The sequence below is a fragment of the Pseudovibrio sp. M1P-2-3 genome (assembly GCF_031501865.1).
GTDB lineage: Bacteria > Pseudomonadota > Alphaproteobacteria > Rhizobiales > Stappiaceae > Pseudovibrio > Pseudovibrio corallicola.
Genome location: NZ_JARRCW010000001.1, coordinates 4,093,015 through 4,150,685, shown reverse-complemented (window position 1 = coordinate 4,150,685; position 57,671 = coordinate 4,093,015). Strand labels below are relative to the sequence as shown.

Annotated in this window: 53 protein-coding genes, 2 tRNA genes and 4 pseudogenes (2 of these 59 only partly in view); 41 read left to right on the top strand and 18 right to left on the bottom strand. The window is 50.3% G+C overall.

The window, feature by feature from the left end; all coding sequences use genetic code 11:
• Positions 1–439, top strand: the 3' portion of a protein-coding gene (gene grpE, locus P6574_RS18210) for a nucleotide exchange factor GrpE (RefSeq protein WP_405048114.1). 218 nt of this gene lie to the left of the window's left edge; 439 of the gene's 657 nt are visible here — the last part of the coding sequence; its start codon lies beyond the left edge, outside the window; its stop codon occupies positions 437–439.
• A 170-nt stretch (positions 440–609) separates the two neighbouring features.
• Positions 610–1,227, top strand: coding sequence for a trimeric intracellular cation channel family protein (locus tag P6574_RS18205; protein ID WP_310621654.1), 618 nt, complete (start codon positions 610–612; stop codon positions 1,225–1,227).
• 17 nt (positions 1,228–1,244) lie between these two features.
• Here P6574_RS18205 and P6574_RS18200 read toward each other — a convergent pair whose 3' ends face one another.
• The 3 genes from P6574_RS18200 to sppA are packed head-to-tail and all read right to left on the bottom strand — an operon-like array spanning position 1,245 to position 3,849.
• Positions 1,245–2,519, bottom strand: a complete 1,275-nt coding sequence (locus tag P6574_RS18200) for a lipopolysaccharide assembly protein LapA domain-containing protein (RefSeq protein WP_310621653.1) — start codon at positions 2,517–2,519, stop codon at positions 1,245–1,247.
• Positions 2,520–2,552: 33 nt separating this feature from the next.
• Entirely contained in the window at positions 2,553–2,849 is a 297-nt protein-coding gene (locus P6574_RS18195) for an integration host factor subunit beta (RefSeq protein ID WP_310621652.1), read from the bottom strand.
• A complete protein-coding gene (sppA, locus tag P6574_RS18190; protein WP_310621651.1) occupies positions 2,842–3,849 on the bottom strand; it encodes a signal peptide peptidase SppA in 1,008 nt (335 codons plus the stop codon). Before sppA ends, P6574_RS18195 begins: the two co-directional genes overlap by 8 nt.
• 1,161 nt (positions 3,850–5,010) lie before the next feature.
• Between sppA and bioB the strand changes: the two genes are divergently transcribed.
• From bioB to P6574_RS18165, 5 genes are read left to right on the top strand one after another with little or no spacing between them, the layout of a single operon-like run.
• Positions 5,011–6,021 (top strand): biotin synthase BioB, encoded by a 1,011-nt coding sequence (gene bioB / locus P6574_RS18185; RefSeq protein WP_310622189.1) that lies wholly within the window; start codon positions 5,011–5,013, stop codon positions 6,019–6,021.
• Positions 6,005–7,144 carry an 8-amino-7-oxononanoate synthase gene (locus tag P6574_RS18180; protein WP_310621650.1) on the top strand — a complete coding sequence of 380 codons (1,140 nt, stop codon included), beginning with the start codon at positions 6,005–6,007 and terminating at the stop codon, positions 7,142–7,144. Before bioB ends, P6574_RS18180 begins: the two co-directional genes overlap by 17 nt.
• Complete coding sequence (bioD, locus tag P6574_RS18175; protein WP_310621649.1) at positions 7,141–7,779, top strand: dethiobiotin synthase; 639 nt, start codon at positions 7,141–7,143, stop codon at positions 7,777–7,779. The genes P6574_RS18180 and bioD overlap by 4 nt, the downstream gene beginning before the upstream one ends.
• Positions 7,779–9,038, top strand: coding sequence for an adenosylmethionine--8-amino-7-oxononanoate transaminase (locus P6574_RS18170; RefSeq protein WP_310621648.1), 1,260 nt, complete (start codon positions 7,779–7,781; stop codon positions 9,036–9,038). The genes bioD and P6574_RS18170 overlap by 1 nt, the downstream gene beginning before the upstream one ends.
• Positions 9,025–10,017 carry a beta-ketoacyl-ACP synthase III gene (locus tag P6574_RS18165; RefSeq protein ID WP_310621647.1) on the top strand — a complete coding sequence of 331 codons (993 nt, stop codon included), beginning with the start codon at positions 9,025–9,027 and terminating at the stop codon, positions 10,015–10,017. Before P6574_RS18170 ends, P6574_RS18165 begins: the two co-directional genes overlap by 14 nt.
• 12 nt (positions 10,018–10,029) lie before the next feature.
• Here P6574_RS18165 and maiA read toward each other — a convergent pair whose 3' ends face one another.
• Together maiA and P6574_RS18155 are read right to left on the bottom strand one after the other, a co-directional pair.
• Positions 10,030–10,689: a maleylacetoacetate isomerase gene (maiA, locus tag P6574_RS18160; protein WP_310621646.1), complete on the bottom strand. Its 660-nt coding sequence runs from the start codon at positions 10,687–10,689 to the stop codon at positions 10,030–10,032.
• A 38-nt stretch (positions 10,690–10,727) separates the two neighbouring features.
• Positions 10,728–11,228: a MarR family winged helix-turn-helix transcriptional regulator gene (locus P6574_RS18155; protein WP_310621645.1), complete on the bottom strand. Its 501-nt coding sequence runs from the start codon at positions 11,226–11,228 to the stop codon at positions 10,728–10,730.
• Positions 11,229–11,538: 310 nt separating this feature from the next.
• Here P6574_RS18155 and fahA point away from each other — a divergent pair, with 310 nt between their 5' ends.
• From fahA to P6574_RS18115, 8 genes are all read left to right on the top strand, one after another.
• Positions 11,539–12,807 (top strand): fumarylacetoacetase, encoded by a 1,269-nt coding sequence (fahA, locus tag P6574_RS18150; RefSeq protein ID WP_310621644.1) that lies wholly within the window; start codon positions 11,539–11,541, stop codon positions 12,805–12,807.
• A 31-nt stretch (positions 12,808–12,838) separates the two neighbouring features.
• On the top strand, positions 12,839–13,789 hold the full coding sequence (locus P6574_RS18145; protein WP_310621643.1) for an MBL fold metallo-hydrolase: 951 nt from the start codon (positions 12,839–12,841) through the stop codon (positions 13,787–13,789).
• A 141-nt stretch (positions 13,790–13,930) separates the two neighbouring features.
• The gene (locus P6574_RS18140) at positions 13,931–15,565 is read left to right on the top strand and encodes an FAD-dependent oxidoreductase (protein WP_310621642.1); all 1,635 of its coding nucleotides are present in this window, start codon (positions 13,931–13,933) and stop codon (positions 15,563–15,565) included.
• Complete coding sequence (locus P6574_RS18135) at positions 15,562–15,765, top strand: DUF2783 domain-containing protein (protein WP_310621641.1); 204 nt, start codon at positions 15,562–15,564, stop codon at positions 15,763–15,765. The genes P6574_RS18140 and P6574_RS18135 overlap by 4 nt, the downstream gene beginning before the upstream one ends.
• 30 nt (positions 15,766–15,795) lie before the next feature.
• Entirely contained in the window at positions 15,796–16,338 is a 543-nt protein-coding gene (locus P6574_RS18130; protein WP_310621640.1) for a VOC family protein, read from the top strand.
• 84 nt (positions 16,339–16,422) lie between these two features.
• Entirely contained in the window at positions 16,423–17,472 is a 1,050-nt protein-coding gene (locus tag P6574_RS18125) for a TRAP transporter substrate-binding protein (RefSeq protein ID WP_310621639.1), read from the top strand.
• On the top strand, positions 17,469–17,981 hold the full coding sequence (locus tag P6574_RS18120; RefSeq protein ID WP_310621638.1) for a TRAP transporter small permease: 513 nt from the start codon (positions 17,469–17,471) through the stop codon (positions 17,979–17,981). Before P6574_RS18125 ends, P6574_RS18120 begins: the two co-directional genes overlap by 4 nt.
• Positions 17,982–17,985: 4 nt before the next feature.
• A complete protein-coding gene (locus P6574_RS18115; RefSeq protein WP_310621637.1) occupies positions 17,986–19,302 on the top strand; it encodes a TRAP transporter large permease in 1,317 nt (438 codons plus the stop codon).
• Between the two features lie 145 nt (positions 19,303–19,447).
• Here the strand turns inward: P6574_RS18115 and P6574_RS18110 are convergent, their stop codons facing one another.
• Positions 19,448–20,968: a DUF3360 family protein gene (locus P6574_RS18110; RefSeq protein WP_310621636.1), complete on the bottom strand. Its 1,521-nt coding sequence runs from the start codon at positions 20,966–20,968 to the stop codon at positions 19,448–19,450.
• 852 nt (positions 20,969–21,820) lie between these two features.
• Between P6574_RS18110 and P6574_RS18105 the strand changes: the two genes are divergently transcribed.
• Complete coding sequence (locus tag P6574_RS18105) at positions 21,821–24,229, top strand: M10 family metallopeptidase C-terminal domain-containing protein (RefSeq protein WP_310621635.1); 2,409 nt, start codon at positions 21,821–21,823, stop codon at positions 24,227–24,229.
• Positions 24,230–24,461: 232 nt separating this feature from the next.
• Here P6574_RS18105 and P6574_RS18100 read toward each other — a convergent pair.
• The 3 genes from P6574_RS18100 to P6574_RS18090 all read right to left on the bottom strand — a co-directional run bounded on the left by P6574_RS18100 (position 24,462) and on the right by P6574_RS18090 (position 27,791).
• Positions 24,462–24,551, bottom strand: a tRNA-Ser gene (locus P6574_RS18100).
• Positions 24,552–24,725: 174 nt separating this feature from the next.
• Positions 24,726–25,684, bottom strand: a protein-coding gene (locus tag P6574_RS18095; protein WP_310619020.1) for an IS630 family transposase whose coding sequence is annotated in 2 segments (ribosomal slippage) — positions 24,726–25,340 and positions 25,343–25,684 — 957 coding nt in all. Because the reading frame shifts where the segments join, the coding sequence is not laid out codon by codon here.
• Between the two features lie 82 nt (positions 25,685–25,766).
• A complete protein-coding gene (locus tag P6574_RS18090) occupies positions 25,767–27,791 on the bottom strand; it encodes a methyl-accepting chemotaxis protein (protein ID WP_310621634.1) in 2,025 nt (674 codons plus the stop codon).
• A 454-nt stretch (positions 27,792–28,245) separates the two neighbouring features.
• Between P6574_RS18090 and rplU the strand changes: the two genes are divergently transcribed.
• The 20 genes from rplU to P6574_RS17990 all read left to right on the top strand — a co-directional run bounded on the left by rplU (position 28,246) and on the right by P6574_RS17990 (position 43,613).
• The gene (gene rplU / locus P6574_RS18085; protein WP_310621633.1) at positions 28,246–28,815 is read left to right on the top strand and encodes a 50S ribosomal protein L21; all 570 of its coding nucleotides are present in this window, start codon (positions 28,246–28,248) and stop codon (positions 28,813–28,815) included.
• 48 nt (positions 28,816–28,863) lie between these two features.
• Entirely contained in the window at positions 28,864–29,133 is a 270-nt protein-coding gene (rpmA, locus tag P6574_RS18080) for a 50S ribosomal protein L27 (RefSeq protein ID WP_310621632.1), read from the top strand.
• A 157-nt stretch (positions 29,134–29,290) separates the two neighbouring features.
• Positions 29,291–29,899: a GNAT family N-acetyltransferase gene (locus P6574_RS18075; RefSeq protein ID WP_310621631.1), complete on the top strand. Its 609-nt coding sequence runs from the start codon at positions 29,291–29,293 to the stop codon at positions 29,897–29,899.
• Positions 29,900–29,978: 79 nt separating this feature from the next.
• The gene (locus P6574_RS18070; RefSeq protein ID WP_310621630.1) at positions 29,979–30,194 is read left to right on the top strand and encodes a GNAT family N-acetyltransferase; all 216 of its coding nucleotides are present in this window, start codon (positions 29,979–29,981) and stop codon (positions 30,192–30,194) included.
• A 20-nt stretch (positions 30,195–30,214) separates the two neighbouring features.
• Positions 30,215–30,613 (top strand): GNAT family N-acetyltransferase, encoded by a 399-nt coding sequence (locus tag P6574_RS18065; protein ID WP_310621629.1) that lies wholly within the window; start codon positions 30,215–30,217, stop codon positions 30,611–30,613.
• Between the two features lie 44 nt (positions 30,614–30,657).
• Entirely contained in the window at positions 30,658–31,269 is a 612-nt protein-coding gene (locus P6574_RS18060) for a GNAT family N-acetyltransferase (RefSeq protein ID WP_310621628.1), read from the top strand.
• The gene (locus P6574_RS18055) at positions 31,217–31,792 is read left to right on the top strand and encodes a GNAT family N-acetyltransferase (RefSeq protein WP_310621627.1); all 576 of its coding nucleotides are present in this window, start codon (positions 31,217–31,219) and stop codon (positions 31,790–31,792) included. Before P6574_RS18060 ends, P6574_RS18055 begins: the two co-directional genes overlap by 53 nt.
• Positions 31,779–32,333 carry a GNAT family N-acetyltransferase gene (locus P6574_RS18050; RefSeq protein ID WP_310621626.1) on the top strand — a complete coding sequence of 185 codons (555 nt, stop codon included), beginning with the start codon at positions 31,779–31,781 and terminating at the stop codon, positions 32,331–32,333. The genes P6574_RS18055 and P6574_RS18050 overlap by 14 nt, the downstream gene beginning before the upstream one ends.
• The gene (locus P6574_RS18045) at positions 32,326–32,904 is read left to right on the top strand and encodes a GNAT family N-acetyltransferase (RefSeq protein ID WP_310621625.1); all 579 of its coding nucleotides are present in this window, start codon (positions 32,326–32,328) and stop codon (positions 32,902–32,904) included. The genes P6574_RS18050 and P6574_RS18045 overlap by 8 nt, the downstream gene beginning before the upstream one ends.
• A gap of 238 nt (positions 32,905–33,142) precedes the next feature.
• On the top strand, positions 33,143–33,694 hold the full coding sequence (locus P6574_RS18040) for a GNAT family N-acetyltransferase (protein ID WP_310621624.1): 552 nt from the start codon (positions 33,143–33,145) through the stop codon (positions 33,692–33,694).
• A 150-nt stretch (positions 33,695–33,844) separates the two neighbouring features.
• Complete coding sequence (gene obgE, locus P6574_RS18035; RefSeq protein WP_310621623.1) at positions 33,845–34,891, top strand: GTPase ObgE; 1,047 nt, start codon at positions 33,845–33,847, stop codon at positions 34,889–34,891.
• Positions 34,892–34,894: 3 nt separating this feature from the next.
• A complete protein-coding gene (gene proB, locus P6574_RS18030) occupies positions 34,895–36,010 on the top strand; it encodes a glutamate 5-kinase (protein WP_310621622.1) in 1,116 nt (371 codons plus the stop codon).
• Between the two features lie 75 nt (positions 36,011–36,085).
• Complete coding sequence (locus P6574_RS18025; RefSeq protein ID WP_405048113.1) at positions 36,086–37,363, top strand: glutamate-5-semialdehyde dehydrogenase; 1,278 nt, start codon at positions 36,086–36,088, stop codon at positions 37,361–37,363.
• A 46-nt stretch (positions 37,364–37,409) separates the two neighbouring features.
• A complete protein-coding gene (locus tag P6574_RS18020) occupies positions 37,410–38,012 on the top strand; it encodes a nicotinate-nucleotide adenylyltransferase (RefSeq protein ID WP_310621620.1) in 603 nt (200 codons plus the stop codon).
• A 161-nt stretch (positions 38,013–38,173) separates the two neighbouring features.
• Complete coding sequence (gene rsfS, locus P6574_RS18015; RefSeq protein WP_310621619.1) at positions 38,174–38,578, top strand: ribosome silencing factor; 405 nt, start codon at positions 38,174–38,176, stop codon at positions 38,576–38,578.
• 114 nt (positions 38,579–38,692) lie between these two features.
• Positions 38,693–39,175, top strand: a complete 483-nt coding sequence (gene rlmH, locus P6574_RS18010) for a 23S rRNA (pseudouridine(1915)-N(3))-methyltransferase RlmH (protein WP_310621618.1) — start codon at positions 38,693–38,695, stop codon at positions 39,173–39,175.
• Between the two features lie 143 nt (positions 39,176–39,318).
• Entirely contained in the window at positions 39,319–40,644 is a 1,326-nt protein-coding gene (locus P6574_RS18005) for a murein hydrolase activator EnvC family protein (RefSeq protein ID WP_310621617.1), read from the top strand.
• Complete coding sequence (locus P6574_RS18000) at positions 40,641–41,975, top strand: S41 family peptidase (RefSeq protein WP_310621616.1); 1,335 nt, start codon at positions 40,641–40,643, stop codon at positions 41,973–41,975. The genes P6574_RS18005 and P6574_RS18000 overlap by 4 nt, the downstream gene beginning before the upstream one ends.
• 86 nt (positions 41,976–42,061) lie before the next feature.
• Positions 42,062–43,096: a divergent polysaccharide deacetylase family protein gene (locus P6574_RS17995; RefSeq protein ID WP_310621615.1), complete on the top strand. Its 1,035-nt coding sequence runs from the start codon at positions 42,062–42,064 to the stop codon at positions 43,094–43,096.
• Positions 43,089–43,613: an RNA pyrophosphohydrolase gene (locus tag P6574_RS17990; protein WP_310621614.1), complete on the top strand. Its 525-nt coding sequence runs from the start codon at positions 43,089–43,091 to the stop codon at positions 43,611–43,613. The genes P6574_RS17995 and P6574_RS17990 overlap by 8 nt, the downstream gene beginning before the upstream one ends.
• Positions 43,614–43,634: 21 nt before the next feature.
• On the opposite strand, the gene queG is transcribed toward P6574_RS17990, so the two are convergent.
• Together queG and P6574_RS17980 are read right to left on the bottom strand one after the other, a co-directional pair.
• Positions 43,635–44,783, bottom strand: a complete 1,149-nt coding sequence (queG, locus tag P6574_RS17985; RefSeq protein ID WP_310622188.1) for a tRNA epoxyqueuosine(34) reductase QueG — start codon at positions 44,781–44,783, stop codon at positions 43,635–43,637.
• Between the two features lie 20 nt (positions 44,784–44,803).
• Entirely contained in the window at positions 44,804–45,496 is a 693-nt protein-coding gene (locus P6574_RS17980; RefSeq protein ID WP_310621613.1) for a glutathione S-transferase family protein, read from the bottom strand.
• A gap of 137 nt (positions 45,497–45,633) precedes the next feature.
• Between P6574_RS17980 and P6574_RS17975 the strand changes: the two genes are divergently transcribed.
• On the top strand, positions 45,634–46,440 hold the full coding sequence (locus P6574_RS17975) for an undecaprenyl-diphosphate phosphatase (RefSeq protein ID WP_310621612.1): 807 nt from the start codon (positions 45,634–45,636) through the stop codon (positions 46,438–46,440).
• 114 nt (positions 46,441–46,554) lie between these two features.
• Here the strand turns inward: P6574_RS17975 and P6574_RS17970 are convergent, their stop codons facing one another.
• Entirely contained in the window at positions 46,555–47,538 is a 984-nt protein-coding gene (locus tag P6574_RS17970) for a complex I NDUFA9 subunit family protein (RefSeq protein WP_310621611.1), read from the bottom strand.
• A gap of 206 nt (positions 47,539–47,744) precedes the next feature.
• Here P6574_RS17970 and P6574_RS17965 point away from each other — a divergent pair.
• Both P6574_RS17965 and P6574_RS17960 read left to right on the top strand, forming a co-directional pair.
• Positions 47,745–47,831, top strand: a tRNA-Leu gene (locus P6574_RS17965).
• Between the two features lie 249 nt (positions 47,832–48,080).
• Positions 48,081–49,433: a tyrosine-type recombinase/integrase gene (locus tag P6574_RS17960; RefSeq protein ID WP_310621610.1), complete on the top strand. Its 1,353-nt coding sequence runs from the start codon at positions 48,081–48,083 to the stop codon at positions 49,431–49,433.
• A gap of 298 nt (positions 49,434–49,731) precedes the next feature.
• Here the strand turns inward: P6574_RS17960 and P6574_RS17955 are convergent, their stop codons facing one another.
• From P6574_RS17955 to P6574_RS17945, 3 genes and pseudogenes are all read right to left on the bottom strand, one after another.
• Entirely contained in the window at positions 49,732–50,091 is a 360-nt protein-coding gene (locus P6574_RS17955; protein WP_310621609.1) for a hypothetical protein, read from the bottom strand.
• Between the two features lie 87 nt (positions 50,092–50,178).
• Positions 50,179–51,231: pseudogene (locus tag P6574_RS17950) on the bottom strand (IS630 family transposase).
• A gap of 33 nt (positions 51,232–51,264) precedes the next feature.
• Positions 51,265–51,771: a hypothetical protein gene (locus tag P6574_RS17945; RefSeq protein WP_310621608.1), complete on the bottom strand. Its 507-nt coding sequence runs from the start codon at positions 51,769–51,771 to the stop codon at positions 51,265–51,267.
• Positions 51,772–53,325: 1,554 nt separating this feature from the next.
• Here P6574_RS17945 and P6574_RS17940 point away from each other — a divergent pair.
• Positions 53,326–54,405 (top strand): annotated as a pseudogene (locus tag P6574_RS17940) (IS256 family transposase); the annotation flags it as partial.
• A 14-nt stretch (positions 54,406–54,419) separates the two neighbouring features.
• On the opposite strand, the gene P6574_RS17935 reads toward P6574_RS17940, so the two are convergent.
• Positions 54,420–55,378 (bottom strand): IS630 family transposase gene (locus tag P6574_RS17935; RefSeq protein ID WP_310621607.1). Its coding sequence is split into 2 segments (ribosomal slippage): positions 54,420–55,034 and positions 55,037–55,378, totalling 957 coding nucleotides; the frame shifts between segments, so codons are not numbered across the junction.
• Positions 55,379–55,462: 84 nt separating this feature from the next.
• On the opposite strand from P6574_RS17935, the pseudogene P6574_RS17930 reads away from it, so the two are divergent.
• A pseudogene (locus P6574_RS17930) lies at positions 55,463–55,633 on the top strand (IS256 family transposase); the annotation flags it as partial.
• A 169-nt stretch (positions 55,634–55,802) separates the two neighbouring features.
• Here the strand turns inward: P6574_RS17930 and P6574_RS17925 are convergent.
• Positions 55,803–56,045, bottom strand: a pseudogene (locus P6574_RS17925) (transposase); the annotation flags it as partial.
• A 356-nt stretch (positions 56,046–56,401) separates the two neighbouring features.
• On the bottom strand, positions 56,402–57,671 hold the 3' portion of the coding sequence (locus P6574_RS17920; RefSeq protein WP_310621606.1) for a DUF3320 domain-containing protein. Its footprint extends 5,495 nt past the window's final position; 1,270 of the gene's 6,765 nt are visible here — the last part of the coding sequence; its start codon lies beyond the right edge, outside the window; its stop codon occupies positions 56,402–56,404.

The window sequence follows — 57,671 nt, the reverse complement described above, 5'->3', positions numbered from 1 at the left end:
CCGGACCGAAAAAGAAATTCGTGACGCCAAAACCTATGCGGTTTCAAGCTTTGCCCGCGACATGCTGGTGGTTAACGACAATTTGGGCCGCGCTATAGATGCCCTGCCGGAAGAAGAGCGTTCCGTGGAAGGTTCCAACCTGAAAGTGCTGGTGGACGGCGTGGAAATGGTTGAGCGTGAAATGTTGAACCAGCTGGAAAAGCACGGCGTGAAGCGCCTGTCTCCAGAAGGCGATAAGTTCGACCCGCATTTCCATCAGGCCATGTTTGAAGTTCCAAACCCTGAGGTTCCTAACAACACTGTTGTGCAGGTTGTTCAGGCTGGTTACGTTATTGGTGAACGCGTGTTGCGCCCTGCAATGGTGGGTGTGGCGAAAGGCGGTCCGAAGGTCGCACCAATCGCGGCACAAAAGGAAGAGCCGGGTTCTTCTGCTGAGTAAGCACTAAGACAGGATTTTTCTTTATTCGTTTTGGGCGGGTGCATTCCAATTTGCACGCGCCCTTTTCTTTGACCACAAGATACTGTGGTAACAGGCATTGCTTTAACGGGAAAAAGCTCTATGCCGCGCTTGTTGTTGTGATTGTGAACGTATCACGAGGGTGGGTGCCGATGGCGGACTATATTTGGCAGTATCTGGATTTTCTCGGCGTTGCAGTTTTCGCGCTGACGGGCGGGCTGGTGGCTGCCCGTTTGAAACTTGACCTGATCGCTTTTCTGTTCTTTTGCAGCTTCACAGGCATGGGCGGCGGCACCTTGCGTGATCTGCTTTTGGGTGTTCCCATCTTCTGGGTGGAGAATGAAGCCTATTTGATTGTGTGTGCCTGCGTTACCGTTTTCATGTGGTTCGGTGCTCATATTGTGGAGGCGTTCGACAAACCCTTGCGCTGGCTGGATGCTGTTGGGCTGTCGGCCTACAGTGTCATGGGGGCCGCGAAGGCTCTGTCTGTGGGGGATCACTTCTTTGTTGCCATTCTCATGGGCGTTGCAACAGCAACCTTTGGCGGGATTATTCGCGATGTTGTGGCCAGTCAGCCCTCCGCGCTTATTCAAAGGGATGTTTACTTGGCCGCAGCGTTTGCGGGTGCTTGTTTATATACGGTGATTGACGCGCTCACAGGCGCCAGCAATATAGCTTCCCTTGTGGCTCTTAGTGCTGCACTGTTCCTGCGCGGAGGGGCAATTATGATGGACTGGAAACTCCCCGTTTACACGCCGCGGCGGAAATAGACAAAATGTACCGGTATTCAGCTGCGCAGGAAAGCGTAGCTGGCGGTGGCAAGGTCTGGGATAGCGGCGAAGCTGTTTTCAAAAATGGTCCTTTGTCCATAATATCGGCGCCCTGCCTTGGAGCCTTTACACAGTTCACCAAGGTCTGCGGTGACTTCGCGTGATATTGGGTTATGTGCCCCGTGGCTTTCTATAAAAAATCTGGAAGTATCGAGCAGCAAGGGGTCATAGTTCGGGTAATCTCCGATGGGAGACTGGAGCGTGCTGATGTGGCAGCCCTCTGGTATCCAGCCGCCATTCAGCAGATCAGCCGCCTCAAAGGATGACAGGATAATGATGTCAGCCCCTTGGGCTGCTCCTTCCAGATCGTCTGTCCACGCTGCGTCTATTCCCTCTTTACAAAGAGAGGCGGCAAGTTTGGAGGCGTTCACGGTCTCATTGTCCCATATGAGTACTTTGTGGAGTGTTCTGACCGATGTCTGGGCAAGCACATTCAGTTGGCTGTTGGGAGTGACCCCGATAACCAGCATTTTTGAAGCGTCTTCACGGGCGAGATAACTGGAGGCAAGGGCGTTCACGGAAGCTTCTTTCCATGGCGCTAGCGCAGAGCTATCTAGCACCGCAAGAGGTGCACCGGTCTTTCCTGACTGGAGGAGATAAACGCTGACTGCATGGGCCTGTCCGTCTCCGCTGCCCGAAGGGGTAAAGGTGCTGAGCGTGGTTCCTATGAACCCGCGCTCTGAGGAACCTTGTTCTTTGAAGTTGTTCCACGAAGAAGAAATGAGAAGATGGCTGTTCGCCTCACAGTCAGGTCGCTCAATTTCATTGTAGCAGCGTGGAGGGGAAACAACGCTGCTACGATAAGCCTGCCTGACAGTTTCGATAAGGCTTCGCAAGTCCATTACAGCATTTATTTCCGGTGCTGAAATGACTCGCATGGGGACCTTCTCGTATTTATGCCACCCGTTGGTTATCGGGTGGGGGAGGCTGTTGGTGCTGGAAGCTTTAAGCCCCCGCTTCAATTGCTCAGCCTCGGCACGTAGCGCTTTGGCTTCCTTGCGATTCTGGCGCATACTTTTGCGATATTTGCCCTGTGTGCTCCATGTGGCGACACCTCCAATGAGGATGCCAAGGGCAACGGAGGCAAATATGATCCAGAAAACTGGAACATTGAATGTTAGTGCCGGGTCCCCTTCAACAAACGGATTAAGGGAGATAATGGCACTATGCCGGTTGGCTACTGCAAGAACGATCAGCAGTGCCGCAACGGGAATCAGTACCAGATTCTTCAAGAATCTTCTCAAGGGTCACTCCAAATAAGAGGCTCACTCGCCGATGTCTTCACCATCGTTCAAGCGTTCGCGCATTTCTTTGCCGGTTTTGAAGAAAGGAACAAATTTCTCGTTCACTTCCACCTTCTGGCCGGTTCTTGGGTTACGGCCTACGCGTGCAGGACGGTTTTTAACCGAAAACGCCCCGAAACCGCGCAGCTCAACGCGATCTCCGCGCATGAGAGCTTCTGTAATTTCATCGAGAATCGCATTGACGATGTTTTCTACATCGCGCTGGTATAGATGCGGATTCTGTTCTGCAATACTTTGGACCAATTCAGACTTAATCATTGCGTGCGTCCCCCCACTTGGTATCACCTGACGTATGTGGAGCCTGCCAAACAGACAGCAGTCCGTCAAGCTCACTACCGCTTTCTGTGAGTTTTTTAGCGAAAATTGCTAGATTTTCAAGAATGTTAGCATCCTGCCCCAAGAATAAACTGGATGCTTTGATTTTTAGCAAAGATGTAGCCGACTCTTCCGCCGGTTTCCAGTGAACTATCTTGAGGTTTTTATTCAACCCCTTTTTGCTGACAAGCCAAGCTTTTGCCTCATCTTCACCGCCAATGGCGTCAATCAGGTTCTTTTCCTTGGCTTGATGACCGCTGTAGACTTGACCATTTGCCAGCTGCTGGATTTGTGCAGTGGTAAAACCGCGCCGTTCCGCGACGACATTCATAAACCACTGGTAAGAATCATTGACGAGACTTTCAAGGACAGCAATGGCTTCCGGTGTAGCGGGCTCATAAAAATTCGGTTCGGCTTTCAAGGGAGAGCTTTTCACCGCATTGAGCTTCAAGCCGATCGTGTCAAGAAGGGTCCCTGCATTGCCGTACTGGAACAGGACACCAATTGACCCTGTCATGGAGTTATAGCGGGCAATGATATGGTCTGTGGCGACAGCTGTCATATAGGCGGCAGAAGCACCAACGGTGCCAATGGTTGCGACTACCGGCTTTTTCTGGGAAAGCTCGCGAAGGGCATGATAAAGAGCTTCCCCGCCAGTGGTTGTTCCGCCCGGAGAGTTAATCGAAATGATAACCCCTTCAACCTCTTTCGAGTCTCCAACTTCCTTGATCAGCTCCAGCATCTGCCGGTTTTCGGTGATCGTTCCGGTAATTGCGATGCGGGCGATGTGCTGGATGTGTTTTTTTGAACTGAACTTGCCTCCAGTGACCGCAAAGATGCTCCCAATCGCTATGAGCACTACCAAAAACGCAAAAACACGCCAAAAAGTCAGTTTTCTTCTAAGGCGCAGGCGATCAATCAGTATGTCGCTGTCTAGACTCATGGTCCGATAATCTCTCTGATCAGTGAAACAACAAAATGAAAATCGTGCAGAGGCACTGGGTGCTCATCAGTATACTGTCATCCAGACAATAGAATTTCGTAAATAAAGTCAATTGAAAACAATCGGTTGCGGGGCAAGTTTTCATTTTTTTGAGTGCGTGTAACCCAATGGGCGCATGGAGGCGGGGTGTAGGCAAAAAAAAGCCGCTTTATTCATCAGGAGGTGGGGGGAGCTGAGAATAAAGCGGCATTTGTTTGGCATTTTGCCAGTTGGACTTTACGTCTTTGTAGGTCACTGTTGTTATTGCTGACTGCTCTGAAGGGCCAGCGGATCCAGTGATCTTGTTTCTTGGCGCGAGTGATTAGGGGCATAATCGTTTCGCGCTTTGTGTTGGAAGCCCAATTGCCGATTGCTGCAAGGACGGCAAGTTTTAATATAGGGACTTCCTGACATCCTATGGTTTCGGGCGGACCACAGGATGTTCGTTCGCTTTCATGACTCTGAGAGCTTTTCTTTGTTTCTCCTTTATTACAACAAAGCTACCCAGTGAAAGCATAACTGCAAAAGTCAGGTAGTAAATGAATAGTAAAGACATAGAACTTATGTTCCTGTTGTTCCTGAGATTTATAATACATAATTTGTGCCACTTGAAAATGTGCCGTAATTCGGGATTTTTTCTGAAATGAAGACCAAAAGTTGCTTTTTGCAACAAGGAGATTGCCGACTTGATGCAGTTACATGTGCAGAATGCAAAAATGGCGATTTTTTAATAAAACAGGCGATGAATTCTTGGCAAGTATAAGCCGCATTCGTGTTTATTGCTTAATGATTTACTAAGGGTTTTGAAGGCTTTCCGGCTGGTAACCGGTTGGTGAATGAATGTGAATTTTTGTGTGGGGATGAAGCGTGGCCTGAAAGTCTAGGGCAAACAGGGATACTGGGCAGTTGATCAACGGAGGTTCTCTGGTTATGAGGTTTACACCTGAAATGGAGTGGGTGTTTTTAATTTATCGCCCTTGATATTTTTCAGGTAACAGGGACACTTTAGTCCAAATACAAGAATCATCCACTCGGTGGACTAGGATTTACTGCGATTGACAATTAATCAATTGTATAGCTCATACTTTGCTGTATTTGACGGCGAAAAGCGCCTTTGGGGAAATCAACAAGTTGAACTGCGTGCAAAACTCATCTGAAATCCGTAATAACTGGACCCGTGAAGAGGCTGAATCTCTTTATAATCTGCCATTTAACGACCTGCTGTTTAAAGCGCAATGCGTCCACCGCGAGCATTTTGACCCCAATGAGGTCCAGCAAAGTCAGCTGTTGAGTATCAAGACAGGAGGCTGTCCGGAAGATTGCGCCTATTGCAGTCAGTCTGCACGCAACAATACCGAACTCTCCGCCTCAAAGCTTTTGGAAGTGCAGCGTGTGCTGGACGAAGCTAAAAAGGCGAAGGAAAGCGGAGCAACACGTTATTGCATGGGGGCGGCGTGGCGTTCGCCAAAGGACCGTGACATGCGCGCCATCGAAATGATGGTGGAAGGTGTTAAAGAGCTTGGTATGGAAAGCTGCATGACCCTTGGCATGCTGAGCCCCGATCAGGTTATCCGCCTGAAAGATGCTGGTCTGGATTACTACAATCACAACGTTGATACCTCTGAACGCTATTATAGCGAGGTCATTACCACACGTAAGTTCTCCGACCGCATTGATACGCTCAATATGGTCAAGGACGCGGGTATAAAGGTCTGTTCGGGTGGTATTGTAGGCATGGGTGAGGAAAAAACCGATCGCCTCGACATGCTGGTATCTCTGGCAACCTTGGAAGAGCATCCCGACAGTGTGCCGATCAACATGCTCATTCCAATTGAAGGTACACCGCTTCAAGATGCCGAGCCGGTTGACCCGATCGACTTTGTTCGCCTGATTGCCGTTGCCCGCATCATGATGCCGAAATCCCATGTGCGTTTGTCTGCTGGCCGGACGGAAATGTCTGATGAAACGCAGGCTATGTGTTTTTTTGCTGGGGCAAACTCCATCTTTAAAGGGGAAACACTGCTGACGGCAGACAATCCAGAGGACTCCAAAGACGCAGCGCTGTTCAAGCGTCTTGGCATCCGCCCTATGGGGCTTAAGAGCTGTACATCCGAACATGAACCTGCTGAATAAGCACCAAGGTGCACTTGAGCGTCTGGCAGAACGTGGCAGGTCGCGCTCTTTGCTCAAGGCTCATGGATGCGATTTTTCGTCCAATGACTATCTGGCGCTGACAAAAGCGCCAGAGTTGCTTTTGGCGGCAGAGCAAGCCCTGTCACGCGGTGTTGGCCTTGGGGCTGGCGGATCGCGCCTGTTGCGGGGGAATGATGTTGAGCACGAGGCGCTGGAGCATGAGGCGGCAGCTCTGTTTAATACAGAGCGATCCTTGTTCTTTGGCGGCGGATACACGGCCAACATGGCGCTGTTTTCCACTTTGCCACAGCAAGGCGATCTTGTGCTTTATGACAGCCTTATTCACGCCAGCGCACATGATGGAATGAAGCTGGGCGCAGCTCAAACTATGGCTTTTCAGCATAATCAGGTTGAAGACGCGGAAGCGCGTATTGCCACTTGGCGTCAGCAGGGGGAGACAGGGCGCATCTGGATTGCCTGTGAAAGCCTTTACAGCATGGATGGTGACCGTGCGCCTCTAGGAGATCTGGTCGAACTTGCTGATAGGCATGATGCATTTTTGTTGGTAGATGAAGCCCATGCAACGGGTGTACTGGGCAACGGTGGTCGGGGACTTGCTGCCGCGTTCGAAGGGCGCGAAAACCTTATTTCGCTTCATACCTGCGGTAAGGCACTTGGGGCGTCTGGCGCTCTTGTTTGTGGTTCGGCTGTCTTGATTGACTATCTCATAAACCGTGCCCGTAGTTTTATCTATGCCACTGCGCCGTCTCCGCTTGTTGCTGCTATTGTACGTGCTGCACTTGAGTTGGTGCAGAGCCAACCTGAACGGCGCCAGCGGCTTGCGGACCTTGTGAAGTATACAAATAAAGAAATGGAGCGCCGCTGTGGCCGGAAGGGCAGCGGGACACATATCCAGCCGTTTCTTATTGGCGATGACAAACGCACCATGCGTATTGCAAAATCCTTGCAGGAGCGCGGCTTTGATATTCGCGGTATTCGTCCGCCAACCGTCCCGCGTGGCACCTCCCGCCTACGTATTGCTTTGACCTTGCATGCCAGTAAAGAAGATGTATCCAGCATGTTTGAAGTTCTTGCAGAAGAAATAGGTCTCGTTCAATCATGACACAACCGATTGTAGTTACCGGAACAGACACCGGTATCGGTAAAACAGTTTTTTCTGCGGCGCTTACGCAGGCACTTGCCGCCACCTACTGGAAACCGGTTCAGTCCGGTCTGGAAGAGGAGACAGACACACAGACTGTTAAACGCCTGACAGGGTGTGCGGTGTTACCAGAGGCGTATCGCCTACAAATCCCTGCATCTCCCCATTATTCTGCAGAGGAAGAGGGTGTGCTGATTGAGTGCGGCAGTTTGGATTTGCCGCAGGTCAGTGGCCCATTGGTGATGGAGGGCGCAGGTGGTGTGATGGTTCCGCTTACCCGTGAAACGCTTTATATCGACCTTTTCAAGACATGGCAGTCACCCGTTGTGCTGTGTGCCCGGACAGGCCTTGGTACGATCAACCATAGTCTCCTTTCAATTGAAGCACTGCGGTTGCGTGGCTGCTCGCTGCTGGGGATCGTGTTTATTGGCGATGAGGTGGCAGATACAGAGCGCACCATTGTGGAGTATGCAGGTGTTAAAAAGCTCGGCCGCTTTCCAGTGCTCAAAGAAATTACGACCAAAACAATAGAGGCAGCATTTTCCGATAACTTTAGACTGGAAGACTTCTGCCTGCAGGACGGGAAGGGCGCTTGATGACGAGGCACTCACCGATCTGGCATCCGTTTACCCAGCACGCGATTATGCCGGAGATGACCAAAATTACAGGTGGCTGCGGGGCTTACCTAACAAAGGCTGACGGCGAGCGGATGCTGGATGCCATTTCCTCCTGGTGGGTTGTGACCCACGGGCACTGTCATCCGCATGTGATTGGTGCGATCAAGGAGCAGGCTGATAAGCTGGATCAGGTGATCTTTGCAGGTCACACCCATGAGCCCGCAGAACTGCTGGCACAGCAACTGCTCAGGTGTACCCCTGATGGGCTCGACTATGTGTTCTTTTCTGACAGCGGGTCCACCAGTGTTGAAGTGGCTCTTAAAATGGCGCTTGGCTACTGGCACCATCTGGGAGAAAAGCGCCAGCGTGTTGTTGTTATGGAAAACAGCTATCACGGCGATACCATCGGCACCATGTCCGTCGGAGAGCGCTGCGTTTTCAACCAGCCTTACAATCCGCTCCTGTTTGATGTGGCTAAACTGCCGTTTCCCTCTGCAGGTAACGAGCAGACCACGTTCGATGAATTGGAAAAGCTCTGCAGTGCAGGGGATGTGGCGGCGTTCATCGTAGAGCCACTGGTTTTAGGGGCAGGCGGCATGCTTATGTATAGCCCGCAAACGCTCCGTACTCTGGTGCAGATCTGCAAAAAGCACCATGTTCTGTTTATTGCAGATGAAGTGATGACCGGTTGGGGGCGTACAGGCAAACTGTTTGCCTGCGAGTATGCACAGGTGACGCCAGATATTGCTTGCTATTCCAAGGGATTGACCGGCGGCTCGTTGCCGCTCGCTGTTACCATGTGTTCTGAAGCCATTTATAATGAGCATTATTCAACAGACAGAAGCAAAACTTTCTTCCACTCAAGTTCCTACACGGCGAACCCGATTGCCTGCGCCGCTGCGGTGGCAAACCTTGAAGTCTGGGAGAGAGAACCGGTTTATGAGAGGATCGAAAATCTTGCAAAAATGCAGGCGGCAGGGCTGGAGCGCTTCAAGAACGATGAGCGCTTTACCAACCTGCGCCAACAGGGCACCATTGCCGCGATGGACATTAATGTGAGGGATCACGGCTATTTGTCTGATGTGGGGCCGCGCCTTTATGCGTTCTTCCAGAAGAAGAACCTGCTTCTGCGCCCCCTTGGCAATACGCTGTATTCCATGCCGCCATATTGCGTCACACAAGATGATGTCAACCATATCTACGATGCCATGGCGGAGGCGGCCGATGAACTCCTTTAAGGGGCGAGGTGGGCTGGTCGGCTTTGGTCATTATGCTCCCGAACGGCGTGTTCTGAATGCTGAAATCGAGCAGGATCTGGGACTTGAGGATGGTTGGATCGAGCGGCGTACCGGTATTCGGGAGCGCCGTTATGTTGCACCGGATCAGGCGCTTACCGATATTGCGCTGCCAGCGGCACAAATGGCGATTGAAGATGCTGGCGTTACTCCTGCCCAAATTGGACTGACGCTGCTAGCCACAAGTACACCGGATCACCTTTTGCCTCCTTCGGCTCCACTACTCGCATACAAGCTGGGCCTGCCAAACTCCGGTGCCATCGATATGGCTGGTGCCTGTGCCGGATTCCTTTATGCGCTCGCAATGGCAGATGCCTATGCCAAGGCGCAGGGCATAAGTGTTCTTGTCGTGGCGGCAAATATTTTGAGCCGCCGTATTAACCCTGAAGAGCGAGCAAGCCGTGTACTGTTCGCCGATGCGGCAGGTGCTGTTGTGATTTCACCGCCAACGCGAGAGGGACAGGGCATTTTGGCCGCTGATCTGGCATCAGATGGGGCATACTATGATCTTATCAAAATCACTGGTGGTGGCAGTCGTAGCCCTTACAGGCAACATATGGACCCCAACGAATATCTGATGAGCTTGAAGGGTGGTCAGACCGTGTTTGCCAAGGCCGTGAGTACCTTAACGGGGTCTGCCGGAAAAGTACTGGAGCAAGCAGGGGTTAAGTCTTCCGATGTGGACCACTGGGCACCACATCAGGCCAATTCCCGCATCATTCAGGCTGTTGGCAACAGCCTCGGTATAGGTGAGGACAGAACACTCATGACACTGGGGGAGTTTGGCAACAGCTCGGCGGCGACCATTCCTTTCACTCTTTCCAAATGTCGTGAGAACCGTGATTTCAAAGAGGGTGACAAGTTGCTGCTATCTGCCATTGGTGCCGGATTTGTCAGCGGATCTCTTTTGGTTGGTTTGTAAGCTTTCCCCCTTTCAAGGCGTATTGGAAGGGGATGCCTCCAGCTTGGGTTTCGGGTAGGCTTTTTGAAAAGCTTTCAATCCATTTGCTCGCTGGCTGATGGCGTTGACCTTTGGGAAATGAGAGCTATCAACGCCCCAACGATCCGCATTGTAGACTTGAGGAATAAGGCAGATGTCTGCCAGTGTGACCTGATCGCCATGGCAGAACCTTCCACTGTGTCCATCAGTCAGCAATTTTTCAAATGCACAGAGACCCTTAGTGATAAACTCGTGCATCCAGCTGATTTTGGTTTGCTCTCCTCCTCCAGACACCTCCACAAGGCGTTGAACAATGCTCAGGTTGCAGATCGGATGAATATCCATGGCGATTGCGTGGGAAAGTGCACGTACACGGGCGCGCTCGCGAGCCGTTGACGGCATTAAGGGAGGGGCTGGATACCGTTCATCCAGATATTCAATTATGGCGAGAGACTGGGTCATCATATGGTCATCCAGATCAAGAGATGGCACGAAGCCCTGTGGGTTGCGCTTCAAATTCTCAGGTGCCTTTTGCTCTCCCTTGAGCAGGTTTACGGCTATCCTATCGTATTCAATCCTTTTCAGGTTGAGTGCGATGCGGACACGGTAGCTCGCTGATGAGCGCCAATAATCGTATAACTTGATATTACTCATGGTATGGCGCAGCTCCGCTGTGGAGTTCTAGTCGTTCTCTAGGATGGGGTGATAACCTCACCCTTTGTGTTTTCGGTAAGTATTTCAGCGTTTTTTTGAACTTTTTCCATCAATGACAGGAGCGTTGCCTGTTCTTCTAAAGACAGGTTTTCCGTTAATGCAGCTTCCACGCTTTGAACCAGTGGAATGACATCATTGTAAACCGCAAGGCCTTTTTCTGTCAGCCGTAAAACAGATTTCCGGCGATCTTCTCCATCAATGTCACGGCGCAAAAGTTCTTTTTTACGAAGGGCCTGAACAGCGCGGCTGACATTCACTTTGTCCATGCTGGAGCGCTCGACAATTTCTGAGGCAGATAGCGCCTTGGTTCCTCCGAGAATTGCCATGGTGCGCCATTCGGAGACACTGAGCCCATATCGCTCGCGGTACACGCTGGAAACTGCACTGCTGACGGCAGAGCCAAAAATGCGGACTTTATACGGGAAGAACTTTTCCAGCTGAAAGTCATCCGGATTTGGCGCTTTGTTCACAGTTCCCATTTATGCGTCTCTTTGGTTTAATTTGAAACTACTAGGTTCATAAAGGTCAATTAATATTGAAATAGTATCGTGTGAAACTAAATGTCAATACTGCAGGTATATGAAATATCGTGTAGGCTTAAGTATTGTTAAGCCCTATTTTCTAACGCTTTTCAACTTACTATGCATTCTGGTGGCATTTTGAATTTCTATCCTTCCCAGAATTTATATTGACACAGTTTCATTTGAAACTATCCTGAATATCGAGAAAGTCATTGACTGTCCGGGTCTGGGAGGACGCGCGGCTGGTTTTATTTACCGAGGGAGCGTCATGACCAGTTGGATCAAGAGCGCAAATGCGCTGAACTGCCATTTCCCAATCCAGAATCTCCCCTATGGTGTATTTGCCACGGGGGATGAGGCAGCACGGTGCGGTGTTGCGATTGGGGATATGATTGTGGACCTCGCTTTGCTGGAGACGGCTGGTCTTATCAATGCAGGTGGAAGCGCTCCTGTTTTTGATCGTCCAGCTCTTAACGGTTTTATGGGGCTTGGGAAAACCTCTTGGGATAGTGTGCGCGAGCAGTTGATTTCCTTGCTTGTTGAAGGGGGCAATGATGCTCTTTCCAGCAATGATACCTTGAGCACCAAAGCGCTGGTACCAATGAACTTAGCGCAGATGTTCCTGCCGTTCTCTGTAGCAGAGTACACGGATTTTTACTCCGGACGCCAACATGCGCTTAACGTGGGGACCATGTTTCGCGGACCGGAAAATGCGCTGCCGCCCAACTGGTTGCATCTCCCCATCGGATATAATGGTCGTGCCTCGACTGTCATTGTTTCAGGTACGGATATCAAACGACCTGTTGGACAGGTGAAAGCGCCAACTGATAACACGCCAAGCTTCAAGCCCTGCGCCCGCCTTGATATCGAGCTGGAAATGGGCGCTGTTGTTGGTATGCCCAGTGAAATGGGAGAGCCCATTACTGTGCAGCAAGCTGATGACATGATCTTTGGCTATGTGATCCTGAATGACTGGTCTGCCCGTGATATTCAAGCTTGGGAGTATCAGCCGCTTGGCCCGTTTCAGGCAAAAGCATTTGCAACTTCCATCAGTCCGTGGGTGGTGACGAAAGCTGCCCTTGCGCCGTTCCGTGTCTCCACACCGCCCCGTGAAAAAGAGCTTCTTCCCTACCTCAATGAGCCGGGTCCAATGCTCTATGATATTGATCTGGAGATCTACATGCGGCCCGAAGGGACTGCGCATGCCTCAAAAATCGCTAGAACCAATTACAAGCAGATGTATTTTTCCGCCGCGCAGCAGCTGGCGCACCATGCGGTGAGCGGCTGTAAGATGAATACAGGCGACCTGCTTGGCTCGGGTACTATTTCCGGCCCTGAGAGGACTCAGTTCGGCTCACTGCTAGAGCTTTCATGGGGTGGTAAGGACCCTCTAAGGTTGGAGGGTGGTGAAACCCGCAGTTTTATTGAGGATGGCGACACGCTGACACTCACCGGTTGGGCTGAAGGAGATGGTTACCGCATCGGATTTGGCGAATGTACCGGCAAGATCCTACCGGCACCGAACTTCAAAGGCTAATCGAGTTCATAGGAATTTCAGGAGTTTTATCATGGCTAAAGCATTCGCGAGTGTTGGTGATATGGAAGACAAAAAGATCTCCTTCACCGAAGTTGGCCGCGATCTTTATGCATTCACCGCGGAAGGGGATCCGAACACCGGCGTTATTATCGGTGACGACAGCGTTATGGTGGTGGATGCACAGGCAACCCCTGTGATGGCAGGCATGGTTGTCGAGAAAATCCGCGAAGTCACCGACAAGCCGATTAAATACGTGACCTTGACCCACTACCACGCGGTGCGGGTGCTGGGGGCGTCCGGATATGGTGCTTTGGAAGTCATAGCTTCCCAAAAGTGTGAGAGCATGATCTTTGAACGGGGACAGGAGGACTGGGATTCCGAGTATGGCCGGTTCCCGCGCTTGTTCTCAGCGGCAGATTCCATTCCCGGCCTCACATGGCCAACCATGACTTTCAAGAACCGTATGGCCATCAACATGGGCAAGCGTAAGGTTGAGTTGATGCATCTGGGCCGTGCGCACACCGCTGGCGACATTGTTGCATGGGTTCCAGATGAAGGCGTGATGTTTACCGGTGATATCGTTGAGTACCACTCCGCATGTTACTGCGGTGACGGCCACTTCAAGGACTGGGGCAACACGTTAGACGCAATCAAGGCCTACACTCCAGACGCAATTGTACCGGGGCGTGGCGATGCGCTGGTGGGGCCGGAAATAGTTGGTAAAGCCATTGAAAACACCCGTGACTTTGTGAAGAGCACTTATAAGACGGCGGCTCGGGTGGCCGTGCGGGGAGGCACGTTGAAAGAAGCATGGGATGCAGTGCGTGAGCAGTGCGACCCCAAATTCGCTGACTACGCAATTTATGAGCACTGCCTGCCGTTTAATGTGGCCCGCGCTTTCGATGAGGCACGAGGCATCGACACCCCCCGCATATGGACTGCTGAGCGTGACCGGGAAATGTGGGCTGCATTGCAAGGGTGAGTGACTTGGGTTTGGGATCACATAGTGGACGCTTTTAATAGCGAACAACGTGGTCCTAACTCACGAAACAAACCTCTGTGACTTTCACAGTTGAGATAAACGCAGGCGGCTTGAAGTATCGCAGATGCTGGGAGGTAGCGTATGAAGAAAAAGATTTTCGAGGCTCCGCTCTATCCATATGTCCGATCTGTGGATCAGGATGCGAAAAAGGCGGTGCGCCATAAGGTTGTTGTGGTGGGGGCGGGACCCATTGGCCTTGCGGCGGCAATAGAGTTGGCCATGCAGGACATTGAAGTTGTTGTTGTTGACGACAACGACAAGGTGAGCTGGGGCTCCCGCGCGGTTTGCTATGCAAAACGACCGCTGGAAATTCTTGACCGGTTGGGCTGCGGGGACAGGTTTGTCGATAAAGGCGTTCAATGGAACAAAGGAAAAGTCTTTTTTGATGAACGTCTGGTCTATCAGTTTGATCTGTTGCCAGAAGACGGCCACAAGCGCCCAGCTTTCATCAACCTACAACAGTATTACTTTGAAGAGTATCTGGTTGAGCGGGTGGGGGAGCTGCAAGCGCAGGGCAAGCAGATTGAGATCCGCGGCAATAACAAGGTGGTCTCCCTTGATCAGGGCAATGACTTTGCGACTGTTGAGTTGGAAACACCGGAAGGTAACTACTGCGTTGAAGCGGACTGGGTGATCGCTTGTGATGGTGCTGCCTCTCCAATCCGCGCCATGATGGGTCTGGACTTCGTCGGCCGCATCTTTGAAGATAACTTCCTGATCGCTGATGTGGTTATGGAAGCTGATTTCCCGACTGAGCGCTGGTTTTGGTTCGACCCACCATTTAATCGCGGGCAGTCTGCCCTTCTGCATAGGCAGCCAGACAATGTGTGGCGCATCGACCTACAGCTGGGCTGGGGTGTTGACAAGGAAGAAGAGAAAAAGCCGGAGAATGTGATTCCGCGCCTGAAAGCAATGCTGGGCGAGGATGTCAGCTTCGAGCTCGAGTGGGTTTCCATCTACACTTTCCAATGCAGACGCATGGAGAAGTTTAGAAAAGGGCGTGTAATTTTTGCGGGCGACAGTGCCCATCAGGTGTCACCCTTTGGTGCCCGCGGTGCGAACTCCGGCTTGCAGGACACCGATAACCTGATCTGGAAACTGAAGCTGGTGATGGATGGCAAGGCGCCTTTGAGCCTGCTGGACACCTATGATGAAGAGCGTATTTTTGCAGCAGATGAGAACATCTTGAACTCTTCCCGCTCCACAGACTTCATCACCCCAAAATCTCAAATGAGCCAAGTGTTTCGAGATGCGGTGTTGAACCTTGCCGAAATGGCAGAGTTTGCTCGCCCGCTTGTCAATTCCGGTCGACTGTCCCTTCCTTGTACCTACGATAAAAGTTCGCTTAACGGACCAGATACTAAAGGCATGCCCATGCGCTCTCGGCCCGGCTCGCCAGCAAGTGATGCGCCGCTTGGTGATGGAACGTGGCTCCTTGATAAGCTTGGCAACAAATTTCAATTATTGGCAATCAACTGTGACGTTCCTGCATGTTTGAAGGTGGATGGCATTGAGATTTTTGCTCTACCGATCAGCCTGAGTGACGACGCATACGGCTTTGTAAGGGAGCGCTATCTGGGCAGCTTGCCCCGTGCAGTTTATCTTATACGGCCAGACCAGCATGTTGCGGCCCGCTGGAATGAATTCAGCCACACTGGGGTTGTCAGCGCATTCAGAAAAGTGACTGGTAAATGCCTTGAGGAGGTGACCCAATGAGCCAGCTCAACACAGCTCCCAACATCGACCAGCCAGATAATTTTTATCAAGACCTCTTAACGCTACACGAGGGCCGGACGAAGGCTCAAAGCGAAGCACTGAATGCACGGCTGGTTCTCATCCTTGCAAACCATATCGGGGACCTTGAGGTTTTACGCGAAGCATTTGCACTGGCAGCTGCAAACGAGAAGAGTAGCTAGTGGGTTAAACCGTTTTGATAGGAGGCTGAAATGAAAATTGAACAAATTCACCACGTTGCTTACCGCTGTAAAGACGCAAAAGAGACTGTTGAGTGGTACACCAAGAACCTGAATATGGATTTTGTTCTGGCCATTGCGGAGGACAAGGTTCCTTCCACTCATGAGCCTGACCCCTACATGCACCTGTTCCTTGATGCGGGCAACGGTAACATACTGGCCTTTTTTGAACTGCCAACCAAGCCTGAGATGGGGCGCGATGAAAACACTCCTATCTGGGTGCAGCACATTGCGTTCAAGGTGAAGGATCGCGAAACCCTGATTGCCTTCAAGGACAAACTGGAGGCAAACGGGGTTGAGGTTTTGGGGGTCACCAACCATTCCATTTTCCACTCCATCTACTTCTTTGATCCAAATGGACACCGCATCGAGTTGGCGTGCCCAGATGCTGCGGAAGAAGCGAAACTGAAACGCCTTGATGCCGTGAAGTGGGAGATGCTGGAAGAGTGGAGCAAGACCAAGAAAGCACCCAAGCATGCAGACTGGCTGCATGAGAGTGAGCTTGGTGCCAAATAAGGTTTAAAGAATACACGCGGACTGCGGAGATTGGGAGGTCTTCGTGGTCCACCTCGTTTTATTGGCGTCTTTAGGGAGGGAGCCATGGAATTCTTGAAGGGAAACATTGCCCGCCGTATGCTACTGGGAATGACAGTTGTTGCCATACTAGCACCAACTGCATTTACAACTTCAGCTTTTGCACAAACCAAACTGGTTCTTTCCAGCTGGCTACCACCACGCCACCCCATTGTGGTGGAAGCTATTAAACCGTGGGCACGGGACGTGAAGAAAGTCACCGATGGGCGCGTATCCATACGTGTGCTTTCAAAGCCTGCCGGAGCCCCGCCTGCCCACTTTGATATGGCAGTTGACGGAGTTGCCGATATCACTTACGGCCTGCACTCCTTCACTAAAGACAACCGCTTCCAGCGTTCCCGTATTGGTCAGTTCTCCTTCCTTGGAGATGATGCGGTGTCCGGCTCCAAAGCCTTTTGGGATGTTTATGCAAACGATCTGAATGCTCAGGCAGAACACAAAGGCACCAAGGTTCTTGGCCTGTTTGTACACGGGCCCGGTATTTTTCATAATAATGTACGTAAACTGAATACGCCAGAAGACCTTGAGGGACTTAAGATCCGTGTTCCCGGTGGCTACATTGCAGATCTGACTGGTGACCTCGGTGCCTCCCCGATTTTTATGTCCTCAGGTGAAGTCTATGAAAAACTATCCCGCGGGATCATTGATGGGGTGACCTTTACATACGAAGCGGTGACAGCCTTTAAGCTGTTGGATCATGTGAAGTATTCCATGCGCGTTCCCGGTGGTATCTACAATACCACGTGGTTTCTTGTCATGAATGAGAGCAAGTGGAACGAGATCTCTGCTGAAGATCAGGCGGCCATCATGGCTATTTCCGGTGAGGCCTTTTCCGAGCGTGTGGGCATGGCATGGAATAGTGCGGATGAAAAAGCAATCGAGCTCATCAACAAAGCTGGTATTGAGATCTATGAGGCTTCGCCGGAAATACTTGGAGTAATTAGAGAAAAAGCTACAGCCTATGAGAGTGAATGGGCGCAGGCAGTTGCCGAGGATGGCTTTAACGGGGAGGCGGCTCTTGCTAAGTTCCGCAAATCTACGGGCATTGAAAATTGATCTGGCCTGAAGAGCCATATGGGAGTGCGTCGCGGGCACGTTCCCTCGTCAAACTCATGGAATTTGGTCTTGGGATATGCTGCGCCTTGCTGCTTGTTGGCCTCACGAGCCTTACAGTTGTTGATGTTGTTGCGCGCTACTGGTTCAACGCACCTGTTCGCGGCGCGTTCGAGGTTACCCAGCTTATGCTGGGTGCGCTGGTCTTTACTGCGCTCCCGCTCACAACTTCCCGTCGGGAGCATGTTGAGGTGGATATAGTCTACGGGATGGCCCCACCGGTTATGCAGTCTCTTATGAGAGCGGTTTCCGGCGGTATTTCAACCATCGTACTTCTCGTTCTTTCTTGGCGCCTTGCAGCACATGCGCAGCGCTTGATGGAGGACGGGGCTGTCACCAATGCTCTTGATATTCCGCTGGCTCCCCTGTCATGGATCGCCGCGGCTTCTGCTCTGCTGAGTGCTGGCTACACGTTTGTTTGGTTAACAAGGGCACTGCGCAAAGGCTATTAATATAATGTTTGAATCCCTTCTCGGCTTTGCTGCACTGTTAATTTTGATTTTTCTGCGCATTCCAATAGCTTTTGCAATGATCCTTGTAGGGGCGTTGGGGTTTGCGTGGCTGCGCGGATGGTCCGCCACCTGGTCTGTTATCAGCAGTGTTGGCTTTGAAACCAGTCTCTCCTATTCGCTTTCCGTTATTCCTCTGTTCATTTTAATGGGCAATCTGCTCACCATCTCAGGTGTCAGTCATGGCCTTTATGCCGCTGCAAATCGCCTGCTTGGCGGTGCCCGTGGAGGTCTTGCTATGGCATCTGTTGTGGCTTGTGGGGGCTTTTCTGCAGTTTGTGGGTCTTCTTTGGCTACGGCAGCCACTATGTCTAAGGTCGCAATGCCTTCCATGCGCAAGTATGGATATGCGGACAGCCTTGCCTCCGGCTCCATTGCAGCAGGAGGCACCCTTGGTATTTTGATCCCGCCATCAGTGGTGATGATTATCTACGGCCTTTTGACAGAAACCGATATTGGCAAGCTGTTTATTGCTGGTGTGGTTCCAGGCATTCTGGGGTTGTTGCTTTATATAGGTGCAATTTATGTTTCCACCTTGCTCAACCCGTCCCTTGCTCCCAAAGCAGAGGGAGCTGAGCCATTTTCACAAAAAGATAAGCTTGGTGTGATCGCCGTCCTCGGCTTATTTGCGCTTATCATGATCGGTATCTATGGCGGTCTTTTCACTCCGACAGAAGCTGCTGGTATTGGGGTCGCAACTGCTTTTTTGATCGCCCTGCTTATGGGCGGCATGACACCGCAAAACCTCTTCAATGCTATGCTTGAGAGTGCCCGCACCACTGCCATGATCTTCATGATTATCATTGGTGCGGAAGTTTTCTCCAACTTCATAAATTATGCAGGCCTGCCGGACACTCTTGCAGAGTGGATTCTGAACTTTGAATTGAACGCCTACATGGTGATCCTTGGTATTGTGCTGATCTATATTGCGCTGGGTTGTGTGCTGGAAAGTCTCTCCATGATCTTGCTGACCGTACCCGTCTTTTACCCACTCATTCTGGAGCTGGACTTTGGTGTGCAGGCATTAAGCGATCCGGAAGCGGTCCTCATCTGGTTTGCGGTGATCGTGGTGGTGGTGACTGAAATCAGTCTGATTTCACCTCCCGTCGGTCTAAATGTATTCGTTCTACGCAACGTGCTGCGGGATGTGAAACTCTCCACCATATTCAGGGGCGTCTTTCCGTTTTGGGTCTCGGACCTTGTCCGTCTGGCCCTGTTGATCGCCGTTCCTTGGTTTTCACTCTGGCTGGTTGGGGCTATGTGAGATGTTGGCATGGGGCGCGTAGGAGCTGCAATAGGTTCCTAGGGGGACTAAACAGTTAGAGCGCGTTACGTTCATTTTCATTCATGCCTTGCGCTGAAAAAAAGCGCGGATCATGCATAGCCGCGCTCTTCATACTTCGAACTGATTAAAGAATTGCAGGAATACCCGGCAGCATGCCAACCGCGGCCATTGCAAGCGTGCAGATAACCACCGCACCGGCTGGTACTATCATCCTATCTGTGAAGGAAAGGCGTTTTGCCCGCTCGCTGTCGCCAATAAGGCCATTGTTATCAAGAAACATAGTGAGGGCCCAAGCCAGAACCGGATTGGTCACCATTGCCGCAAAGATGCAGATACCGGCGGCGTTAGTGCTGTTGTTGTCTTTCACCATCTGAAGCCCTGCTTCAAGGAGTGGCAAAAATACCCCCACCAGAAGAGCACAGGCCATAACCGGCTTCCATACAACGATGTCCATCGGATACCCGATAACGGCGATGACGATACACAGAGCCCCCAGTAGAATAGCGCCTGCAGGAATAGGACGTTTGGCAATGGCAGCTGGGATCATATATGTGCCCCACGACGACGTAATATTACCGCCGCCAAAGAGTGTGCCGGTGAACTGGCGCAAAGAGCAGGTGGTCATTGTATCATCAACATCCATCAAAACCTTTTCAGTGTTTTTCGGGTAGTTGAGTTCCTGAAAAATTCTATGACCAAGAAAGTCCGGAGACCACATGGCCACAGCCAAAATGGCCCAAGGAAGGGAAGCAATGAAATGGCTTATTGTGGGAAGGCCCAACTGCCAACCGGTTTCCGTAGATCCCCACCAGTACCAAGGGTTCATGTTAGGAAGGCCCGGAGCTGTGGTAAACTGAAGATCAACTCCCGCGCCCAAGAGCAGGGCAACAACGACCGCCGTGATGGAACATGCGGGAATTGCCAGCCAGCGCTTTCCAATTTTGGCAAGAAATGCATACAGCACAATGTTGACTGCAAAAATCACCAATGCCACGAATGCGAGGCTGCTTTCCAAAGAGTGTTTAGCCTGAAGGCTATCAGCCCATGTGAACAGGGAGGTAATTTGACCTTTTGCGCCCATAAACCCAAGAAAAACGAGGAGACCTCCTGCGACCCCCTGACTGGTCAGATTAACCAGCCGCGAGCCCCCTTTAAAATAGCTGAGCAGCAAGCCGAAGATACAAAGCAGAATTGCCAATGCCAACGGGTGCGCACCGGCAAGAGCGATAGAGCCAATAAGCGGGATCATAGGTCCGTGGTTTCCCGCCAGGTTGGCACGTGGATTGAAAAAGCCTGAGCCGATAATGCAAAAAAGCAAAGTGGGGACGAGCATTTCAATGCGCACCACCTCGATAATCCATTCAGCACCCAAGTTCACATAATCCCAACGCTGAGTAAGGCCGGTAGCCCAAGCTGTCATAACTGCGGAATACATGACTGAGATACCTATGGTCCCTGCAATAGCCGGAACCATATCCTCCCATTCGAACCGGAAATCTCGTCCGGGAAGGTTTAAACCCCATCTGTTGGGCTTCATGATCTGGAGTTCGTGATCCAGATAGTCGGTACGTGTCTTAAATTCATTCGCGGGCTTATGAAGTTCCGCGTAACTTTTTTCTCGTTCAGTATCCGTCCGCTGAAGCATATCAGCACAGTCTCCATATTGAATTCAAGCTCCTGTGCAGCCCGTTAACCGACCGTGGAAACGGCTCACTGTCTCATCCAAAATGTTTCTTGGCTCCAGTGTGAACTGCCTGCGGATGAGAGTGCGAACAGGAAACGGGGAGGGGTTTAGAGGCCGGTGGGAGAGGGGGCAATAAGTAGAAAATTTACGGAGATGCGTGTTTTTTGCCCGAAACCTCGGACTGAAGATATATCAGAGTAACGCTCAGTCATTTTCTGGGGGAGGAGAGAGCGGGTATTTATAGCGTAACCCACCTACAACTTCCAGAAGAACCAAAGGGAAATACTTGATTAAGTGAGAACTCGCTTGATGTGAAAATCCACATAAAGACGGCAACTTTTCGATCAGGAACTTCTTTCGCTATTGGTGTGGTTACTTAAGTCGGTGTACTTATTTCATGTTGTGACTGCGACAATTCGCAGGGGGAGTGCTGGAGATATTTCAAGGCAGGTGTTCTTGTCAGCCGAGCCCAGTAATATGGGCCTGGTCCAAAACTGCCTGTTGGACATGTACGATAATATACGCTGCCTGATCCAGTTGGAGATGATAATCTGTTAGTTTTCACAATTATTGGCAGGCAGCCATCTTAGATTGCTCCAATAGCCTCCTCAAGGCAGCCAAAACGCCAGAAATGTGAAGTTGATCTGCTCCCCATACTGCTCAAGCTTATTACTTAAGCACCCTCTGAGGTGCGTTAAACTTTCAAAAGCAAAATTCCCTACAAATGATAAATGTATCAAAAGATGTATATTAATCATATGCAACTAAATGTATAATTGGTTGTATTCTAAGATATTTGAATTGGAATTTATAATGATAGCTGAAAGTTTCATTCCAACTTTTCAAGACTCTCACGCAGAGGTGACCTCAACAGAGGTTATGGAGAGTAACTCCACAAGCCAAGTTCAAGTTTTAACGGCTTCTGATGAAGTGGACCTGAATTACTTTGGTGGGGCCACTGCAACGAATAGTGATGGGACTATTGTGGTTGGGGCCCCTGGACATTTCGAGATAAGTGGTAACCACTGGGATGAAGGTAAATGGAACGGGCTAGTCTATATTTATGAGCCTGACGGGAATGGCAACTATATAGAAAAGAGCATCTCTCCAGAACCGGATAACACGCAAAGGTCAAAGTTTGGGTATTCTGTCGATATTAATGATTCTGGTGTCATTGCTGTAGGCTCTCCCGGCAACCGAGGGGGGTCTGTTTACATATATACAGAGGATGAAAACAGCGAATACTCTACCGTAAAACTCACCAACCCCCGTCCAGATGATTATAGCAGATTTGGAGACGATATAGCTATCGGCGAAGACGGAACTCTGGTTGTGGGAGCTAAATATGACGATAGCGACGGGAACAGTACAGGCAGTGTTTATGTATACACCCCAGGGTTAAATGGTGATTACAGCTCCGAACCTATTCGCCTGTCCGCTGATGATATTGAAGATCAAGATTATTTTGGTAGCTCTGTTGAGGTCGGCCCCAATGGCATGATTATCGTTGGGAGCCCATATGATGATGACCAGGTCAGTGGTTCTGGCTCCATATATGTCTTCACTCCAGATGGAAACGGTGGTTACAATCAGGTAAAACTCGCCCAAGAAGCAGCGGCCATGTATGATAGACTTGGAACTGCAATTGCTGTCAATGTAGATGGGACTATTGTTGCGAGTGCCCCTTTTGACAATGACCAAGGAAGTGATGCAGGCTCAGTTACTGTTTTCACTTTGGATGGTAATGGCGAATATCAGGCGGTAGAGTTGTACGCCTCTGATGCTCAGGCCTATGATAATTTTGGCTCTTCAGTTGCGATTAGTGATAATGGTATCATTGTTGTAGCTGCCACGGGGGAAGATGAGCTTGGGGACAGCTCTGGGGCAGTTTATGTTTTTGTTCCATCCTCTGATGGTTCTTATACGGAATATAAGCTGACGGAGCCCTCTGGATCTGACGGTGGGCTCTTTGGTTCTGCTGTTTCTATCGATGACGATGGCGTTATTGTTGTGGGTGCACAGCATACTGAAGGTACTGGAGCCAGTTATCTTTTCCATCCAAATAGTGATGGCAGCTATGGTGAAATTGAACTTGTAGATCCAGATACATTTACAAATGATCAAATTGCAGATCAGTTAACCGATGGATATTGGGAATCCATTGGACGTTCATCTCGTAGTTTTGATGTTGCCCCTGGTGACACAATTACCGTGAGTATTGATGCCCTAACGAGTGACGGTCAATATTTGGCAACGGCAGCACTTGACGCTTGGGCGATGGTTACAGGTATTAATTTCCAAGCTGTTAGTGGCAGCGCTCAAATTACTTTTGATGATAATAACAGTGGCGCATACACTGCCTCTGGCGTTGCAGGTGATACAATCGCTTTTTCTAATGTGAATATCTCCACTGACTGGCTCACTACCTATGGAACCACGTTGAACAGCTATTCTTTCCAGACCTATGTACACGAAATCGGCCATGCCATGGGGCTTGGACATGCTGGTAACTATGATGGTGCTGCCGTCTATGGAGTTGATAATCATTATACAAACGACTCTTGGCAGACCTCAGTGATGTCGTATTTCACTCAACCCCAAAATACGTCAATTGAGGCCGACTTTGCATACATATTGACGCCTACAGTTGCTGATATTCTTGCGATGCAAAACCTGTACGGTACTGCAAACAACCTGCGTATTGATGATACTGTTTATGGAGAAAATTCAACGGTTGGTGGATATTACGATAATATCGCAGGTCTACAATCAGTTGCCTACACCATTATTGATAATGGCGGTGATGATACAATTGATTATAGTTCTGTTTGGGATGACCAGCTCATTTCTCTTGAGCAGGAAACTTATTCCAATGTCAACGGCCTGACAGGTAATCTTGCTATTGCACGCGGTACCGTGATTGAAAATGTAATTTCCGGCCATGGTAATGACATTCTCATTGGCAATGAAGCTGACAATACTCTTGTTGGCGGCGCTGGTTCAGATACATTTGTTTTTGACACGAACTCTGGTGCAGATGAAATTCTTGACTTCTCTGATGGTCTGGACCTGATTGAGTTCGAAGGCGGGATATCTTCGTTTGCTGAACTGACAATTACAGATCAAGGAGACGATACATTTGTCACCTTCGATGGTGGATCAATTCTACTGACCGGAGTAGACATCACTCAACTTAGCAGTGATGACTTCTTATTTGCCTAATATTGTATGTGAGGAGCAGAAAACCTGCTCCTCATTTATCTCGGTTGTTTCGTTATGTACTGATTGTGGAGATCTTGAAGACCCGAGTTCACTGGTAAGCCCTGCGTTGAGGAAAGCTTAGCATGCTCTTAAATTTTTACCGGCTGAAAATAATAAGAAATACGACCATGGTTCCTACTTTGGTCACCAAAATGCGGAAAATGCTAAATAAATCAATAGTTTCAAGAAATAATGGCGGAGAGTGAGGGATTCGAACCCTCGGAACGCTTGCGCGCTCAACGGTTTTCGAGACCGCCCCGTTCGACCACTCCGGCAACTCTCCGCTTGGCTGATCTTAACAGGCAGCAGGCGGAACGTATACGGGGGCTGTGAGGGTGACAAGACTTGTAGAAGGGGGAGGGGGAGATACGCACAGGCCAGATATGCTAATGCCCGCTACTCCCAGTAGAATTACTAGGCGAGCGGGCATTATTTTTTCCTTTATAGTCTTGAGCCTTTATACTGAAACATATCCAGCTGCCTTGAAGTAATTCCAACACTCTTGGGGTGTGAACAGATCGCATATGTCACCCAGAGCCTTTATCAAGGTCTCAAAGGTTCTGGCTTTCATTCTGCGTAGGTGTGCTTTGAGCTTGGAAAACGCCATTTCGATAGGATTGAGATCAGGAGAATAGGGCGGCAGAAAAAGGAACCAACACCCGCTTTGTCTGAGGGCCCTTGCGGCTTCTGGAACTTTGTGTGTGGACAGGTTATCCAGAATGACCACCGTTTTAGGGTGCAAGCATGGAGCCAGTTGTGTCGTGATATAAGTGGTGAATGCCTTGCCATTCATGGCCCCGTCCAGAACCCAGGGCGCAATGAGTCCCTCGTGGGTCAAACCGGCGATAAAGGTCTGGTTCTGCCAGCGTCCAAACGGCGCTGTGTCAAGGGCTCGTTCCCCTTTAAAGGCTCGGCCTCGCAGCCGGGTTAAATTCGTTTTAACACTGGTTTCATCGAGAAACACCAGTCTCTCAGGCAGATCACGCATTATAGGCTGACGGGTGTGGCGCCATTCATCTCTGGCATTTTGTACATGGAGTTTGCCACGCTCGGTTGCCACCAACGATTTTTTTTATAGGTGTAGCCAAGACGGCGCAAAGCCTTGGAGACGGAAGTATGGTGAACCCTCACTCCCTCAGCCATGAAAAGTGCATCACATAACTCCATCAACGTGATATCTCCGTCTTGATTGACCAGCTCGCGCAAGAAGGAGAGGTAGGGCTCCAATTTTCCGCCTCCCTTTGGGCGCCCTGTCCTGACCGGGATTAAACTCTGCCCCTCCCGAACTTTACGGGCCAAGCGAGATCCTGATGCTGGAGAGATCAGCAGGCGGCGTGCTGCTTCACGCCCGCTCATCCCGGATAAAATGAGCCTTTTAAAGCGAAGGCGTAAATCAAGTGAAAGTGGCCGGCCCATGTGATCTCCTCCCTAAAAGGAGTGAATCACAAATCAACCTGATTGGGAATCCCCAATCGATTCAGCGTTGCGCCTCATTGCTTTAAGCGCTCTGAACTTCTTTTAAGAACTGCCTGATTTCTTCATCCAGTTTCTGGGCGTTATGAGCGATGACTTCGGCTTGGTCGTCCACACTCACCACTACTTCCGTTGATGAGGCAATTGTTGTCGCCACGCGGCCCATTTCGTTTTCCCCCAGTTGGGACTGGTTGGAAACTTCATTGACGCTGCGGGCGATTTCCGCAATCGTTGCAGATTGTTGGTCAACAGCTGCTGCTACTGCGGAAGAACTGCCAGACATACCATCCATAAGCTTGTTCACTTCCACGATGGAAGATACGGCCTTCTCAGAGGCCCCTTGAATGGCGCCCACTTGTTTGGAGATGTCTTCTGTGGCCGATGTGGTCTGGTTTGCCAGTGTTTTCACTTCGGAAGCGACAACGGCAAAGCCTTTCCCCATTTCGCCCGCCCGAGCGGCTTCGATAGTCGCATTCAGCGCGAGCAGATTTGTTTGGTCCGCAATGTCCTTGATGAGACCCACAACTTCACCAATTTTGCCTGCTGTGCTTGCCAGCTCGTTGATGGTCTCTGCGGTTTCTTCAGCTTGCTCGCGAACGGAGCTGGCAACTTTGTTGGAGTTTGCAGCTTCATTTGCAACTTCAGAAATGGACATAGAGATTTCTTCACTTGCGGAGGCAACTGTTGAAACGTTCTGGCTGGCCTCGCTTACTGCGGCGCCTGCAGTACCGGCTGTTGTGGACACCTGATCAATTGTACCGCGAAGGGTGTGTGAGGCACTGCGGAGCTCGCCAATGGACCCGTTAAAGGTGTTCAGAGAATCTCCAGCTGTTACCTCAAACTTGCTGACGAGAGAGCGGATGCGCTTTTCTCTTTCAAGCTGGGCTTGTGTTTCGTTCTCCCGCTCGGCATTGAGCTTGTCTCGTTCCAGCGCGTTACTGCGGAAGACTTCAAGCGTCTGTGCCATTTTGTTAAATTCGCTCCTGCCCTTGGTGCCAATAATCTTAATATTGGTGTTGCCACGTGCAAGTTCAGACATTGCTGAGTGCAGGCGGGAGAGTGGGCGGGATAAACTCCAGCAAATCAAGCCTGTTGTCACGACTGCAAATAATGTTGCAAGACCAAAGACAATTGCCGCCTGTATCAGGCGTTGTGCTCGTTGATTTTCAAATGTTTCCGTTGCCTCAGAAGCTCCGGAAGTTCCGGCGTCAACCAGATTTTGAACCAAAGGCCGTGTGGTTCTGATTATGGCATTGGCATTCTTGGCGGACTTTTCAATTTCCGCAGAGAGTTCATCAAGTCTTGCAATAGAGGTTTTGTACTCGTCCCACTTGGGAATAAAACGTTCTGCAATTGGAGTGTCTGCCTTTGTCCATTCCAGAACTTTATCGACCGAAGCGATCCCTTTACGGAATTCCTTTTCAGCAGAGGTGGATACTCCCTTGGTCTCCAGAACCCACTCGTTTTTCTGCATGTCACTCAGGAAAACTGTGATCTTCCCAATGTTGGCACCCAGTGGGTTATCCTTGCGAATATTGCCTGCAAGGCTGCGCAGCTGGGCACCTTGCCATGCTGTTGCTCTTAACAAACCCGATCCGGAAGAGGTTCCGCGTGCATTCTGGGCTTTGTTGAGGGCTTTGAATTCCTGAGAAAACTGACTAATATTCTCTCGAATGGTGTCGATGAGAACATTTACATCGTTTTCTTCACCTTGGTGGCTGTCTTCAGCGCCTGCATGCCCGTTGTGTGATGCCTCTAGCTTCGAGTCTATTGTTTTCACGGAGCGGTTTACTTTGCCACGAATGTTCGCGGCTGGAGCCAGCATAAACTCGGCAGTCATTGCCCGTAGACTCTCCAGTTCGCTGCCAACGCTCAGCGCATCGCGAGCCAATATGTTGTTACTGCGAACTGTAGTGAAGGCCTCGAGTGTCGCGTTTTGTATTGTCCACCCGAAGGTTAGAGACGCAATAATGACGGCTACCGGTAGCAAGCCTAAAGCAATGATGCGCGTTATGACGGAATAGAAGCTGTTGATCAGCAATCTCTTCATGCCTTTTCCCCCCCCTTTGAGGCAGCTCGCCCGACCGGAGCCTTCAAAAGTGTTATTGATAATTACGCATAGTTAAACGCAAATATGCTTAATAAATAATAAAGGCTCCCTAGAGGGCGATGAGTTTGCGAGCAGCTTGCCTTTTAAAACGTCATTTACATCTCCTTTAAGTTGCCAACTTGTTTGTTTAACTTCAGCTTGAAGTGTAAGGTGCGCCACAAAAAATAGGTGGGGCCAGTAAATGCCGTTGACTTGCCATTTGTTTTGCTTATATTCGCCTTCCGAATTGTATGGCGGGGGAGAACTCCGTCTTTTTGCGCTGTCCGAGGCATAGACACCACGCTTTATTCCGACGGGAACCTAAGGTGGGACATCTCTTGAAGATGTTTGGTCCGGAAAGTTTGCGGGAAACCGTGACGCCGAAGGGCGCGCCTTAAATATAAGGACGTGAACAATGTTCGCAGTCATTAAGACAGGCGGTAAACAATACCGTGTTGCTGCTGACGATCTCTTGAAGATCGAAAAAGTTTCCGCTGAAGCTGGCGAAACAGTTACTTTTGATGAAGTTCTTCTGGTAGGTTCTGATTCTGATACAACAATCGGTGCTCCAACTGTTGAAGGTGCTTCTGTTGTTGCTGAGGTTGTTGAACAGGGCCGTGATCGTAAGATCATCATCTTCAAAAAGCGCCGTCGCCAGAACAGCCGCCGCCGCAATGGTCATCGTCAGTCCTTCACAACAGTGAAGATCACAGACATCTTGACCGGTGGTGCAAAGCCTGCTGCTAAAAAAGCTGCTCCTAAAAAGGAAGCTGCTCCAAAGGCAGAAGGTTCTGACGACCTGAAGAAATTGAACGGCCTTGGCCCTGCAATTGAGAAAAAGTTGAATGCTTCGGGCATCTCAACATACGCTCAGATCGCAGCTTTGAGTGCTGAAGACATCGCCCGCGTTGAAGAAGAGCAAGGCATCAAAGGCCGCTTCGAACGCGATAACTGGGTTGAACAGGCTAAGGAACTGGTGAAGTAATTCACCCACGTTTCTAAACCTTAGAGATTAAACGAGGAGTACTTCGTTATGGCTCATAAAAAAGCTGGCGGTTCATCCCGCAACGGTCGCGATTCAGCTGGTCGTCGTCTAGGCATTAAAAAGTTCGGTGGCGAGCTCGTCATTCCGGGCAACATTATTGCGCGTCAACGCGGCACAACTTGGCACCCAGGTGCCAACGTTGGCATGGGTAAAGACCATACTATCTTTGCAACTGTAGAAGGCAATGTGTCCTTTGAACAGAAACGTGGTGGCCGAACATATATTAATGTGATGCCTCTAGCGGAAGCAGCAGAGTAAAGCCGACACACAAGATTTCAAATCGTCGGCGTCTCATTGACCCGGCGGGATGAAGATCCGGCACAAGATCAAAAAGATCAGGAAAAGGGAAGATGGGACGCCATCCTCCCTTTTTTTTATTGCCCACGTGAGGGGCAGCTACGCCGGAGAATGAACAATGGTTATAGAGTATGAAGGACCATTAGAAGAAAGAAGTTACAGCGCGGCAGGAACGCCGCAGGACACGGCGCGACTGGTGATTGACCAAGTGCGCCAAGATGATCTTGCGGATATTATGTTTCTGGCAAATAACCGCAATGTTTCCAAAATGCTGGCAACCATGCCCCACCCGTTTACACTTGAAGACGCCAAAGCGCTCGTGAAACGTAGTGAGAACGCTGGCCACCAGCAGGCACTCTTTGCAATCCGTATGAAGAATACTGGACGGATTGTAGGGTGTATTGGTTATAACCCACAATCTGAAGACGATGGATCGGTTCATCTGGGCTACTGGATCGGCGAACCATTCTGGGGGCAGGGCTACGCCACAGAAGCTGCGCAAGCCGTCGTTGATTTTGCCTTTGAACAAGGTACCATTTATGAACTGGTTGCTGCTTGCCGGGTGACAAACCCTGCAAGTCGCCGGGTTTTGGAAAACTCTGGTTTCCAGTTTAGAGAACTAACGGTTCTGCGCCCAACCGGTTCAAACAGCTTGGTCAATGTCGATCGCTTCTCCCTCGTTAAAAGTACTTGGACAGCGTTAAAGCGCTGGGGTAAAGCAAGCTAAAAGGTTCTTAGTTGAGATTCGGGGTCGCTCGCGGGCGACCCTTTGGAAGAATGCATCATTCACGCAAGGAGACAGATGCATGATACCGGCAATAAATACAAAGCGACTGCGCCTGCGTTCCTATCAAATGTCCGATCTGGAGCGCCACTGGCAGATTGGCGCCAGTGATTTTGAGGTTGTACGCTGGCTGACGGGGACCTCTTGGCCTCCAGTCCAGTCTGAATTGGTCGAGACCTTCAATAAAGTCCTGATGTCTCCTGATGGGGAGAGTTGTGTCCCTATGCAATTGAGTTGAAGGGATTGCTGATAGGAGGGGTGGAATTACAATCGCCTGGGGATCTGGAGCAGTATCCAGAACACTATACGCTGGGGTACTGGCTTGGGCGAGAGTTTGCTGGCTATGGCTATGCCTATGAGGCAACATCAGCGGTTCTAAACCGGGCATTTACGGATATGAACAGCCCAGCTGTAGCAGCACGGGTTTTCAAGAGTAATACAGCTTCATTCAGACTTTTGACGCGTCTTGGCTATAAGAAGACCGGAGAATGCTTGCGATTCAGTAAGAGTTTGAATGAAGATGTAGAAAATTATGTCGGTTTGATTACGAAAGAGCGCTTTTTTGCTGCTCAGTACGAACAAAATAAAGGAAAAGTCCGACAAGACCCTAATAATCCACCCCCTGTGAATACCGACTTGGAACTGTCAGAGGAATAACGGAAGACTGTCGCAGCCCTATTTTTAAAAGAAGAGTATTTTCTATGAATTTTCCAGCTTTGACGACTGAAAGGCTTGTCCTTCGGGAATGGAAGGAGGCGGATATGGATCGCCTTCTCGAACTGCTGAATAATAAAAATATCTCTCGTATGCTTTCTACAGTGCCCCATCCGTTTTTACGGCAAGATGCTGAAACGTATCTCAAAAGATTTATGCCAGCTGATTTGGACAGGCTCACCGGTTGGGCCATCCTTTGGGAAGGCTCGGTTATTGGTGGTTGTGCTCTTGTTGTAATTGGAGAGCGACCAGAAATTGTGTTCTGGTTGGGTCAGGCTTATTGGCGGCGCGGCTTTATGAGCGAAGCTCTAACGGCAGTCATTGCCTATGCTTTCGAGCAACGTGGTTTGCAGGAGCTTGTTGCGGAAGTCTACACCGATAATCCTGCTTCCATTCACCTGCTGTTGAAATTCGGTTTTTCAATGACAGGAGAAGGGGCTGATAAAAGTGCTGGCCGCGATGGACATTCCTATCCTTTTTATGTGTTCAGCCTGCATGCAGAGGAGTTTATCGACTGTGCTCCTCCGCCTAAGAAGGTGAGTTTCAATGATTTTTCCCGAGTTGCGTACTCAGCGGCTGCATCTGAGGCGGCCAGTTGAGGCTGACTTACCGCGTATTCGCCGCTGTTTTGATGATTTTGAAGTAGCCAAAATGACAGCAAGTTTTATTGCCCCTCTGGATGAGGAGGGCGCACGCAAATTGCTGGAGCGTTTTACTAAAGTTGATCTTGAGCAGGATATCATTTGGGCCCTAGATGATGGCACGGGTTTTGTCGGGTCTCTAGGTGTCCATGGTCTGCATGGGATTCCATCTATGGGCTACTGTTTGGGGCAGGACTATTGGGGGCGTGGTTATATGAGTGAAGCGGTGGAAGCAGTGCTCGCTCATGTGTTCACATTGCCCCATCTGAAGAAAATTTATGCTGATACTTTTGTAGAGAACCCTGCCTCTAGTACTGTTTTGCGTAAAGCTGGATTTATTCAGTACGCAACTACGAAGCGTCGTTGCCGAGCGCGGAGCGAGAAAGACGTGCCGACTTTACGTTTTAAGCTTTCTCGCCAAGATTTTATAGTGTGCCAGACTAACCCGAGTAGATTACAAAGTGCCGATGAACTTTCCTGAGCTAAAAACCAAACGTCTTGTTTTACGCGAAAACCGATTGAGCGATGCGGAAAACATGGTGAAGTATTTGAACAATTTTGAGGTGTCGCGCTGGTTGGCTGTGGTGCCATATCCATACACGGAAAAGGATGCTCAGGAGCGGATTAAATCTGTTCTGGCTAATAACTACGCTGATACATGTGCATGGGCGATTGATGACGGAACTGGTCTGGTCGGTACCATTGGGTTTCGCAGTGCTTCTGGCAAAGTCGTCTTCGGTTACTTCCTAGGCCAACCCTTTTGGGGAAAAGGCTATATGAGTGAAGCTGTTCAAGCTGTGATGGTATACCTTTTTGAAACCAAGAATATTTCCGCTGTATACGCAGGAGCCTTTGTCGAGAATGAAGGTTCGCAAAGAGTGCTCGCAAAAGCAGGCTTTACTCGCTCTGGCCGTGGTTTCCAAAACTGCCGTGCTCGAGACGGTAAGGAATTTCCTGAGAACCGTTACATGTTGACGCGAGAGGCATTCGTGCAATGTCAAGAGCTCCGCGAAGTTGCTTGACTGGGGTATGATGGCTGAAATGTTTCCTGATTTACAGACAAAACGCTTAAAGCTCCGTGAGATGGTGCGCGAGGATATACCGGCGCTCTGTCAGCATTTGAATAACTATGAAGTCTCCAAGATGCTGTCGGTTGTTCCGTACCCCTACAGCAAAATGGATGCTGAATCTTGGCTGGCCCATGATCAGCACTGTGATTTATCCGATGAGATTAATTGGGTCATTGATAACGGAGCTGGACAGATAGGGTCTGTTGGCCTGCGACTGATCAAAACCCAGCCAACGATTGGCTACTGGCTTGCCGAACCCTATTGGGGCAAGGGGTACATGAGCGAAGTTGTCAGGGCTGTCCTCAATTACGCATTTGATGAATTGGCGTTGGAACAGATCCATGTAAGCGCATTCAATGAAAATTCGGCTTCGCTGAAGTTATTGAGAAAGCAAGGTTTTCGATCTGTTGGTTCAGAAATGACAAGATGCGCTGCGCGTGGGGATGAAGACATTCCCCACATACTGCTAGAGTTGCCTCGCCACGACTATTTCGAGGAAAACCTTGACAGGCTCACCAACTAGCCGTTTATAGGCACCCAAATTGAGCAAAGGGCGCTGACCAATTGCGGTGAGCGCCTTTTGTATAAGCTCTGCTTTGAATTCTGCACTTCGATTTTCGGGAAAATCGTGGAAATGCCCAAGGGACTCTGATCCCTCTGCTTTGGCATTTTGTAGGTGAGGGGGTTTGGGCAAGCTTGGCTCTTAAAATGATAACAGGCGGGCAAGCGCCGTTAAGAATAACTAATAATAAGACGATTACATGATTCCTGAAATTAAGACTGAACGCCTTCATCTACGGGCATTTCGTGATGAAGATCTGGATGCTATTTGCAAAAATCTGAATGCACCTGAAATCAACAAGATGCTGCTACCTATTCCGTATCCGTATACTCAGGCGGATGGGCATTCATGGTTGGAGTTCTGCCGCACTGCTGATCATGCTGAACATATCAACTGGGCTATTGATGATGGCTCGGGGTTGATTGGCATCATTGGTGGCAATGATTTGAAAGGTGAAACCGGCTTTGGTTATTGGCTGGCCGAAACCCACTGGGGCAAAGGGCTGATGAGTGAAGCTGTGAAAGCTGTTCTGGACTTCATTTTCGAAAACTACCCGATTGAGACATTGAAAACGGGTGTTTTTGAAGAGAATTCCGGTTCTCAGCGTATCCTGCATAAGTTGGGGTTTGAAGAGGCTGGCAAGGAAATGAAAACCTGTGCTGGCTGGGAAGATGAGCCCGCGCCCTACCTGTTTATGGAACTTGCGCGAGAAAGCTATTTTGCGCGAAGACTTGACAGAATTGCCGCCTGACCTTTTAAAGGCAGCAATCAACAGTTTCGGGGAACCTATCCCCGAAATGAAAACTTGAGGTCTTTGGCCTTATCCTGCACGTGGTGCTGCTCCGCCAAGGCGTTTTGCTAGGATCAACAAAGACGTTTTACGATCTTAAAGAGACACAAAATGAAATTCCTCGATCAAGCAAAAATTTTTGTTCAATCTGGAAATGGTGGTGCGGGCTGTGTGAGTTTCCGCCGGGAAAAATATGTTTCCGAAGGTGGACCAGATGGCGGCGACGGCGGTAACGGCGGTGATGTGTGGGTGGAATGCGTTGATGGGCTGAACACGCTCATCGACTATCGTTACGCACAGCACTTCAAAGCTAAAGTCGGCATTCATGGCATGGGCCGAAACCGCACAGGTGCGCGCGGCGATGACATGGTGCTGCGCGTTCCCAAGGGAACCCAGATTCTGGAAGAAGATAATGAAACCGTGCTCGCGGACCTGACAGAGATTGGTCAGCGCATATTGCTGCTCAAGGGTGGCAACGGTGGATTTGGCAACGCACACTTCAAGTCTTCCACCAATCAGGCGCCGCGGAATGCAAACCCGGGACAAGAAGGCGAAGAAAAATGGATCTGGCTTCGTTTGAAGCTGATTGCTGATGCTGGCCTTGTGGGAATGCCAAATGCCGGTAAGTCCACGTTCTTGGCAGCGGTTTCTGCAGCTCGCCCGAAAATAGCAGATTATCCTTTCACCACTTTACATCCGAACCTTGGAGTGTGCGAGCTGGATGGACGTGGTTTTGTGCTTGCCGATATCCCCGGCCTTATTCGCGGTGCCCATGAGGGGACAGGGCTGGGCGACCGGTTTCTGGGTCACGTAGAGCGTACCCGTGTTCTTCTGCATTTGGTGGATGGCTCTTCCGAGCAAGATCCGGGAGAAGCCTATAAGATTATCCGCGAAGAGCTGGAAGCCTACGGACATGGTCTTGGAGAAAAGCCGGAGGTTATATGCTTGACGAAGGCTGATGCCATCACCGAGGACATTCGCGCGGAAAAACTGGCATCATTAGAGGCAGCATGTGGTCAGAAACCTCTGGTAATTTCGTCCGCTAGTGGTGAAAATATCGATACAACCCAAAGAATGATCATTCGTGCTATTGATCGGGATAAGGAACTTGAGGCAAACTCCGTTCCCACTCAACAAATAGAGGAATGGCGTCCTTAAAACATGCGCAGGCTCACGGACTTTAAACGGATTACCGTCAAAATCGGCTCGGCTTTACTTGTCGAAGACGGGCATTTGAAGCGGGATTGGCTGGAAGCTTTGGCTGATGACCTCTTGGCATTGATCCAACAGGGGATCGAGGTTCTGGTTGTCTCCTCCGGTTCTATTGCTTTGGGCCGTGGTGTGTTGAGCTTGCCTGAAGGCCCCTTGAAGCTGGAGCAGGCGCAAGCTGCTGCAGCTGTAGGGCAGATTGAGTTGGCGCAGGCTTACGCGGAAATTCTCGGGAAACGGGGTCTGACTGCCGGTCAGATTCTCCTCACACTGGGAGATACGGAAGAGCGTCGACGCTATCTGAATGCCCGTGAGACCATCGCAACGCTGCTCAAAATGAACGCAGTTCCGATCATCAACGAGAATGATAGCGTGACAACCGCGGAAATCCGCTATGGTGATAACGATCGCCTGGGTGCCCGTGTCGCCACAATGGCAAGCTCCGACTGTCTGGTTTTGCTGTCCGATGTTGACGGCCTTTACACAGCTGCCCCCCAGAAAGACCCGAATGCGGTCTTTTTGCCGGAAGTACGCCGGATTACTCGGGAAGTGGAGGCAATGGGCGGATCGTCCGGGACTGCCTACTCTTCCGGTGGTATGAAAACAAAACTTGATGCCGCCAAGATTGCACAAAATGCTGGAACAAGCATGGTGATTGCATCGGGTAAACTCTTGAACCCTTTGAGTTCTATCGATAATGGTGCGCGCTGTACTTGGTTTCCAGCCCACTCTACACCCGCGAATGCCCGCAAGGCGTGGATTAGCGGGAGCTTGAAGCCCAAAGGCGCGCTTTATGTGGATGAAGGCGCTAGAATGGCTTTGCTTAAAGGGCGCAGCCTGCTTCCCACGGGTATTGAACGAATTGAGGGCGAGTTCTCCCGCGGAGATGCAGTTCGTATTCTGGATGGTAAGGGGTATGATCTAGCCTGTGGTCTGGTTGCCTATGACTACACGGAGGCCGTCCTTATTATTGGCCGCAACAGCTGCGAAATAGAGACTATTTTAGGACACGGTGGACGCAGCGAGATGGTTCATCGGGATGATTTGGTTCTGGGAACTGAAACCTAGAAACAGGACTTGCATTTTGAGAAGGGTGTGCCATTGTTGCCGCCCGATTTTTAAACCCAAACAGATTCAAGGGAAATGAAGACAATGACTGGTGAAACAATTGCACAAATGATGAATGCCATGGGTGAAAAGGCCCGTGCCGCAGCGCGTTTGTTGGCAGTTGCTCCCACACCGGCAAAGGACAAAGCTCTTCATGAAATGGCTCGGGCCATTCGCTCTTCCGTTCCTGAGATTCTGGCGGCAAACGCTCTGGATATCGCGGCCATGCGGGCCAATGGTCAAACCGCGGCCTATCTTGATCGTGGAACGCTCAATGAAGAACGCCTTGAGGGGATTGCTTTGGCGCTTGAGGATATTGCCAAGCTTCAAGACCCCGTGGGTTCTACAATTGCCAGCTGGGACCGGCCAAACGGCCTGAAGATCTCGCGTGTTCGCACACCGCTTGGCGTTATTGGGGTGATTTATGAAAGCCGCCCAAATGTCACTGCTGATGCAGGGGCCTTGTGCCTTAAAGCTGGTAATCCTGTTATCCTTCGCGGTGGTTCTGATACCATTGAATCCAACCGCGCTATTCACCGTGCCTTGCAGGCCGGCCTTGAAGCTGCTGGCCTTCCTATTGATGCAATTCAGATTGTACCTGTGAAGGATAGGGCGGCTGTTGGCGAAATGCTCAAAGGGCTGAATGGCAATGTGGATGTAATAGTTCCACGTGGCGGCAAAAGCCTTGTTGCTCGTGTGCAGGAAGAGGCGCGGGTTCCTGTGTTCGCACACCTTGAAGGCTTGGTACATATCTACGTTGATAAATCAGCCGATTTAAACAAAGCCGTTGATATTGTTGAAAATGCTAAAATGCGCCGTACCGGAGTATGCGGAGCTTTGGAAACACTTCTCGTGCATGAGGATATTGCCGCAACCCATTTGCTCCCTATGATTGACGCCGTACAGGCAAGGGGCTGTGAAGTGCGCGGGGACGATGAAGTTATCGCCTTGTGCGAGAATGTACGACCGGCGAGTGAAGAAGACTGGTCCACTGAGTATCTTGATGCAATTTTATCTGTAAGAATTGTTTCATCCGCCGAAGATGCAATTGAGCATATTGCCCGTTACAGCTCAAATCATACGGATTGTATCATCGCGGAAGACCCCCGGGTTGTTAATGAGTTTTTTGCCCGTGTAGATTCTGCTATAGTGTTGAACAACGCTTCCACCCAGTTTGCTGATGGTGGTGAGTTTGGCATGGGAGCGGAAATCGGTATCGCTACGGGTAGAATGCATGCCCGTGGGCCGGTTGGTGTAGAGCAACTCACCAGTTTTAAATATGTTGTGCGAGGCCAAGGCCAGACACGCCCGTAAATCGCAAAGGTTTTGGATATTTTCGAAACCGCATAAAAACGGACCTATGCCCGACTATCTAAGACTGCCTCATGCAGAAGCTGGAAATACCATTGGTGTTTTTGGAGGGTCTTTCAACCCTCCACACCCTGGGCACCTGATGGTTGCGCGCACTGCATTGCAGCGGGTTGGGCTAGATCAGGTCTGGTGGATGGTGTCTCCCGGCAATCCATTGAAAGATCATAGCGAACTGCTTAGTTTGGATGAACGTGTGGCGCGTGTGCGCCAGTTGGCGTCGCATCCGAAAATGCGTGTGTGTGCCTATGAAAAAACTCTTGGAAGCGCATTCACCGCTCATACGGTTGCAGAATTGAAGAGGCGGCGTCCCCATTTGAAGTTCCTATGGATTATGGGGGGGGACAATCTGGCGGAGTTTCACAGGTGGCGCCAATGGCGAGAGATCCTTGAAAATTTGCCGGTGATTGTTGTTAATCGTCCGGGGGCCACGTTGTCGCCCCTTTTTGCCCCCATGAGCATAACTTATTCAGGCGCGCGTGTGCCTGAACAGAACGCTCGAAGAATAAAAAATGAAGAAGCACCCGCTTGGACCTTTCTTCATGGCCCATTGGATGATACATCCTCTAGCTCTTTGAGGGAGCGCAGTGACTGAGACGATACAGTTCACGCATGTACTCTTACAAACCGTCTTGAAATTTTGGCTTTGAAGTGTGATCTTAAGAGAGGGATCAGCTTATTTCTGAGTTGAAAGACACCCGACGCGGCTTAGACCGCACTTAACTTTAACCATGGCGAAAGGCTACACAGCTGACCATGACAGTAGAACAGGAAGGGCAGGTGACATCAGCCCTTCAGCAGCAGGCCCCTCAGGATGAGGATAGCGTGCTTCAATTGATCCTGAACTGCCTTGATGAATCCAAGGCCGAGGATATCGTTTCACTAGACCTGACAGGTAAGTCCGCACTTGCCGACTACATGGTGGTTGCATCTGGCCGCTCACAAAGACATGTGGGCGCGTTGACAGATTACCTCCTGCGCGACCTGAAAAAGGCTGGCTATGGGAATGCCCGTGTTGAGGGTCTGCCCCATTGTGACTGGGTTCTTGTTGATATTGGCGATGCCATTGTCCATATTTTCCGCCCTGAAGTTCGCAGCTTCTATAACGTGGAGAAAATGTGGTCCATGGAGAGCGATGAGCCAACCCAGTTTATTGGCTAGGCTGAGTAAAGCACCTGTGTGCAGCTGAAGGCGTTCGGCTGCTTATTGGGCTTATGCCAGTCCAGCCTGTCGGCGGGATTATGGGCATTTTGGTTTTGTAGTCCCAGAGGCGATATGAGGATCACGATTGCTTGCGTCGGAAAAATGAAAGCCGGCGCAGAGAGAGATATTTGTGAACGCTATTTGGAGCGCGCGCGCAAGGCTGGCCGCTCTTTAGGTGTTAAGGCTGTTTCGGTCGTCGAGCTTTCTGAGAGCCGTGCAGCGCGCACTCAGGATCGCAAGGCCGAAGAGGCTGCCGCCCTTCTCAAGGCTATTCCTGCCGGAGCAACTGTGGTTGTTCTGGATGAACATGGTAAGTCGATGGGCAGTGAGGCTTTTGCTCAAAAGATTAGTTCATCACTAGATCAGGGAATTGGTGACTTTTGCCTCGTGATTGGCGGTGCTGATGGCCATGGAAGAGATATTCTGGAAAAAGCTCAGATCAAACTGGCGTTGGGAGCTATGACGTGGCCTCATCAACTGGTTCGAATTTTGCTTGCAGAGCAGGTTTATAGGGCAATTACAATTCTTTCCGGGCATCCATATCATCGTGTATAATGCCTTGGATGCACCGGAAAATTGTCAAAATCCCGCATATTTCGCGTGCAAGCCACAAAGAGCGAAGTATGGTTGACACTTCCTTAAGAGTGCGAGGGCACTATCGCTTCTAATTGATTGTTAGATTACAGGAATACAACTCTTTGCTGTGCTGTTCTCCCAAGGCTCTACGAAGTCTGATTGTTGCGTTATCTGTGAGTTGTGCGCTGGTGCCGGGTGCCGGTGCGGCGGAGTCACGGGACCTGAAGCTTGAGGATGTACAGCAACAAAAGCAAGCCCATGAAAAAGAACTGACAGAGCTGACGCACAATATTTCCATTTCAGAGGAACGTAAGGCCGAGATTGAGCGTACGATCAGGGCGATTGACCGGGACAGGGAAGCGTTAAACAGCGAGCTTATTCAGACTGGGCAGCGGACGCAGCAGCTGGAAGACAAGATGGCGGCCACAGAAGCACGGTTGCTACGCCATCGGACCAATGAGAATAATGTCCGTAAATCTCTGCATGAACGCCGTGGAACCCTTACGGAAGTTCTGGTGGCGCTGCAGAGGATCGGGCACAGCCCGCCTCCGGCTCTGGCCGTTCGGCCCAAGGATGCTCTGGGTGCAGTGCGTACGGCTATTTTGCTCAACGCGGTTGTACCGGAAGTGAAATTTGAGGCTGAGGCTCTGGCCAGCGATTTGGCTCGGCTGCAGCAATTGCGTAAAGACATTGAAACAGAGCGTAAGCGCATTCGCCGAGGGGCTGTTGAGCTGGAAGAAGAGCGCGAGAAACTGGAAATTCTGTTGGCTGAAAAGCAGCGGCAAAAGGCGGAAACCAATACTCTTTTGGCAGAAGAAAAGAAACGCGCAGCCGAATTGGCAAAAAAAGCAACCTCTTTGAAAGAACTACTTGTTACTCTTGAAAGCCAGATCGGCAGTGCCAAAAAGGCCGCCGAGGCTGCAAGATTGGCAGAACTGGAGCGGGAGAAGAAGCGGAAGAGTGGAGATCCGTTTGCTGATCCGGGACGTTTGCAACCGCAAATTTCGTTCAGTGATGCTAAAGGGATGTTACCTCTGCCGGTTTCGGGTACGTTATTGCAAGACTTCGGGATTGCAGACGGCTTTGGAAACCGTACAAATGGGCAGACCTATATGGCCAGAGCTAATGCGCAAATTACGTCTCCAACTGATGGCTGGGTGGCATTTGCGGGGGAATTCCGGTCCTATGGCCAGCTCATAATTGTAAATGCTGGCAATGGGTACCATGTGGTTCTAGCGGGAATGGACCAAATTAGTGTAGAACTTGGTCAGTTTGTTTTAGCTGGTGAGCCGATTGCCAAGATGGGGGATAAGCGCTTTGCAAGTGCTGCGAACCTTAATTTAAGTTCGGAATTACCAGTTTTGTATGTAGAGTTTAGGAAAGACGGTACCGCAGTTGATCCCCGATCATGGTGGGCAACGTCAAATATTGAGAAGGTTCGCGGATGATTCGGAAAGCATCGCTCTTAGTGGTTGGCGTAGCAATGGGTGCTGCGGCAATGGTTACCTACCAACAGGTTCCCTTTAAATTTTCCGACGCTGCGTATGCTGCGTCATCTGATACGTATAATCAGCTCAACCTGTTCGGTGATGTGTTCGAGCGTGTACGCTCCGACTATGTTGAAGAGCCAGAGGATGCGGATCTTGTTGAAGCGGCTATCAATGGCATGCTGACCAATCTGGATCCACATTCCAGCTACCTGTCTCCCAAGAACTTCCGCGATATGCAGGTACAAACCCGCGGTGAGTTTGGCGGGCTTGGCATTGAAGTGACCATGGAAGACGGCCTTGTGAAGGTTGTGGCACCGATTGATGATACGCCGGCGTTTAAGGCCGGTGTGCAGGCTGGAGACCTGATTACCCACCTCAATGGCGAGGCGGTAATGGGCCTGACGCTCAATGAGGCAGTGGAGAAAATGCGTGGCCCGGTCAATACGGATATCGAAATCAAGGTTCGCAGACAAAATATTGACGAGCCGGTTGATATTACCATTACCCGTGATGTGATCCGAATCCGTTCTGTTCGCTGGAATAAAGAAGAGGACGTGGGATACCTGCGTATCACCCAGTTCAATGAACAGACCATGCAGGGACTGGAAAAGGGCATTAAGGAACTTACCGAGGAAATCGGTCCCGACAAAATTAATGGCTTCATTCTAGACCTTCGCAACAATCCCGGAGGACTTCTGGATCAGGCAATTGCAGTTTCGGATTCCTTCCTGAACCGGGGTGAAATTGTTTCAACACGTGGTCGAAATGCGGATGAGACTCAGCGTTTCAATGCGCGTAAGGGTGATCTGACAAATGGTCTGCCAGTTATCATTCTGGTGAATGGTGGCTCTGCTTCAGCCTCTGAAATTGTGGCTGGGGCCTTGCAAGATCATCGCCGCGCAACCATTCTGGGAACCCGCTCCTTCGGTAAGGGGTCTGTGCAGACAATTATCCCGCTTGGTGCTAATGGTGCCATTCGCTTGACAACAGCGCGTTATTACACCCCATCGGGTAACTCTATTCAGGCAAAAGGGATCACTCCTGACATTGTGACCCTGCAAGAACTCCCTGAAGAGTTGAAAGGGCGTGTGGAGACTAAAGGCGAAGCTGGTCTTCGTGGTCACCTGCAAGCTGAAGAAGGGGATGAAGGTTCTGGTAGTCAGGCCTATATCCCGCAGGAAAAAGAAAAAGATACTCAGCTGAATATGGCTTTGGATCTGCTGCGCGGGAATAAAACCAATACAGCCTTTCCGCCAGTGACTGACCAAGCTGCGGTTAATGCCAACTAATTAAACTGGAAAACGAATTGTTAAGGCACCTCTTTGTAAAAAGGAGGTGCCTTTTTTATTTAACCATTTTAAATGGGACCGAACCTATGCGTGGAGAAGATCTAACGAGACCGCTTGGTCAGGAGAAAACACGGCGGTGGCCTTCCTCCTTTCTTTTAGTCCCAATCATTTCATGTATCTTGCTTGCAGGCGTGGTGGGAAATCGTTTCTACCCTCTGGAGAAACTGCTCTTTCAAAATGAAGGTCCCTTAAACGAGAAGGACCCGAGCGCGGCTTCTAAGCCAGGTCTAGGGCCAAGAGACAGTGCGTCTCTACAAAGGCAGCTCGGAACGGGTACAGGCGTGTATGAGCCTATTTCCAACCTTATAGAGATGAGTGAACATGGTCCAATACCGAAAATCTCTTCGGATGGTGTACGTGCGCTCGATGCCTACGCCCGTAGGCCGGAGGGGATAACTCTAACAGGACCAAGAATAGCGCTGATTGTGAGTGGTCTTGGTCTCAGCTCTGAAATGAGTGCGCGGGCACTTCGCGCGTTGCCTCAGGACGTCTCTTTGGGATTATCTACACTGGCGGTGAATGGGTCCAGCTGGATGAAGCAGGCCAGAGTGAAAGGGCATGAAGTCCTTCTACAGTTGCCCAAGGGAACATCCGCAGGTGATGGCCGGAGAGCTTTCAATGTTTCCAGTTCTGTTGCTGAAAGACAGGAATTTCTGACTTGGACCTTGTCCAGAACATCCAACTATATCGGGCTTATTAACTCTTCTGGTGAAGATACCTTCGTTGATGATGAAGTGATGAAACCGGTTTTGACGGAGCTTCAAAAGCGGGGGCTTATGTTTATGGATGATGGAAGCTCTGCGTCCACATCAAGTCGCCTTATAGCGCAAGAAACCCAAACGGCGTTTGTGGGGGCAAATCTGGTTCTGGATCAGGAACTAAAAATAGAAGCAATCAAAAGCCAGCTACAGGAACTAGAGAAAATATCCCGAACGGAAGGTCTCGCCATAGGAAGTGCTTCGGCCTATCCGCTTACATTGCAGGTGCTTGAAAACTGGGTTAAAACCCTGAGCGAACGAGGAATTACCCTCATCCCAGTCTCCGCCGCCATTAATGGTTGAAGTCGAGGTTTCCATGACAACAATTGACAGTCGCTCCTATCGCCCCTGTGTCGGGATTATGCTTATCAATCGGGAAGGATTGGTGTGGACCGGTAAGCGCTTTGGAGACAAGACACCCGTACCCGATGAGTTTGCATGGCAAATGCCACAGGGGGGATTGGATGAAGGGGAGGACCCTTTTGAAGCCGCCAAGCGAGAACTCTATGAGGAAACGTCTGTCCGTTCCGTCTCCTTGCTTGCTGAGGCCTCAGAATGGTTCAACTACGAGTTCCCACCGGAAGTCCAGTTTAATTCAAAGCGCGGAAAAAAGTTCAAAGGTCAAACCCAGAAATGGTTTGCCTTGCGTTTTGAAGGGGAAGATAATGAGATTAATATTCTAACGCCCCCCGATGGACATCTTCAGGAATTTTCTGAGTGGAGATGGGAGAGGGCGCAGAATCTCCCCGCTTTGATCGTTCCATTTAAGAAAAGAGTTTACGAACAAGTGCTAGAGGCTTTTTCTCCTTTTACCTCATAGAGACGGCGAGGCTATTTAGCCTCACTTTCCTGTCTCCTCACTGTTTTGGCCTTTGTGCCATTCTGCTTTCACATCCTCGCTTTGTTCTTGCGGGATCTGAGAGGCTTTGACCTTTGCAAAGTGGCTGGCTTCCGTGAGTTGGGCAAAGGCCCATACGGCTGCGCCTCTGACGACTTCGTCATCGTCTTCCAGTAGGTTTGTGATCTGGGGAAGCAAACTGGCATCTTCGGAATTGCCTGCTGCAACCAATACATTTCGAATAAACCGGTTTCTACCCACCCGTTTCACAGGGGAGCCGGAAAAAAACTTTCGGAAGGACGGGTCGTCCAGCTGTAGCAACTGGGAAAGGGGAGGTTCCTTTAAGTCTTCGCGGGCTACCAGTTTGGCTTCGCTGGCAAGTTGGGCAAACTTATTCCAAGGGCATGCCGCCAGACAGTCATCGCAGCCATAGATACGATTTCCCATTGGCTTGCGGAACTCATCGGGAATGGGGCCATGATGTTCAATGGTTAGATATGAAATGCACCGGCCACCATCAATCTGATAGGGTGCGGGAAAGGCATCTGTAGGGCAGGCGCTCAGGCAACGGGTACAGTTGCCGCAGTGGTCCACCTCTGGCTCATCAAGCGGCAAATCCAGTGTTGTGAAAATGGAGCCAATAAAAAACCACGAGCCGAGTTTTCGGGAAACCAGATTTGTATGCTTTCCTTGCCACCCCAAACCGGCGCTATAGGCAATGGGCTTTTCCATGACAGGGGCAGTGTCGATGAATACTTTGATGTCTGCGCCTTTTGAAGCAAGCAGACTACCCAGCTCCTTCAGACGTCCCTTGATAATGTCGTGGTAATCGCGATTACGGGCATAAACGGAGATTGCAGCCTTGTCTTTCTTGTCTTGCAAGGCCATAGGGTCTTCATCGGGGCCATAGTTCATGGCAAGGGTAATGATTGATCGTGCTTCGGGCCATAGATTACGAGGGTCTGAGCGCCGTTCATAGGTCTCCGGCATCCACTCCATAGAGGCGTGATAGCCAGCGTCGATATAGGTCCTCAGGCGGGCAGCAGCCTGCGGTATAGCATCTGCCGTGGTTATACGAACATCATCGAAGCCCAGCTTACGGGCACGTGTTATCAGATCGTCTTTCAGGCGTTTGGCCTGCTTTTCGGTCAGGACGACATCGGGACGGGGTTTTAGAAATCCAGATCCGCGTAGGTCGCCGACGGGGGCATTCCCAACATCTTTTCCAAGAGAAGCGGTCGAAAGCTTGGGCGAGACTTCACCCGAGCGTACCAGCTTTTCACGTTCTCTTCCTCTGCCCATGGCACTTCACCTAAATAATCCGCGCAGGATAACATTGCAGCGGCGGCAAGATCTGCAAAACTCATGTTCTCGCCCGCTAACCATTTTCTCGTTGCAGCTAAATAGCCGATATACCGTAAATGGTTAACCATATTATTGCGTGCAACGCGTAATGCATCCGAATTGGGCTGCCCTCCGCCTTGGCTGTTTGGCATCTCCTGCTTATAGATTTTCTCGCGAACAAGGTGACCAATTACTTCCTGCTCGAACTTGATTAAAAACCAGTTCACAAGACGACGAACCTCGGCGCGGGTGAGAGGGTGATCTGGCAGAAGTCTCTTATCAGATATGGCATAGCCCCGCGTCTCATCCAGATATTCCATAATTACATTGGCACCACAAACCGGGTTATCGTCATTTTCTTCAATGACGGGGATGGTGCCGGCCGGATTCTTCATAAGAAAGCCTTGCCGCCGGGCCCATGGGGCTTCGGTTTTGCATTCGAACGGAACATTGTACTCAGCCAGTGCAAGCCTGATAAAGCGAGAGGCTGGGGAAAAGGGGTGGTGGTAAAGTGTGAGCATACTTGTGATAAAGCCGATCTTGTAACCAAACGGTTGTGCTTTAGTTATATTTTCCTGCTAATTTATCAATTCTAAATAAAAATAGCGAAAAAGACGGGGACAACTTCGCTAAGCACCCGTTGCTGGAGAAAATATTTATGAATACGGAAAGCATTGTGGGGGCTCTAATTCTTGGCCTTGTTGAAGGGCTAACTGAATTTCTTCCGGTTTCATCAACGGGACACCTGCTACTTCTTGGCCATTTTATTGGATTTATGAGTGAGGGACGGACCTTCGAGGTATTGATCCAACTTGGAGCGATCCTAGCCATTTTGACAGTTTATTTCCATCGGCTTGTTTATATTGCCAAAAGCTTGCCACACGATCCAAAATCCCGCCACCTGACAATAGGTATTTTGCTCGCTTTTTTACCAGCGGCTGTAATTGGAGTATTCGCGCACAGTTTTATTAAGGAAGTTTTGTTTGAAACGCCGGTTCTGGTGTGTGTCACTCTCATTTTCGGCGGTATTATTATGCTCTTGGTAGATCGCATGCCACTCAAGGTGAAATACACGGATATCGAAGAATATCCGTGGTGGCTCTGCGTTAAAATTGGGTTTTGCCAGTGTGTTGCCATGATTCCGGGAGTGTCACGCAGTGGTGCAACAATTGTCGGATCACTTTTAATGGGAACTGATAAGCGTTCGGCGGCCGAATTCTCGTTCTTTCTGGCAATGCCGACGATGGCCGGTGCTTTTGCCTATGACCTTTACAAGAATAAGGATGTTATCTCTCTGGATGGCGTTGTCCTCATTCTCATCGGCTTTGTTGCATCCTTCGTCACAGGTTACTTTGTTGTAAAAACTTTCCTGAATTTCGTCAGTAAGCACGGATTTGCGCTTTTTGGGTGGTGGCGCATTTTAGTTGGCGGTGCCGGCCTGCTTGGCCTGATGATTCTGGGTTAGGGCAAGCACATGCACCAAACTGGTGAGACATGTTGAGGTCTACAAAAAAAGGCGAGGATCTATAAATTCTCGCCTTCGTTCCTTTTATTCTGCCCTGTCTAGGGAGCTGATATTTTACTTCTGTACCTGCGGCAGATGTGCGTCGTACTGCCCTTTAGGGCGGAACTTATCCATATATGTTGGCAAAATAGCATCCAGATTGCGCGGCTCAAGATCAAATGCCTTCAAGGTGCGCGAAGAATCCAGAGCTTCCTTACTCACAATATTATCGGTCTTGAGAAGCTCCAGCTGATCAATAGTCAGCATTGGATTTGGCAGCATCTGAAGAATACGCGCCTGCATGCGCGCAATGCCAAACGGCAATGACATCAAGACACGTTTACGGCGGGTAACTTCCAGGACTTTCTCCAGACACTCTTTAAAACTGAGCACCTGAGGGCCGCCCAATTCATAAATACAGCCTGTCGCAACAGTTCCTTCCAGAGATTGAAGGACAGCCTCTGCAACATCACCTACAAACACAGGCTGGAACTTGGTTTTTCCTCCGCCTATGAGGGGAAGGGTAGGCATGATGCAGGCCATGCTCCCAAAACGGTTGAAGAAGTCATCTTCCGGCCCGAAGATGATGGAGGGGCGTAAAATAACCGCATGGGGAAGTGCTTTTAAAACGGCTGCCTCTCCTGCGGCTTTGGTGCGCGCATAGGAAGAGGAGCTGTCTGGATTCGCACCTATTGCAGACATATGAACAAACTGTTTGATACCATGTTCGGAAGCAACTTGCGCGATAAGCTCTGCGCCTTGTGCCTGCACCGCATCGAAGGTTTGTTTGCCGGCCTCATGTAAAATGCCAACCAGATTAATGACTGCGTCGGCGCCAGAGATGGCACGCTCTACGGAGTCTTTATAGCGTAAATTGGCCTGAATGGGCATAATTTGCCCAACACCGCCCAAGGGCTGTAGATGCTCCGCCAGGTCTGGTCGGCGCACGGCTGCACGAACACGGTAGCCTTTAGTCGCCAGAGCTCGGATTACATGGCGACCGACAAATCCAGATCCGCCAAAGACTGTAACTAGCTTTCCATTGAGTGCTGTCGCCATGACGTCTCTTCCTCACTGCAATTTACATAAACACAAAAATATTAATATAGCTTGGGTGCTAATATCCGGTTGAATTGGTTCTGTGAAGTGTGATTGTGGATTAAAATAGGGAGAATGTGCAAGCGCAATTGACAGAATGCCGTTACCCCATTATATCCGCCTCCACAGACACGGAGCAGCTTACCAAACTGCTCACTCGTGGAAGTGCCCAGGTGGCGGAATTGGTAGACGCGCTAGCTTCAGGTGCTAGTGCTCGCAAGGGCGTGGAGGTTCGAGTCCTCTCCTGGGCACCATCTTTTCTTGATATCATTATGTTTTTCCTGATTTATCAATGAATTAGGGTAAAAACTAGGGAACAAAGTAGGGAACATTTTCCAACTTTTACCCCTCTGACCTCGCCTTGTCTGGGCTTCTCCCAAAGTGCTATTCTACCGCTATTGAGATAGATCCTCTCTACACCACACTCAAAAATTGCTTACCAAGAAGTTGTGGTTTATACTTACCTATCAGAGTTGGGGAGGGCATTTTAAGAGCTGTAAGACATGCGCGTAAAGCCCACACACTTGGAAAAACGGGGTGGAGTTTGGCAGTTTCTCCGCCGGGTTCCCACCCAATTTGCCGAGGTTGATCCGAGGCGGCGCGTTCGGGTTACCACCAAAGTGCGGGTGGTTGACGATCCTTTAGGGGTCAAAGCCATGTTGGTTGCCGCGCAGCTGAATAAGGAACTGGAAACCTATTGGTCCAGCCAGCTCGCGCAGTACCAACCTATCCTGGCAACTGAAGACCCTGCGCAAGGAGCCTATGAAGCAGCTGTTGCCCAGTGCAAGAGATTTGGCTTTGCCCCGCTTAGTCTGAATCACCTGTCTTTGGGACCAGTGGAAGAAATCGTCAAACGCGTGGAAGCCCTCATCGACCAACGGGAGAAAGCCCAACATCTGGCGCCTGCCTTGCTGGGGGTGACGACCCAAAAGCCACCGCTGCTTCTGTCTCAGCTTTATAAGACCTATATCGAGCTGGAGCCTGATAAGCTTACCGGAAAGTCTCCTGAGCAAATCCGCCTGTTTCAAGGCTCGCACCTACGCGCTCAAAATGCGTTTCTCAAGTTGGTGGGAGATATGGATCTGCGAGACATCACCCGTGAGCATACTTTGGAGTTTCGCGAACATTGGTTGCAGCAGATCGCCGCCACCGGGAAAAAGAAGGCGACTGCCCATCGTCAGTTTTCTGATCTTGCAGCCATGCATCGGGCGGTAAACAAAAGACGGCAACTGCAGATGGAGGATGTATTTGCCGATCTGGCATTGGGCAAGGATGATACCAATGTCAGGCGTCCTTGGGTGGTAGAAGATATTTTGAAAAACTTACTGGCCTCAGAGGCACTGCGGGGGCTGCCCCACCCCCTGCGGGCGCTGGTCTATATTATGATCGAGACAGGGCTGCGCCCCTCTGAGATTTGTGGGTTAACCGGAAACAATATTCACCTTGACTGTGAGATCCCGTTTGTCTCCATCAAACCGGAACTGCGCCATTTGAAAACCGATCCATCATCACGGGAGATACCTCTGGTGGGGGTAGCTTTGGAAGCGATCAAATTGTTTCCAAAGGGTCTGGAGCGCTACTATGATAAAAACAACACGGCGACCACTCAAATTAATCGGTACCTGCGGACCCGGAACTTATGTCCCGATGGTGTTTCATTATATGGTTTGCGCCATTCCTTTAAGGATCGCTTGCGGGCGCAAAAGGTGGATGAGGAAATGTGTCGCTGGCTTATGGGGCATGCGACTAACGGATCTCTTTACGGTGAGGGACCGCCCTTGTCACTTAAGCGTGAGGCACTTGAACGTATTTCCTTTCCGGTACCCGAGGGGTTTCAGCGTTGTTTATCTCTATAGTCCGGGAGCAATAAAGGGTGCGTACTTTGTCTGCGCCGTTGTTGCAAGAAGGCGGCCGCCTCTTGTTTGGTGTCCTCCCGCATGTCTAGTTCAGCTTTGACCTTTTTGAATAAAGGGGCGTAAGCATCGCTGTCATGGACCACCAGCCATGCAAGTACCTCCGCTACCTTCTGCAATCGCTCACAGGTGAGAGGTGCAGAAGATGGCTGGGGGAATAGGTCAATCGGCGTGCGCCTTGGACGCTGGCGCCTCCGTAAGGGGGGTGTAGGACCACTCATGGAACCGGAGATTGCTAAGCTTACCGCAAATACTCCATGGTAATTTCCGGCCGAAAGTGGCCCATCTCCTGCGATACGGTTTCCAGTGCCTGCTCCCATTCCAGTTTGTGAGTGACCTGCAACTCAAGCATGCGCTCCTGCGCGTAGCTGTGGCGCAGGCCATGAGCGCCTTTCGACCAGCCAAGTGCGCGCTTGGACGCTTCGGTGAAGCTGGCGCTCCAGGCATTGCCGCCGCCAATGTTGTAGTAAGGATTGTAAAAGACGTTGCGGTCTTTGACCTCGCGGGGCTGCTTCACGCGCCGGGCTTCGATCGCCTCGATCAGATGGGGCGGGACAAGAACAAGGCGCCGTAATCCGCCTTTGCCGGTAACAGTATACAAGGTGCCAGAGCGACCGAGAAACTTGCTGGATAATGATGGCCGATCATCTGGAGGGCATTCTTCGCAAGGCTGTAATACCAACGGCACTTATAATTGACCTGTATGCGCCCAATTTCGTCTACCGATTGATGTGATTGTGTGGGGTTGTTGAATAAGCTTATTCCAAGCGTTACAGGCAGCATCGACAATTTCCTGATAGTTTTCAAAGCTTCGATTAGAAAGCCAGTTTTGCCGTAAATACTGCCAAATGTTCTCAACCGGGTTGAGCTTCGGAGAACGGGATGGAAGCAATAAAATGGTTATGTTGTCAGGTAGTTTCAGTTTTGCTGTTGTATGCCAACCCGCCTGATCCATCAGGACCACCGCGTGTGCCCCTTTGGTAATGTTTCGGCTGATCTCTGCCAGATGTAACTGTATGACATTTGTATTGGCTTTAAGCAAAACAAGAGCAACCCCTTTGCCGAGGGCGGGGCAGATGGCACCGAATACATAGGTTGATTGATAGCGCCCGTCGCTGGGAGCCCGTGGTCTCGTTCCTTTTTTTGCCCACCTTCTGGTGAGCCCATTTTTTTGACCAATGCGGGCCTCGTCCTGCCACCAGATTTCCATGGATGTTTGTGAGGGCAAGCGCGCTTTTATTTCTTTAAGCCGGGCATGGAAGTCTTTTTATATGTCTCCATAACTTGCTCGTCCTGTGCCGGGTGCTGTGGCCGAACGCTGACCCGAGAAAACCCCAGAACTCTGAGGAGGTTTGAATTAGCCTTCTCGCTATAACTGGCCCCAAACTTCTGCTCGATCACAACTTGCAGATCTCGCCGCCGCCAGCGAATTACGCCGTGCTGTTGTAAATCAGGTCCAGCCTCAACCAGATCTGCAAATTCAGCCATTTGCTCTTTATTTAACCACCGGGCACGGCCTGGGATCTTACGATTGTACAGGCCCTGCGGCCCTTCTGCGTTAAACCGATGCACCCAGTCGGCGGTCCATGCCGCCCATGCGTGCCGCCTCCAAGCGCGACAACCCATCATAAACAGCAGCAAGAGCAAGAAGGCGGCGGCTCTGCCTGACATCCTTACTTTGACAAGCAAGAGTTCGTAACGAAGAAGCATCATAGTCTCGGCGCAATGGGATCGCTGACATTGGGAATCTCCTTTCCCAATGTTGAATCACAATTCAAGTGATTTGGGAATCCTCATCCCGAGTCAAAAACAGGTGCCGTTGGTATAAGGTCATTAACTCATGGGCCCGTAGGCCGCAATGGTAGGCAAGCCAAGTGCGCAACTGATTGTCACTCCGCTGCGCCTGAACGACTTTCGCGACTTCCTCATACAAATAACTACGGGAGGTTTTATACGTGGGGTGATGTGACAGGATAACCCGAAGCTTGTCATTGGCACTTATCTTATGGGTCACGTGGCGCAGCATCTTCTGTAAAGCCAAGCGTTCTTGGTTGAGGGTAGACTGGCCTACCTCCCACGCTCGCCATGTCAAATAGGCGTGAGCCTCTTCTTCGGTGAGGTCGCGCAGGGAAAGACCTCTTAGTTTGAGAAAGCTTGAGCCTGCAATTTGGGTCATGGCGCCTTCATAGATGCGTACCGAACCAACCGATTTAATCACCGTGCCTTGAAGGTGCTTGATGACGCTGATGGCCTGTTTCCGGGGGTGGGCAAATTTTGCCATTTTTCTTGATCCAATCTGAAAGGGTGGAGGGAGCAATGGAAACGCCGCGTGCTCTCAGCCATCTGCGGATGGCGGTTTGCGTTTTCCCTTCGGCCACCATTTTCAGGATTTGGCTTTGATAGGGGAAGAGCTTTGAGCGCACTCTGATACAGCGCGAGCTTTGTGCTGCATCTGACAGTTTCCTCGTATGAAGTGGCATCAAAGTTTCCCTTCTCATTTCAAATTCAGATCGTTTGTAAGAACAACTGGCCGGCCGTGTCGGACTCAGCGGCGCGCACATGCAACACCTGTTCGCCCCACGCTACGCCAGAGACAGTGGGACTGGGGGCCACGTTGCTCTCGTGGTCTTTCGGCAGTATTAACCGCTGGGTCGGCTGCATTGTCTTCGTGACACAATGCGGTTTTCGTTGCCGCCAAAATACGTTGGCAGCCTCTTCACTAAGAGGTTTTTTAGGGCGGTGCCCTTAACGCCCACATGCAGCAAACAACCCTTAAAGGATCGCCCCTACGAGGCTATATTACGGCGCTTTTTTTATAAGTTTTTGTAGAACAACAGCTACCGTTTTGTGTGCCGTCCGACCAGCCATATTGGCTGTGGGTGGCTTCGTTTAAGCTAGTCTTGAGCGGGTGGATGTCACCACCCCGAAAAGACTGCGTGTATGTCATCTCCTTGCAGCGTATGCGCTGTGCACGAAAGGAGAGATTGGGCTTCTTTGGATCCTGATGCCTCTATGAGACATGCAGATGTGGATCCCAGCCTTATGTATGCAACACTTGACGCGGAGCGCTGTGTTGTTCCTAACCGAAGCTAGGTCTGTGTTTTTGGGGGATATTGCGATCAATAGTATTGACGTATCACACCCAAAATCCCGGTTTTGGGGCCAAGTCCCCATCAACCATAACTGTGGTTAACTACGCATAATCACATATTATCCTTAAGTGCATGTCAAGAGTATTCAATATATTTTCATTCAAAGGTTGTTGTGGTGTGGAAAACACTTCTTAAAAAACAGGGTGAAATGTACCTGAAGCACCGCTGGTAAAATTCGATATTGTTTTCTCATAAAACTATATTTTCCCTTTAAATACGGTAATTAAACATGATTGTGAAATCCTAACACAGCCTATTATATGGGCGCGGAAAATGTGGTTTAGGTCCGCACTTATAGGTGGGCAGATGAGCGTGGCGATACTGTGGAAAATCCCCTGACAAATGACGACAACGTTCTCAGACCACGGCGCGTGAATTACTCTTATTGCTTTAGTCTAGACGGCGCCGCGGTAGCAGGTGAAAAACGCGGCGTGGATTTGAAGAGGATAAGCGCATCGTTTGCGAGGAAGCTTTGTCGTCCCCTGAATCTATCGCCCAGATTGCCCGTAGAAACGGGCTTAACAAAGGGCGTCTTTATAATTGGCTTAAGGACAAACGTTATAATCCTTCCCCAAAGCGGAGCTATAACCGGATCTGGTGTATGGGGCTTTTGATATAGCAGCGTATCGGGTTGAATGTCTGATGACCAAATCAACGTTTCAACCACTAGGAGATACGCCACCATGGATAAGGATAATATGCTTGATCTTCCCCGTCAAAAAGCTGTTATTGATGATCCGCTGACACAATTGCTACGTGAAGGAGCGAGGGAGTTGTTGCAGAAGGCTATTGAAGCAGAACTTCAGTCTGTTCTTGCCAGTTACCAAGGCGAGCTTGAAGAGAGTGGTAAAGCTCGAATTGTGCGTAACGGCTACCATCCTGAGCGTGAAATTCAGACCGGGATTGGCCCTGTTTCAGTGAAAGTACCCAAGGTTCGCGCGCGCTCCGGCAAAGCTGTGACATTCCATTCAGCTCTTGTGCCTCCTTATGTACGCAAGGCCAGAAGTCTGGAAGCCGCCTTACCGTGGCTTTACCTGAAAGGGATTTCAAGCGGTGAAATGGAAGAGGCCTTGAGGGTTCTGGTTGGTCCTGAGGCGACTGGTCTTTCTGCCAGCACCGTCGCCAAGCTGAAGAGAGAATGGAAGGGCGAGTATGAACAATGGCGTCAGTCTCGTCTGGATCAGGACGAATGGGTCTATATCTGGGCGGACGGCATTTACAGCGGCCTGCGGGCAGAAGATGTCAAACTGTGCACCCTTGTTGTGATTGGCGTTAATGTGCTGGGACAGAAGAAGTTTCTTGCTATCGAGGATGGTGTGCGCGAAAGCACGCAGAGCTGGCGGGAGGTGCTGTTAAAGTTGAAAGAGCGTGGCATGAACGCGCCCAAACTGGCAACCGGTGACGGGGCTATGGGGTTTTGGGTTGCCCTTGACCAAGTCTACAGCGCGACGCGCCACCAACGCTGCTGGGTGCATAAGACAAACAATATCGTTGGCTACCTGCCCAAGTCGGTGCAGGATAAGGCAAGGGTTGCCGTAAAAGATATTTGGATGGCGCCGACGAAGGCAGCGGCTGAAACAGCTTTTGATCTGTTTGTTGAACAGTTTGAGGGTAAGTATCCCAAGGCTGTAGAATGCCTTCTCAAGGACCAGCACGACCTCCTCACGTTCTATGATTTTCCGCAGATGCACTGGCAGTCCATCCGCACCTCTAACCCCATTGAATCCACATTCGCTACCATAAGACACCGCACCAAACGCGCTATAGTCTTGAGCCTTTATACTGAAACATATCCAGCTGCCTTGAAGTAATTCCAACACTCTTGGGGTGTGAACAGATCGCATATGTCACCCAGAGCCTTTATCAAGGTCTCAAAGGTTCTGGCTTTCATTCTGCGTAGGTGTGCTTTGAGCTTGGAAAACGCCATTTCGATAGGATTGAGATCAGGAGAATAGGGCGGCAGAAAAAGGAACCAACACCCGCTTTGTCTGAGGGCCCTTGCGGCTTCTGGAACTTTGTGTGTGGACAGGTTATCCAGAATGACCACCGTTTTAGGGTGCAAGCATGGAGCCAGTTGTGTCGTGATATAAGTGGTGAATGCCTTGCCATTCATGGCCCCGTCCAGAACCCAGGGCGCAATGAGTCCCTCGTGGGTCAAACCGGCGATAAAGGTCTGGTTCTGCCAGCGTCCAAACGGCGCTGTGTCAAGGGCTCGTTCCCCTTTAAAGGCTCGGCCTCGCAGCCGGGTTAAATTCGTTTTAACACTGGTTTCATCGAGAAACACCAGTCTCTCAGGCAGATCACGCATTATAGGCTGACGGGTGTGGCGCCATTCATCTCTGGCATTTTGTACATGGAGTTTGCCACGCTCGGTTGCCACCAACGATTTTTTTTATAGGTGTAGCCAAGACGGCGCAAAGCCTTGGAGACGGAAGTATGGTGAACCCTCACTCCCTCAGCCATGAAAAGTGCATCACATAACTCCATCAACGTGATATCTCCGTCTTGATTGACCAGCTCGCGCAAGAAGGAGAGGTAGGGCTCCAATTTTCCGCCTCCCTTTGGGCGCCCTGTCCTGACCGGGATTAAACTCTGCCCCTCCCGAACTTTACGGGCCAAGCGAGATCCTAATGCTGGAGAGATCAGCAGGCGGCGTGCTGCTTCACGCCCGCTCATCCCGGATAAAATGAGCCTTTTAAAGCGAAGGCGTAAATCAAGTGAAAGTGGCCGGCCCATGTGATCTCCTCCCTAAAAGGAGTGAATCACAAATCAACCTGATTGGGAATCCCCAATCGATTCAGCGTTGCGCCTCATTGCTTTAAGGGCTGCCTCAACCGCGATGGCATGCTGCAGATGATGTTCAAACTCGCGCAATGCGCGCAGACAAGATGGCGAAAACTACGCGGCTTTGCCGATCTTGGCAAACTCATCACAGGCATCGACTTCAAAGATGGGATTGAACAACAACAACCCGATCAGAAAGCTGCTTAAGCAAAAGCTCATACACCAGAATTGACTATATCTCATCAGTCCACGGGCCACGTTTTTTAACGGGGTCGCACCTCCAATAAGCGGACGGCCGCTCTCCTCCTGAGATGCAGGGTAGCATAAAAAGTTTCTACCGCGCACAGGCGGGCCAAAAGACTTGTCCTGTATAGTTTTTTAGTAAATCTCTCTCCTGACGCAGGAGCTCATTTTCCTTGCGCAGCCGCACCAGTTCTCTGCTGGCATCCTTATGTGCGCCCGAAAGCAGATCCCGGTCTCGGAACTCCCGAACCCAACGCTGCAAGCTGGAACGCGCTACCCCTAAGTCCTCTGCAATTTCATGAACACCACGTCCGCTCACCTCAACGAGCCTAACCGCTTCACGCTTAAACTCTTCTGTATAATTTGGTCGCCCCATAAAGTCCTCCCGACCTGAACTTATCAGAAGTCCCTCCACTTTTCCCGAGCCAGTCCACTCCTGACAGATGGCTCGCTTATCCTCAACGCTCCAGGCACCATTAATATTGGATTTCATTCATTCCGTCCCGCATGATTAACTCAGGGGATTGTATTTAAGGCGTTAGGCCGGTCAGGTCACACGCTCACATATTTTCGGTACAGAACTTTACTATACGCCTTTGCCCAAGGGCCCCGACCTTCTCATTGGCAACAAAGGGAGTAAAGGCCTGTATCCTCCCTGCGTGGTTGTCGGAGCCCAGCTATCTTTTGCAAAGAGAGATATAAACCAAGACATCAAGTGGAGACTACTATAGATCATTGTATAGCGTGAAAATAATTAATTGCTTCCGTGACTCTTGCTCTAATGGCTGCAGCGACGCGGTCATAGCCCATTGCCCGGGCAATTGCATTGACCGGGTCCTCTTCTCGGAGCAAATGGGGCTGCTCATCAATGAGGCCGGCGATTTCAGCAATTGGAATATCCGTTACAGAGCGCCTGTAGTCTTTGTTGACTGCTGGCCTGAAGCCAATGAGTTGCGTTTTGCTATCTTTTTCCCAAACAAAGGTACCTGTTGTTTCCTCGTGAAAGTCAAAGTTCGCAAAGTGCTGCTCAATTTCACGCCGCAACACAGCACCAGTTCTACTCCAACCATGTGCTTTGGTAATGCGCTGCGCCAATGCTGTATCTTTGATTGGCCCTTCAACCGATACAATTTTTCTGATCATCTCCGACAGTGTTGGGGCATAGTCAGCGTCATGAAATTTGTCTGGATCCGGTGCAAGGCCAGAAAGGTCTGTCCACTCATACGGCTTTGATGTTGGTGAAGGTGCATTTGATGCTGAAGTTACAGAGTGATTGCCACGCAATGGAGTGCTCTGTAGTGGCTCAATCCTATCAACCTGTGCCGTTTCCTTGACCTCTTCAAGAGAGGTGTCCGGAATGCTTTCATCAAGTTGAGCTTCAAAAGCCAAGCTCTCTTCTTCAAGCTTTGCAGCCTCTGCTGCTTGCTCTTCCTTCAGTTTATCTGTTGCACGGCTATCGGCTAACAGATCTCGGAGCTTTTGATGGATCTCGTCTGCTACATGTTGAGAGTCGTACCACCAATCAGGAGACCAAATACGAAGGATTTCCCAACCTAGATTGCGCAATACCTGCTCGCGTACTTTATCGCGATCTCGTGCCGTTGCTGAACTATGGTATGTTGCTCCATCGCATTCTACGCCAGCAATAAACGCTCCCGGTTTATCTGGGTGTACAATGCCTAAATCTACTCTAAAGCCTGACACCCCGACTTGCGGAACAATTGTCCAACCTCGCATCTGTAGTGCTTCGGACACAGCTTCTTCGAATGGGCTATCGTAGCCCCCTACAGAACCATCGTCTGAAGCTGCTAGTGCAATCGTGCCTTTTTCAGCAAAGCTCAAGAACTCCTTAAGATGCTTAACGCCAAGGGCTTTCGTGCGAGATGTATCAATTGCATCTGCCGTAACTGTACTGAAAATGAGTAGCTCTTCACGGGCGCGAGTTACAGCAACGTTTAGTCTGCGTTCCCCGCCATCTTTATTGATCGCGCCAAACGACATG

Excerpts from the sequence above, each read along its gene's own strand:
- P6574_RS18205 (WP_310621654.1), top strand. The coding sequence starts at position 610 with ATGGCGGACTATATTTGGCAGTATCTGGATTTTCTCGGCGTTGCAGTT.
- P6574_RS18195 (WP_310621652.1), bottom strand. The coding sequence starts at position 2,849 with ATGATTAAGTCTGAATTGGTCCAAAGTATTGCAGAACAGAATCCGCAT.
- sppA (WP_310621651.1), bottom strand. The coding sequence starts at position 3,849 with ATGAGTCTAGACAGCGACATACTGATTGATCGCCTGCGCCTTAGAAGA.
- P6574_RS18180 (WP_310621650.1), top strand. The coding sequence starts at position 6,005 with ATGAACCTGCTGAATAAGCACCAAGGTGCACTTGAGCGTCTGGCAGAA.
- bioD (WP_310621649.1), top strand. The coding sequence starts at position 7,141 with ATGACACAACCGATTGTAGTTACCGGAACAGACACCGGTATCGGTAAA.
- P6574_RS18170 (WP_310621648.1), top strand. The coding sequence starts at position 7,779 with ATGACGAGGCACTCACCGATCTGGCATCCGTTTACCCAGCACGCGATT.
- P6574_RS18165 (WP_310621647.1), top strand. The coding sequence starts at position 9,025 with ATGAACTCCTTTAAGGGGCGAGGTGGGCTGGTCGGCTTTGGTCATTAT.
- maiA (WP_310621646.1), bottom strand. The coding sequence starts at position 10,689 with ATGAGTAATATCAAGTTATACGATTATTGGCGCTCATCAGCGAGCTAC.
- P6574_RS18155 (WP_310621645.1), bottom strand. The coding sequence starts at position 11,228 with ATGGGAACTGTGAACAAAGCGCCAAATCCGGATGACTTTCAGCTGGAA.
- fahA (WP_310621644.1), top strand. The coding sequence starts at position 11,539 with ATGACCAGTTGGATCAAGAGCGCAAATGCGCTGAACTGCCATTTCCCA.
- P6574_RS18145 (WP_310621643.1), top strand. The coding sequence starts at position 12,839 with ATGGCTAAAGCATTCGCGAGTGTTGGTGATATGGAAGACAAAAAGATC.
- P6574_RS18140 (WP_310621642.1), top strand. The coding sequence starts at position 13,931 with ATGAAGAAAAAGATTTTCGAGGCTCCGCTCTATCCATATGTCCGATCT.
- P6574_RS18135 (WP_310621641.1), top strand. The coding sequence starts at position 15,562 with ATGAGCCAGCTCAACACAGCTCCCAACATCGACCAGCCAGATAATTTT.
- P6574_RS18130 (WP_310621640.1), top strand. The coding sequence starts at position 15,796 with ATGAAAATTGAACAAATTCACCACGTTGCTTACCGCTGTAAAGACGCA.
- P6574_RS18125 (WP_310621639.1), top strand. The coding sequence starts at position 16,423 with ATGGAATTCTTGAAGGGAAACATTGCCCGCCGTATGCTACTGGGAATG.
- P6574_RS18115 (WP_310621637.1), top strand. The coding sequence starts at position 17,986 with ATGTTTGAATCCCTTCTCGGCTTTGCTGCACTGTTAATTTTGATTTTT.
- P6574_RS18110 (WP_310621636.1), bottom strand. The coding sequence starts at position 20,968 with ATGCTTCAGCGGACGGATACTGAACGAGAAAAAAGTTACGCGGAACTT.
- P6574_RS18105 (WP_310621635.1), top strand. The coding sequence starts at position 21,821 with ATGATAGCTGAAAGTTTCATTCCAACTTTTCAAGACTCTCACGCAGAG.
- P6574_RS18090 (WP_310621634.1), bottom strand. The coding sequence starts at position 27,791 with ATGAAGAGATTGCTGATCAACAGCTTCTATTCCGTCATAACGCGCATC.
- rplU (WP_310621633.1), top strand. The coding sequence starts at position 28,246 with ATGTTCGCAGTCATTAAGACAGGCGGTAAACAATACCGTGTTGCTGCT.
- rpmA (WP_310621632.1), top strand. The coding sequence starts at position 28,864 with ATGGCTCATAAAAAAGCTGGCGGTTCATCCCGCAACGGTCGCGATTCA.
- P6574_RS18075 (WP_310621631.1), top strand. The coding sequence starts at position 29,291 with ATGGTTATAGAGTATGAAGGACCATTAGAAGAAAGAAGTTACAGCGCG.
- P6574_RS18070 (WP_310621630.1), top strand. The coding sequence starts at position 29,979 with ATGATACCGGCAATAAATACAAAGCGACTGCGCCTGCGTTCCTATCAA.
- P6574_RS18060 (WP_310621628.1), top strand. The coding sequence starts at position 30,658 with ATGAATTTTCCAGCTTTGACGACTGAAAGGCTTGTCCTTCGGGAATGG.
- P6574_RS18055 (WP_310621627.1), top strand. The coding sequence starts at position 31,217 with ATGATTTTTCCCGAGTTGCGTACTCAGCGGCTGCATCTGAGGCGGCCA.
- P6574_RS18050 (WP_310621626.1), top strand. The coding sequence starts at position 31,779 with ATGAACTTTCCTGAGCTAAAAACCAAACGTCTTGTTTTACGCGAAAAC.
- P6574_RS18040 (WP_310621624.1), top strand. The coding sequence starts at position 33,143 with ATGATTCCTGAAATTAAGACTGAACGCCTTCATCTACGGGCATTTCGT.
- obgE (WP_310621623.1), top strand. The coding sequence starts at position 33,845 with ATGAAATTCCTCGATCAAGCAAAAATTTTTGTTCAATCTGGAAATGGT.
- proB (WP_310621622.1), top strand. The coding sequence starts at position 34,895 with ATGCGCAGGCTCACGGACTTTAAACGGATTACCGTCAAAATCGGCTCG.
- P6574_RS18025 (WP_405048113.1), top strand. The coding sequence starts at position 36,086 with ATGAAGACAATGACTGGTGAAACAATTGCACAAATGATGAATGCCATG.
- P6574_RS18020 (WP_310621620.1), top strand. The coding sequence starts at position 37,410 with ATGCCCGACTATCTAAGACTGCCTCATGCAGAAGCTGGAAATACCATT.
- rsfS (WP_310621619.1), top strand. The coding sequence starts at position 38,174 with ATGACAGTAGAACAGGAAGGGCAGGTGACATCAGCCCTTCAGCAGCAG.
- rlmH (WP_310621618.1), top strand. The coding sequence starts at position 38,693 with ATGAGGATCACGATTGCTTGCGTCGGAAAAATGAAAGCCGGCGCAGAG.
- P6574_RS18000 (WP_310621616.1), top strand. The coding sequence starts at position 40,641 with ATGATTCGGAAAGCATCGCTCTTAGTGGTTGGCGTAGCAATGGGTGCT.
- P6574_RS17995 (WP_310621615.1), top strand. The coding sequence starts at position 42,062 with ATGCGTGGAGAAGATCTAACGAGACCGCTTGGTCAGGAGAAAACACGG.
- P6574_RS17990 (WP_310621614.1), top strand. The coding sequence starts at position 43,089 with ATGGTTGAAGTCGAGGTTTCCATGACAACAATTGACAGTCGCTCCTAT.
- P6574_RS17980 (WP_310621613.1), bottom strand. The coding sequence starts at position 45,496 with ATGCTCACACTTTACCACCACCCCTTTTCCCCAGCCTCTCGCTTTATC.
- P6574_RS17975 (WP_310621612.1), top strand. The coding sequence starts at position 45,634 with ATGAATACGGAAAGCATTGTGGGGGCTCTAATTCTTGGCCTTGTTGAA.
- P6574_RS17970 (WP_310621611.1), bottom strand. The coding sequence starts at position 47,538 with ATGGCGACAGCACTCAATGGAAAGCTAGTTACAGTCTTTGGCGGATCT.
- P6574_RS17960 (WP_310621610.1), top strand. The coding sequence starts at position 48,081 with ATGCGCGTAAAGCCCACACACTTGGAAAAACGGGGTGGAGTTTGGCAG.
- P6574_RS17945 (WP_310621608.1), bottom strand. The coding sequence starts at position 51,771 with ATGGCAAAATTTGCCCACCCCCGGAAACAGGCCATCAGCGTCATCAAG.